The 55,514-nt window shown below is 64.6% G+C and carries 53 protein-coding genes (2 of these 53 cut by a window edge); 23 read left to right on the top strand and 30 right to left on the bottom strand.

Going from position 1 to position 55,514, the window contains the following annotated elements:
• From C8C98_RS02690 to gdhA, 7 genes are all read right to left on the bottom strand, one after another.
• Nucleotides 1-716, bottom strand: partial view of an FtsX-like permease family protein gene (locus tag C8C98_RS02690; protein ID WP_121455977.1) — the 5' end (the start) only. 1,963 nt of this gene lie to the left of the window's left edge; only the first 716 of its 2,679 coding nucleotides appear in the window; it begins with the start codon at nt 714-716; its stop codon lies beyond the left edge, outside the window.
• A gap of 530 nt (nt 717-1,246) precedes the next feature.
• Complete coding sequence (locus C8C98_RS02685) at nt 1,247-1,936, bottom strand: ABC transporter ATP-binding protein (RefSeq protein WP_121453027.1); 690 nt, start codon at nt 1,934-1,936, stop codon at nt 1,247-1,249.
• A 106-nt stretch (nt 1,937-2,042) separates the two neighbouring features.
• Nucleotides 2,043-3,068, bottom strand: a complete 1,026-nt coding sequence (gene miaA / locus C8C98_RS02680) for a tRNA (adenosine(37)-N6)-dimethylallyltransferase MiaA (RefSeq protein ID WP_121453026.1) — start codon at nt 3,066-3,068, stop codon at nt 2,043-2,045.
• A complete protein-coding gene (locus tag C8C98_RS02675; RefSeq protein ID WP_121453025.1) occupies nt 3,058-4,311 on the bottom strand; it encodes a multidrug effflux MFS transporter in 1,254 nt (417 codons plus the stop codon). The genes miaA and C8C98_RS02675 overlap by 11 nt, the downstream gene beginning before the upstream one ends.
• A gap of 272 nt (nt 4,312-4,583) precedes the next feature.
• A complete protein-coding gene (locus C8C98_RS02670) occupies nt 4,584-5,417 on the bottom strand; it encodes an alpha/beta hydrolase (protein WP_121453024.1) in 834 nt (277 codons plus the stop codon).
• Between the two features lie 173 nt (nt 5,418-5,590).
• On the bottom strand, nt 5,591-6,724 hold the full coding sequence (locus C8C98_RS02665; protein WP_121453023.1) for a PilT/PilU family type 4a pilus ATPase: 1,134 nt from the start codon (nt 6,722-6,724) through the stop codon (nt 5,591-5,593).
• Nucleotides 6,725-6,894: 170 nt separating this feature from the next.
• Nucleotides 6,895-8,238 carry an NADP-specific glutamate dehydrogenase gene (gene gdhA / locus C8C98_RS02660; RefSeq protein ID WP_121455976.1) on the bottom strand — a complete coding sequence of 448 codons (1,344 nt, stop codon included), beginning with the start codon at nt 8,236-8,238 and terminating at the stop codon, nt 6,895-6,897.
• Between the two features lie 266 nt (nt 8,239-8,504).
• On the opposite strand from gdhA, the gene C8C98_RS02655 reads away from it, so the two are divergent.
• Nucleotides 8,505-9,716 (top strand): glycerophosphodiester phosphodiesterase, encoded by a 1,212-nt coding sequence (locus C8C98_RS02655; RefSeq protein ID WP_233574430.1) that lies wholly within the window; start codon nt 8,505-8,507, stop codon nt 9,714-9,716.
• Between the two features lie 97 nt (nt 9,717-9,813).
• Here the strand turns inward: C8C98_RS02655 and C8C98_RS02650 are convergent, their stop codons facing one another.
• Nucleotides 9,814-10,803, bottom strand: a complete 990-nt coding sequence (locus tag C8C98_RS02650) for a LysR family transcriptional regulator (protein WP_233574429.1) — start codon at nt 10,801-10,803, stop codon at nt 9,814-9,816.
• Between the two features lie 112 nt (nt 10,804-10,915).
• Between C8C98_RS02650 and C8C98_RS02645 the strand changes: the two genes are divergently transcribed.
• A complete protein-coding gene (locus C8C98_RS02645) occupies nt 10,916-12,127 on the top strand; it encodes a M20 aminoacylase family protein (RefSeq protein ID WP_121455973.1) in 1,212 nt (403 codons plus the stop codon).
• A gap of 39 nt (nt 12,128-12,166) precedes the next feature.
• On the top strand, nt 12,167-13,180 hold the full coding sequence (locus C8C98_RS02640) for a tripartite tricarboxylate transporter substrate binding protein (protein ID WP_121453022.1): 1,014 nt from the start codon (nt 12,167-12,169) through the stop codon (nt 13,178-13,180).
• 86 nt (nt 13,181-13,266) lie between these two features.
• Here C8C98_RS02640 and mutL read toward each other — a convergent pair whose 3' ends face one another.
• Nucleotides 13,267-15,399 (bottom strand): DNA mismatch repair endonuclease MutL, encoded by a 2,133-nt coding sequence (gene mutL, locus C8C98_RS02635; protein WP_370450308.1) that lies wholly within the window; start codon nt 15,397-15,399, stop codon nt 13,267-13,269.
• A 27-nt stretch (nt 15,400-15,426) separates the two neighbouring features.
• On the opposite strand from mutL, the gene C8C98_RS02630 reads away from it, so the two are divergent.
• Nucleotides 15,427-16,077 carry a DedA family protein gene (locus C8C98_RS02630; RefSeq protein WP_121453020.1) on the top strand — a complete coding sequence of 217 codons (651 nt, stop codon included), beginning with the start codon at nt 15,427-15,429 and terminating at the stop codon, nt 16,075-16,077.
• A 76-nt stretch (nt 16,078-16,153) separates the two neighbouring features.
• Here the strand turns inward: C8C98_RS02630 and C8C98_RS02625 are convergent, their stop codons facing one another.
• The 3 genes from C8C98_RS02625 to tsaE form a co-directional block, all read right to left on the bottom strand.
• A complete protein-coding gene (locus tag C8C98_RS02625) occupies nt 16,154-16,393 on the bottom strand; it encodes a glycine zipper 2TM domain-containing protein (RefSeq protein WP_099658755.1) in 240 nt (79 codons plus the stop codon).
• A gap of 186 nt (nt 16,394-16,579) precedes the next feature.
• Nucleotides 16,580-18,034, bottom strand: a complete 1,455-nt coding sequence (locus C8C98_RS02620) for an N-acetylmuramoyl-L-alanine amidase (RefSeq protein WP_199726535.1) — start codon at nt 18,032-18,034, stop codon at nt 16,580-16,582.
• Nucleotides 18,031-18,567: a tRNA (adenosine(37)-N6)-threonylcarbamoyltransferase complex ATPase subunit type 1 TsaE gene (gene tsaE, locus C8C98_RS02615; RefSeq protein WP_099741821.1), complete on the bottom strand. Its 537-nt coding sequence runs from the start codon at nt 18,565-18,567 to the stop codon at nt 18,031-18,033. The genes C8C98_RS02620 and tsaE overlap by 4 nt, the downstream gene beginning before the upstream one ends.
• A 12-nt stretch (nt 18,568-18,579) precedes the next feature.
• Between tsaE and queG the strand changes: the two genes are divergently transcribed.
• Complete coding sequence (gene queG, locus C8C98_RS02610; protein ID WP_121453019.1) at nt 18,580-19,641, top strand: tRNA epoxyqueuosine(34) reductase QueG; 1,062 nt, start codon at nt 18,580-18,582, stop codon at nt 19,639-19,641.
• 131 nt (nt 19,642-19,772) lie between these two features.
• Here queG and C8C98_RS02605 read toward each other — a convergent pair whose 3' ends face one another.
• Entirely contained in the window at nt 19,773-20,678 is a 906-nt protein-coding gene (locus C8C98_RS02605) for an AEC family transporter (RefSeq protein ID WP_121453018.1), read from the bottom strand.
• Nucleotides 20,679-20,784: 106 nt separating this feature from the next.
• Nucleotides 20,785-21,696, bottom strand: a complete 912-nt coding sequence (locus C8C98_RS02600) for a LysR family transcriptional regulator (protein ID WP_121453017.1) — start codon at nt 21,694-21,696, stop codon at nt 20,785-20,787.
• A gap of 62 nt (nt 21,697-21,758) precedes the next feature.
• Between C8C98_RS02600 and pyrB the strand changes: the two genes are divergently transcribed.
• The 5 genes from pyrB to C8C98_RS02575 all read left to right on the top strand — a co-directional run bounded on the left by pyrB (nt 21,759) and on the right by C8C98_RS02575 (nt 26,793).
• A complete protein-coding gene (gene pyrB / locus C8C98_RS02595; protein ID WP_233574428.1) occupies nt 21,759-22,874 on the top strand; it encodes an aspartate carbamoyltransferase in 1,116 nt (371 codons plus the stop codon).
• Nucleotides 22,868-23,632, top strand: a complete 765-nt coding sequence (locus C8C98_RS02590) for a sulfite exporter TauE/SafE family protein (protein WP_121453015.1) — start codon at nt 22,868-22,870, stop codon at nt 23,630-23,632. The genes pyrB and C8C98_RS02590 overlap by 7 nt, the downstream gene beginning before the upstream one ends.
• Nucleotides 23,633-23,819: 187 nt before the next feature.
• Nucleotides 23,820-24,782 (top strand): tripartite tricarboxylate transporter substrate binding protein BugE, encoded by a 963-nt coding sequence (locus tag C8C98_RS02585; RefSeq protein WP_121453014.1) that lies wholly within the window; start codon nt 23,820-23,822, stop codon nt 24,780-24,782.
• An 85-nt stretch (nt 24,783-24,867) separates the two neighbouring features.
• A complete protein-coding gene (gene xerD / locus C8C98_RS02580) occupies nt 24,868-25,767 on the top strand; it encodes a site-specific tyrosine recombinase XerD (RefSeq protein WP_121453013.1) in 900 nt (299 codons plus the stop codon).
• Between the two features lie 63 nt (nt 25,768-25,830).
• Nucleotides 25,831-26,793 carry a tripartite tricarboxylate transporter substrate binding protein gene (locus tag C8C98_RS02575; RefSeq protein WP_121453012.1) on the top strand — a complete coding sequence of 321 codons (963 nt, stop codon included), beginning with the start codon at nt 25,831-25,833 and terminating at the stop codon, nt 26,791-26,793.
• A gap of 105 nt (nt 26,794-26,898) precedes the next feature.
• On the opposite strand, the gene C8C98_RS02570 is transcribed toward C8C98_RS02575, so the two are convergent.
• The 3 genes from C8C98_RS02570 to C8C98_RS02560 all read right to left on the bottom strand — a co-directional run bounded on the left by C8C98_RS02570 (nt 26,899) and on the right by C8C98_RS02560 (nt 30,464).
• A complete protein-coding gene (locus tag C8C98_RS02570; protein WP_121453011.1) occupies nt 26,899-28,182 on the bottom strand; it encodes an EAL and HDOD domain-containing protein in 1,284 nt (427 codons plus the stop codon).
• A 124-nt stretch (nt 28,183-28,306) separates the two neighbouring features.
• On the bottom strand, nt 28,307-29,575 hold the full coding sequence (locus C8C98_RS02565) for an EAL and HDOD domain-containing protein (protein WP_099656347.1): 1,269 nt from the start codon (nt 29,573-29,575) through the stop codon (nt 28,307-28,309).
• Between the two features lie 85 nt (nt 29,576-29,660).
• Entirely contained in the window at nt 29,661-30,464 is an 804-nt protein-coding gene (locus C8C98_RS02560) for a ferritin-like domain-containing protein (protein WP_121453010.1), read from the bottom strand.
• A gap of 111 nt (nt 30,465-30,575) precedes the next feature.
• Between C8C98_RS02560 and C8C98_RS02555 the strand changes: the two genes are divergently transcribed.
• From C8C98_RS02555 to C8C98_RS02545, 3 genes are all read left to right on the top strand, one after another.
• Complete coding sequence (locus C8C98_RS02555) at nt 30,576-31,100, top strand: gamma carbonic anhydrase family protein (RefSeq protein WP_121453009.1); 525 nt, start codon at nt 30,576-30,578, stop codon at nt 31,098-31,100.
• Nucleotides 31,101-31,159: 59 nt separating this feature from the next.
• Nucleotides 31,160-32,152 (top strand): Hsp33 family molecular chaperone HslO, encoded by a 993-nt coding sequence (locus tag C8C98_RS02550; protein ID WP_121453008.1) that lies wholly within the window; start codon nt 31,160-31,162, stop codon nt 32,150-32,152.
• Between the two features lie 198 nt (nt 32,153-32,350).
• Nucleotides 32,351-32,830 carry a CZB domain-containing protein gene (locus C8C98_RS02545; RefSeq protein WP_121453007.1) on the top strand — a complete coding sequence of 160 codons (480 nt, stop codon included), beginning with the start codon at nt 32,351-32,353 and terminating at the stop codon, nt 32,828-32,830.
• Between the two features lie 21 nt (nt 32,831-32,851).
• Here C8C98_RS02545 and C8C98_RS02540 read toward each other — a convergent pair whose 3' ends face one another.
• The 6 genes from C8C98_RS02540 to C8C98_RS02515 all read right to left on the bottom strand — a co-directional run bounded on the left by C8C98_RS02540 (nt 32,852) and on the right by C8C98_RS02515 (nt 37,977).
• The gene (locus tag C8C98_RS02540; RefSeq protein ID WP_121453006.1) at nt 32,852-33,343 is read right to left on the bottom strand and encodes a hypothetical protein; all 492 of its coding nucleotides are present in this window, start codon (nt 33,341-33,343) and stop codon (nt 32,852-32,854) included.
• 55 nt (nt 33,344-33,398) lie between these two features.
• Nucleotides 33,399-33,677 carry a septum formation initiator family protein gene (locus C8C98_RS02535; protein ID WP_121453005.1) on the bottom strand — a complete coding sequence of 93 codons (279 nt, stop codon included), beginning with the start codon at nt 33,675-33,677 and terminating at the stop codon, nt 33,399-33,401.
• Between the two features lie 91 nt (nt 33,678-33,768).
• Entirely contained in the window at nt 33,769-35,055 is a 1,287-nt protein-coding gene (eno, locus tag C8C98_RS02530) for a phosphopyruvate hydratase (protein WP_121453004.1), read from the bottom strand.
• 100 nt (nt 35,056-35,155) lie between these two features.
• A complete protein-coding gene (locus C8C98_RS02525; RefSeq protein ID WP_056173684.1) occupies nt 35,156-35,446 on the bottom strand; it encodes a DUF1330 domain-containing protein in 291 nt (96 codons plus the stop codon).
• A 3-nt stretch (nt 35,447-35,449) separates the two neighbouring features.
• Nucleotides 35,450-36,307 carry a 3-deoxy-8-phosphooctulonate synthase gene (kdsA, locus tag C8C98_RS02520; RefSeq protein WP_121453003.1) on the bottom strand — a complete coding sequence of 286 codons (858 nt, stop codon included), beginning with the start codon at nt 36,305-36,307 and terminating at the stop codon, nt 35,450-35,452.
• Between the two features lie 11 nt (nt 36,308-36,318).
• Complete coding sequence (locus C8C98_RS02515) at nt 36,319-37,977, bottom strand: CTP synthase (RefSeq protein WP_121453002.1); 1,659 nt, start codon at nt 37,975-37,977, stop codon at nt 36,319-36,321.
• 105 nt (nt 37,978-38,082) lie between these two features.
• Here C8C98_RS02515 and coaBC point away from each other — a divergent pair, with 105 nt between their 5' ends.
• From coaBC to C8C98_RS02500, 3 genes are all read left to right on the top strand, one after another.
• Entirely contained in the window at nt 38,083-39,297 is a 1,215-nt protein-coding gene (gene coaBC, locus C8C98_RS02510) for a bifunctional phosphopantothenoylcysteine decarboxylase/phosphopantothenate--cysteine ligase CoaBC (RefSeq protein ID WP_121453001.1), read from the top strand.
• 139 nt (nt 39,298-39,436) lie between these two features.
• Nucleotides 39,437-39,883: a dUTP diphosphatase gene (gene dut, locus C8C98_RS02505; protein WP_099656336.1), complete on the top strand. Its 447-nt coding sequence runs from the start codon at nt 39,437-39,439 to the stop codon at nt 39,881-39,883.
• Between the two features lie 201 nt (nt 39,884-40,084).
• On the top strand, nt 40,085-40,594 hold the full coding sequence (locus C8C98_RS02500; RefSeq protein WP_121453000.1) for a glycine zipper 2TM domain-containing protein: 510 nt from the start codon (nt 40,085-40,087) through the stop codon (nt 40,592-40,594).
• A gap of 61 nt (nt 40,595-40,655) precedes the next feature.
• Here C8C98_RS02500 and C8C98_RS02495 read toward each other — a convergent pair whose 3' ends face one another.
• Complete coding sequence (locus C8C98_RS02495; protein WP_121452999.1) at nt 40,656-41,180, bottom strand: peptidylprolyl isomerase; 525 nt, start codon at nt 41,178-41,180, stop codon at nt 40,656-40,658.
• Nucleotides 41,181-41,233: 53 nt separating this feature from the next.
• Here C8C98_RS02495 and C8C98_RS02490 point away from each other — a divergent pair, with 53 nt between their 5' ends.
• The 3 genes from C8C98_RS02490 (at nt 41,234) to C8C98_RS02480 (ending at nt 43,422) form a co-directional block, all read left to right on the top strand.
• Nucleotides 41,234-42,373, top strand: coding sequence for a cupin domain-containing protein (locus tag C8C98_RS02490; protein ID WP_121452998.1), 1,140 nt, complete (start codon nt 41,234-41,236; stop codon nt 42,371-42,373).
• A 7-nt stretch (nt 42,374-42,380) separates the two neighbouring features.
• On the top strand, nt 42,381-42,908 hold the full coding sequence (locus tag C8C98_RS02485; protein ID WP_121452997.1) for a hypothetical protein: 528 nt from the start codon (nt 42,381-42,383) through the stop codon (nt 42,906-42,908).
• A gap of 250 nt (nt 42,909-43,158) precedes the next feature.
• Nucleotides 43,159-43,422 carry a hypothetical protein gene (locus tag C8C98_RS02480; RefSeq protein WP_121452996.1) on the top strand — a complete coding sequence of 88 codons (264 nt, stop codon included), beginning with the start codon at nt 43,159-43,161 and terminating at the stop codon, nt 43,420-43,422.
• A 153-nt stretch (nt 43,423-43,575) separates the two neighbouring features.
• On the opposite strand, the gene C8C98_RS02475 is transcribed toward C8C98_RS02480, so the two are convergent.
• The 6 genes from C8C98_RS02475 to C8C98_RS02455 all read right to left on the bottom strand — a co-directional run bounded on the left by C8C98_RS02475 (nt 43,576) and on the right by C8C98_RS02455 (nt 48,572).
• Nucleotides 43,576-44,361, bottom strand: a complete 786-nt coding sequence (locus C8C98_RS02475) for an MBL fold metallo-hydrolase (protein WP_121452995.1) — start codon at nt 44,359-44,361, stop codon at nt 43,576-43,578.
• Nucleotides 44,362-44,458: 97 nt separating this feature from the next.
• Entirely contained in the window at nt 44,459-45,559 is a 1,101-nt protein-coding gene (gene bamC, locus C8C98_RS02470; protein ID WP_121452994.1) for an outer membrane protein assembly factor BamC, read from the bottom strand.
• Between the two features lie 38 nt (nt 45,560-45,597).
• Nucleotides 45,598-46,494 (bottom strand): 4-hydroxy-tetrahydrodipicolinate synthase, encoded by an 897-nt coding sequence (dapA, locus tag C8C98_RS02465; RefSeq protein ID WP_121452993.1) that lies wholly within the window; start codon nt 46,492-46,494, stop codon nt 45,598-45,600.
• Nucleotides 46,495-46,524: 30 nt separating this feature from the next.
• Complete coding sequence (locus tag C8C98_RS02460; RefSeq protein WP_121452992.1) at nt 46,525-47,079, bottom strand: bifunctional 2-polyprenyl-6-hydroxyphenol methylase/3-demethylubiquinol 3-O-methyltransferase UbiG; 555 nt, start codon at nt 47,077-47,079, stop codon at nt 46,525-46,527.
• Between the two features lie 72 nt (nt 47,080-47,151).
• Complete coding sequence (locus C8C98_RS21735) at nt 47,152-47,322, bottom strand: hypothetical protein (RefSeq protein WP_158600127.1); 171 nt, start codon at nt 47,320-47,322, stop codon at nt 47,152-47,154.
• Nucleotides 47,323-47,354: 32 nt separating this feature from the next.
• A complete protein-coding gene (locus tag C8C98_RS02455) occupies nt 47,355-48,572 on the bottom strand; it encodes an MFS transporter (protein WP_121452991.1) in 1,218 nt (405 codons plus the stop codon).
• A gap of 155 nt (nt 48,573-48,727) precedes the next feature.
• Between C8C98_RS02455 and C8C98_RS02450 the strand changes: the two genes are divergently transcribed.
• The 4 genes from C8C98_RS02450 to C8C98_RS02435 form a co-directional block, all read left to right on the top strand.
• Entirely contained in the window at nt 48,728-50,710 is a 1,983-nt protein-coding gene (locus C8C98_RS02450; RefSeq protein ID WP_121452990.1) for a DNA topoisomerase IV subunit B, read from the top strand.
• 33 nt (nt 50,711-50,743) lie between these two features.
• The gene (locus C8C98_RS02445) at nt 50,744-51,589 is read left to right on the top strand and encodes a lytic transglycosylase domain-containing protein (RefSeq protein ID WP_121452989.1); all 846 of its coding nucleotides are present in this window, start codon (nt 50,744-50,746) and stop codon (nt 51,587-51,589) included.
• Nucleotides 51,590-51,599: 10 nt separating this feature from the next.
• Nucleotides 51,600-53,957, top strand: a complete 2,358-nt coding sequence (gene parC, locus C8C98_RS02440) for a DNA topoisomerase IV subunit A (protein ID WP_121452988.1) — start codon at nt 51,600-51,602, stop codon at nt 53,955-53,957.
• 272 nt (nt 53,958-54,229) lie between these two features.
• Nucleotides 54,230-55,514 carry the 5' portion of a methyl-accepting chemotaxis protein gene (locus C8C98_RS02435; RefSeq protein ID WP_158600126.1) on the top strand. 281 nt of this gene lie beyond the right edge of the window, so only the first 1,285 of its 1,566 coding nucleotides appear in the window; its start codon is at nt 54,230-54,232; its stop codon lies beyond the right edge, outside the window.

Genomic DNA, 55,514 nt, shown 5'->3' with positions numbered 1-55,514 from the left:
TGGAAGGCGCTGCGGTCGGTGCCGGGCTGCAGTTGCAGGTCGATGCGGGTGAGCTGGCCCACGCGGCCCAGCAGGTCTTGCGCAGCGCCAATGTCCATCACCGCCAGTGGGGCGCCGGGGGCGCTCACGGTGCCTGCCACTTGCACGGTCAGGGTTTGCAGGCCGGTTTGCAGTTGCAGCGTGGGGCGGGGCTGGGTGCCTTCGGGCGGCACGCCCAGCGCTTGCAGGGCGGCGGGGTTGAGGTAAACCGTGGCGGGGGCAAAGAGTGCATCGCGTGCCGCGCCTTCCCACGGCCGGGGCATGAGGGCCGGGGCCATGGCGGGCAGCAGCAGGGCATCGGCCCCCAGCAGGCGCAGGGGGATGGCGTCGTTGGAGGGGGCTTGTGCCTCGGTGGGGGCTGTGGATGCTGTGGAGGCTGCAGGGCGGGCCATGGCTGTGGCCTCCAGCACCGGGTTGGCGCGGGCCACGTCGGGGTGGGTGGCGATTTGGGCAAACAGGTCTTCGCCCAGCGTGCCCTGCATGGCGCGCACTTCCAGATCGGGCTGGCCGTTGACGGCGCGCACGGCCTGCGAGAACTCGTCCAGCGCCGATGCGTTGATGACGTGCACGGCAAACGCCAGCGCCACGCCCAGCATGACGGCAGCCACGGCGGCGGCGCTGCGCCAAGGGTGGTGGCGCAGGTCTTGCCACGAGAAGGTGCGAAGCAGTGCGAGCATGGGGGCATTGTGCCGCTGGCGTGGGGTGTGCCCTGGCTTCGACAGGCTCGAACGGGTGGGCTGGTTCAAAGTGCTGGTTCAAAGCGGCCCAGGCCATCGCAGGCTCAGCCCCAGTGGATGGGGGGCTGGGGGGCATGTGCTTTCCCCAACCGTTTACGCTGAGCTTGTCGAAGCGCTGCACTGTGCGACGCGTGGGTAGATTCAGCTGTGTAGGTCGGGTTAGCGCAGCGTAACCCGACGTCAACGCTGCGTGCCCTGTGGGCGTCGGGTTACGCCCTTGCGGGCTAACCCGACCTACGAGGTCTGGGTGGGCGTGCCCCGGCTTCGACGGGCTCAGCCCGAACGGGTATTTGGGGTTCCAAGAGATCCGTGCCATGGCGGGCCCAGCCCGAACGGGTGGGGTGATGTGCCCTGGCTTCGACGGGCTCAGTCTGAACGTGTGGGGCGGGGCTTTGGGGTGCGCCTTCCCCCGACCGTTCACGCTGAGCTTGTCGAAGCGCTGCGCGAGGCGGCGTAACGCGTAGGCGGGCTCAGCCCACCATGCCGCTGGCCGTCAGCCGCAGCACCCGGTCGGCGCGGGCTGCGGCGGCGTCAGAGTGCGTGACCAGCACCAGCGATGCGCCGTGCTCGCGCGTTTGGGCCAGCAGCAGGTCCATGACCAAAGCTGCCGTGGTGGGGTCGAGGTTGCCGGTGGGCTCGTCGGCCAGCAGCAGGCCGGGGCGGTGCACCAGGGCGCGGGCGATGGCCACGCGCTGCAGTTGCCCGCCGCTCAGTTGCTGGGGCAGGCGGTTGCCCAGCGTGCCCAGGCCCACGGCATCGAGCATGCGTTGAACACGCGCAGGGTCTGTCTGGCCCAGCAGCATCAGCGGCAGGGCCACGTTTTGCGCCACGTCCAGGTGCGGCAGCACGTGGAAGGCCTGGAACACAAAGCCCACATGGGCGCGGCGCCACAGGGCGCGGGCGGTGTCGTCCAGGTCGGCCAAGCGGGTGCTGGTGCCAGCCTGGGCGGTGTAGGTGATGTCGCCCTGGTCCCACTGGTCCAGCCCGGCCAGGCAGTTGAGCAGGGTGGATTTGCCCACGCCCGAATCGCCCACGATGGCCACAAACTCACCAGGCGCCACGCTGAAGTCCACCTGCGAAAACACCGCGGTGCTGCCGTAGTGCTTGCCCAGGTGCTGGACGGACAGGGTGGGCGTGGGGCTCAGCGTGGGGGCGGGCATGGACGGGTGGGCTGGTGGGCTGGTGCGGGGTGGGCAGTCGCGGGGTGGGCAGAAGGGCCAACAGGGGATTGGGCCAAGGGGATAAAGGGCCGTTGGGGCTTTGCGCTCAGGCGCTGGTTTCTTTGGATGCGGCGGCTGGCTTGTCTGCCTGGTCCAGCCGCTGCAGCACGGCCTGCACCAGTGCGGCCACGGCGGTGGGCTGGTCGCAGGCGATGGCGTGGCGCTCGGGCATGCTGCGCAGCCAGGTCACCTGGCGCTTGGCCAGCTGGCGAGTTGCAACGATGCCGCGCTCGCGGAAGTGGGCGATGTTCAGCGGCGCGTCGGGGCCTTTGCGGGCCTGGTAGTCCAGCTCGTCCCACGCTTGCCGGTAGCCCACGCAGCGCATCGATGGCAGGTCGGCATGCAGGTCGCCGCGTGCGCGCAGGCCGCGCACCTCGTCCATAAAGCCTGCGGCCAGCATGGCGTCAAACCGCTGGGCTATGCGCTCGTGCAGCCAGGCACGGTGGTCGGGTTCTAAAGAAAAAAGGGCTGTAGCGCCTGCTGCGCTTGCGCTGGCAGCTCCTTTTTTTGTAGTGTGAAAGCTCGACAGTGGCTGGCCCGACACATGCCACACCTCCAGCGCACGCTGGATGCGCTGGCTGTCGCCCGGCGCCAGGCGGGCGGCGGTGGTGGGGTCTACCTTGGCCAGCTCGGCGTGCATGCCAGGCCAGCCAATGGCCTGGGCCTGGGCTTCTAGCTGGGCGCGCACCTCGGGGTCGGCGGCGGGCATGTCGTCAATGCCGTCGATCAGCGCCTTGAAGTACAGCATGGTGCCGCCCACCAGCAGGGGCAGGGCACCGCGTGCGCGGATCTCGGCGATGAGGCGCGTGGCGTCTTGCACAAACTCGGCAGCGCTGTAGGCCTGCAGCGGGTCGCGGATATCGATGAGGTGGTGCGGCACGGCGGCGCGCTCTGCCGCCGTGGGCTTAGCGGTGCCAATGTCCATGCCCCGGTAGACCAGGGCTGAATCGACGCTGATGATTTCGACCGGCATGCGCCGCCCCAGCACGGCAGCCAGGGCCAGCGCCCCGGCGGTTTTGCCCGATGCGGTAGGGCCTGCCAGCGCAATGTTGGGCAGGTGTTCAGGCAGCATGTCGCGGTTCTCCAAATTTTTGTACCAAAGTCCAGGATGTAATGCCCAGCACGACGGACCAGAACAGCACGCCGTAGATCAGCGGCCAGAGGGTGCCGTTGAGGTGGGAGCCTACCCAGCCGCCCGTGGCAAAGGCGGCCAGCATCATCACAAAACCATTGAGGGCCGAGGCCACGCCCGCCGCCTGCGGAAACGGCCCGACCGAGCCCGTTTGCCCGCAGGGCTGGTGGATGCCGTGGCCCAGCATGAACAGGTAAAACGGCGCCAGCAGCGCCACCGGCTGGTGCCAGCCCGCCAGGGCCACCAGGGCCATGCCGCAGCCGCCCAGCAGGCTCAAGCCCCCTGCCATCGCCACGGTGCGGCGCAGCCCCAGGCGCGCGAGCAGATAGCGGCACAAAAAAGTGCCCACAAAATACGCCGCGCTGGTGGACAGCAGCATCCAGCCGTATTGCGTGCGGGTGAGCTGCAGCACCTCGATGAACACGAACGACGACGCCGCTAAAAAAGTGAACAGCCCGCAGTACGTGGCCGTGGTGAGCAGCGAAAACGCCCAGAACGTGGGGTGCCCCAGCACCAGTCGCCAATTGCTCAGCAGCGTGGTGGGCTGCAGTGCCAGCGGGTTTTTGTGCTGCACTGTCTCGGGCATGCGCAGCGCCACCAGCGCCAGCGTGGCCAGCGCGTAGGCCGTGACGGCCAGCAGCGCCGCACGCCAGCCCAGCCACTGCGCGAGCATGCCGCCCAGGGGCGCGCACAGACAGGCCACCACGCCCAGCCCGGTCAGGGCTTTGGACATGGCGCGTGCCCCGGTCAGCGGCGTGTACAGGTCGCGCACGATGGCGCGGGCGCACATCACCACCGCGCCCATGGCCGCGCCTTGCAGCACGCGCCACACGATCAGCAGGCCCATGCTGGGGGCCAGGGCGCTGGCCACCGATGCGGCGGTGTACATGCCCAGGCCCGCCAGCAGCACCGGGCGGCGGCCAAGGCGGTCAGACAGCGGGCCCCACACCAGTTGCGAGCAGCCAAAGGCCAGCAGCAGCGCGCTGAGCGTGAGCTGGCCAGCAGCCACGGTGGCACCCAACTCGCGGGTGAGTGCGGGCAGCGCGGGCAGGTACAGGTCGGTGGTGACGGGCTGGATGCTTAGCAGCAGGGCCAGCACCAGAATGGCCAGGCCGGGTGTGGGCGAAGGCGGCGTGGCAGGCGTGAGCGGCGCAGCGCCTGCGGTGGCAGAAGGGGCAGACATAACCGGCTGAGGGTACCAGATGGGGGAGGGGGCTTGTCCCTGTCGGCCCGGTCATGCTGGGCATGGCAAAACGCTGCGCAGGGCTTCGACAGGCTCAGCCCGAACGGGCGAGAGATGTTCCAAGAGGTCTGAGCCATCGCGGACTCAGCCAGGAGGACTTTGGTGCGCATACTTTTCCCCAGTCCGTTCACGCTGAGCTTGTCGAAGCGCTGCACAAGGCTTCGACAAGCTCAGCCCGAACGGGTGGGATGGTGTTGCAGGCACCGTGTGGGCTATCGGATCTTAAACAGCGAGGCCAGCGCCTGCCGGTATTGCCCCTGGCCCACGGCGTTGGTGTTGTGGTGCGAGCCGCCTTCGACCAGGATGAACTGCTTGGGCTCCTGGGCGGCGTCAAACAGCTTGCGGCCCAGCGCGGGCTGGATGAGGGTGTCCTCGCTGCCGTGCACCACCAGCAGGGGCGACCCAATTTCGGCCACCTTGCGCACCGATTCAAAGCGCTGGGTGATGAGGGGAGACACCGGCAGCCAGCCCCAGCGGAAGGTGCTCACCACATCGGGGATGCTGGTGAAAGTGCCCTCTACCAGCGTGCCTTTCTCGTCGTCCACACTGCGGGCCAGATCGATGGCAATGGCACCGCCCAGCGAGTGGCCAAAGATGTAGCGGGGCGCATTGGGGTGCTGCTGCGCCAGCCACTGCCAGGCGGCGCGGGCGTCTTCGGCGGCGGTCACCTCAGAGGGCAGGCCCGCGCTGCTTTTGCCAAAGCCCCGGTAGTCAATCGCCAGCACCGAAAAACCCAGCGCGTGCATGCGCCTTATGCGGCCAGACGAGCCCGCCACGTTCCAGCGTGCACCGTGCAGGTACAGCAGCACGGGTGCATGGCTGCGCGGCTGCGGCATCCACAGGCTGTGCAGGCGCTCGGCCTGGCCGGTGGTGGCCGACGGGAATTCGATCCACACGTCCTGCATGCCCTCGGTGGACTGTGCGCCGCCCCAGCTGCGGTCGCTGGGCTGGAAGATCCATTCGCGCTGCTTGGCGTCCAGCGTGGCGCAACCAGCGGTGATGGCCACAGCGGCGGCCAGGGCGAGGAAGAGGGGCGTGCGTCTCATGAAAGCGAGTGAGTCGGCCCGGGGGCAGAAAGTTCTGGTGTGTTGGCGCTCATGGGCCTGCATTCAGCCACCGCAAGCCGTTTACCGCAAGCCTGCCGGGGTGCTGGGCCCCCGCTTCGACAGGCTCAGCCCGAACGGGTGTTGCGTATTGCAGGCCCCTCCCTGCAGACGCATCAAAAATGCTGCGACGCCCGGTGCTGGGGCGATGTGGGCTCAATGGTCAAATCCCCGGCGTCCGAGGTGTTCACCCCTGCTGTCAGCCGCACCCGCAGGGCCAGGTCGGTGCGCGAATCGGCATTGTGCAGGGCTTCTTCCAGCGAAATACGGCCTTCGGTATAGAGCTTGTACAGCGCCTGGTCAAAGGTGCACATGCCCGATTCGGTGCTGTGGCCCATGGCCTCCTTGATGCCGGAGAACTCGCCTTTGCCGATCAGGTCGGCAATGTAGGGCGAGGTGAGCATCACCTCCACCGCAGGCACCAGCTTTTCATGCAGGCCGGGGATGAGCCGCTGCGACACCACGCCCGCCAGGTTCAGGCTCAGGTCCATCAGCAACTGGTGGTGTGCGTCTTCCGGGAAGAAGTTGATCACCCGCTCCATGGCCTGGTTGGCGTTGTTGGCGTGCAGGGTGGACAGGCACAGGTGCCCTGTCTCGGCATACGCAATGGCCTGCTTCATGGTGTTGCGGTCGCGGATCTCGCCGATCATGATCACGTCGGGCGCTTCGCGCAGCGCGTTCTTGAGCGCCTCTTCGTACGACTGGGTGTCGATGCCGACCTCGCGCTGGTCCACCACCGAGAGCTTGTGCGAGTGCAAAAACTCCAGCGGGTCTTCAATGGTGAGGATGTGGCCCGTGGTGTTTTCGTTGCGGAAGTTGAGCATGGACGCCAGCGTGGTGGACTTGCCCGAGCCCGTGGCGCCCGTCACCAGCACCAGCCCGCGCTTGAGCATGACCAGTTTCTCCAGCACCGGAGGCAGACCCAGGGCGGCTAGCGGCGGAATCTTGTTCTTGATGTAGCGCACTACCATGCCGGTCTCGCCGCGCTGCACAAATACGTTCACCCGAAATCGCCCCAGGTTCTCGGCCGAGATGGACAGGTTCATCTCCTGCTTGGCCTCGAACTCGCTGATCTGGCGTTCGTTCATGATTGAGTACGCCAGCTGCTTGACCTGGCCCGGCAACAGCGCGGGCATCTTGAGCGGGTGGGTGATGCCCTCGATCTTCACGTTGACGGGCGCCCCCACGCTGAAGAACAGGTCCGAGCCCGCCTTCTCGACCATGAGGTTCAGGAAGTTGAAGATTTCCATGCGCTGTATTCCTCCACGGGTTGCACCTCCGGGGCCTTGAAGGTGTTTTTGGTCCAAGGCGGGAGACTGTCGGTCAGCATACTGGCATTGGAGGCGTCGGCCAAATGAAAAAAGGGGGCTTGGAACAGGTTCCTGAAGCCCCCTTGCTTGGCGGCCCTGAGGGCTGCGCGTTACACCACGCCCTGGGCCAGCATCGCGTCGGCCACCTTCACAAAGCCTGCCACGTTGGCGCCGTCGATGTAGCTCACGCTGCCATCGGCGCGCTGGCCGTAGCGCAGGCAGGCGGTGTGAATGCCTTGCATGATCTGCAGCAGGCGGGCGTCCACTTCTTCGCGCGGCCATGACAGGCGGGCCGCGTTCTGGCTCATCTCCAGGCCCGAGGTGGCCACGCCGCCTGCGTTGCTGGCCTTGCCGGGGGCATACAGCACGCCTGCGGCTTCAAAAGCCTTGGCCGCTTCGATGGTCGAGGGCATGTTGGCGCCTTCGGCCACGCACAGCACACCGTTGCGGATCAGGGTGGCGGCGTCTTGGGCGTCCAGCTCGTTTTGCGTGGCGCAGGGCAGGGCCACGTTCACCTTCACATGCCAGGGGCGCACACCGGCTTCAAACTTCACGCCCGTGCGCTGGGCGTAGTCGCTCACGCGGCCATAGTGGTGGTTCTTCACGTCCATCAAGATGGCCAGCTTCTCGGGGGTGAAGCCGTCTTCGTCCACGATGGTGCCGCTCGAATCCGACACCGTGATCACCTTGGCGCCCAGCTCCATGGCCTTTTCCACCGCGTATTGCGCCACATTGCCCGAGCCCGAAACCGACACGCGCAACCCGTCAAACGAGCGGCCACGGGTCTTGAGCATTTCTTGCGCAAAGTACACCGTGCCGTAGCCGGTGGCCTCGGGGCGGATCAGCGAGCCACCAAACGACAGGCCCTTGCCGGTGAATACGCTGGCCGCGCTGTTGGCCAGCTTTTTGTACATGCCCGCCATGAAGCCCACCTCGCGGCCGCCCACGCCGATGTCGCCTGCGGGCACATCGGTGTCGGGGCCCACATGGCGGTACAGCTCGGTCACAAAAGCCTGGCAAAACCGCATCACCTCGCCCGCGCTCTTGCCCTTGGGGTCAAAGTCGCTGCCGCCCTTGCCGCCGCCCATGGGCAGGGTGGTCAGCGCGTTCTTGAAGGTTTGCTCAAACGCCAAAAACTTCAGCACCGACAGGTTCACCGAGGGGTGAAAACGCAGCCCACCCTTGTAGGGGCCAATCGCCATGCTGTGCTGGATGCGGTAGCCCCGGTTGACCTGCACGCTGCCGTGGTCGTCCACCCATGACACGCGAAACATCACCGTGCGCTCGGGCTCCACCAGGCGCTCCAGCAGGCCGTGCTCAGCGTAGCGGGGATTCTTCTGGATGAAAGGCCACAGGCTTTCCATCACCTCTGTGACAGCTTGCAGAAACTCGGGCTGACCCGGGTTGCGAAGAGAGACCTGGGAGAGGAAGCTGTCCACGGATTCGTATTTCATGTCGAAAAAGGCTTTCTGCATCAAAACAACAGGCAAGGCGCTGCGCACCAAATTATGTCAAACCGTCATAAGGTAATGCACAAACTTGGTGATTTGAGAGGTTGATTGCATTGTTTTGGTGCTTTGCCTTCTGTTTTTGCTCTGTTTTGGTGCTTTGACACTGTGGGTATGTCTGGCACATGACACTGCAGGCACATCGTCATGGCGCTGTCACAAGGCGGGCCCACAGTGCGCCGCTGGGATCACATACAACGAGGAGAACTGCAATGCACACTGACATCGATCGCACGTCCCGGGGCCTTTTCCGAGGCATTCCCCATGGCATTCGGCCCGCTGCGCTGGCCCTGGCTGCTGCGCTGGCCCTGGCGGCCTGCGGCGGCAACGACAGCCCCAGCTACCCCACACTCAATGGCGAGACCCCTTTGGTGATTGGCCACCGGGGCACGGCAGGCTACCGCCCTGACCACACGCTGGAGGGCTACAAGCTCGCCATCGACATGGGCGCCGACTTCATCGAACCCGACCTGGTGGCCACCAAGGACGGCGTGCTGGTCGCCCGCCACGAGCCCAACATCACGGGCACCACCGATGTATCCACCCGCGCTGAATTTGCCAGCCGCAAGACCAAGAAGGTGGTCGACGGTGTGGAAGAAGAAGGCTGGTTTGTTTCGGACTTCACCCTGGCAGAAATCAAAACCCTGCGCGCCGTGCAGCCCCTGTCGGACCGCGACCAGTCGTACAACGGCAAATTCTTGATTCCGACCCTGGAAGAAGTGCTGGACCTGGCCAAGACCGAAGGCGCCAAGGCGGGCCGCACCGTGGGCGTGTACCCCGAGACCAAGCACCCCACCTTCCACGCCAAGCTGGGCCTGCCGCTGGAAGACCGCCTGCTCACCGTGTTGGCCAAGTACGGCTACACCACCAAGGCATCGCCAGTGATCGTGCAGTCGTTTGAGGTGTCCAACCTCAAGTACCTGCGCACCAAGACACAAATCCGCTTGGTGCAACTGGTCGATGCCGATGATGTGAACCCCAATGGCACCATGTCGCTGGTGGCCCCGTACGACAAGCCCTACGACTTTGCGGTGGCCGGTGATGCCCGCACCTTCGCCAGCCTGCTCACCCCCGCAGGCCTCAAGGAAGTCAAGACCTACGCTGACGGCATTGGCCCCTGGAAGCCGTACCTGATCCCCTCAAAGCAGGTGGACGCCAACAACGATGGCAAGGCCGACGACCTGAACGGCGACGGCAAGATCGACGAGCGCGACCGCGTGATGATGCCCGCCACCTCGGTGGTGAAGGACGCCCACGCCGCCGGCCTGTTTGTGCACGCCTACACCTTCCGCAACGAAGCCAAGCGCCTGGCCTCGGACTTCAAGGGCGACCCGAAGGCCGAGTACAAGCTGTTCTTCAACCTGGGTGTGGACGGCGTGTTCAGCGACTTTGCCGACACGGCCAAGGCCGCGCGGGATAACTGATACCGGGCACCGGATGAGCGCGTGCTGCAGCGCGGCACACAGCACCAACGGCCATGCAAGCCCACCGCCTGCATGGCCGTTGTCTTTGTGCAGGTTCTTAATCCAGCACGTCGATCGAGCGGAACACCCGCTGCAATTGCGGGTCGGCCGTGTGCTGGCAGGCATGCACCTGCAGCAGCAGGTGCGCCACAAACCGCTGCGCTGCAAAGGGCAGGGGGCCGTGGCCGCGTTGCAGCACCCCGGCGGTGTGGGGCTCAAAGGGTTCTTGCAGCCGCAGCGGCGTGATGCGGCCGTGCGGGCCTTCGGTCTCTATCAGCGGCCAGGGGCAAAACGACACCATGTCACTGTGCGCCACCAGATGCAGCAGCAGCGACGCCGAGTGCACCAGGTGGATGCGCCGGGTGGGCACCGCGATGCCGTGGCGCAAAAAGAGCTTTTCGAAAATGCCGCTCTCTTCGCTGGGCGTGTAGTTCAGCAGCCAATCGCAGTCGTGCAACTCGTGCAGTGACCGGGCTTGCACCAACGGGTGGCCGGTGCGCGCCACCACGGCCGCCTCGTAGCGAAACAGCGGCGTGGCATGCAGGTCTTGCGCGGCGCTGCCGGTGGGCACGCGGCCAATCAGCAGGTCAATGCTGCCCTCGCGCAGGCGGGGCAGGGCCACGGCCGACAGGCCTTCGAACAGCTCCAGCCGCACCTGGGGCAGCTCGGCACGAAAGCTGGCCAGCACGGGGGGCAGCAGGCTGTGGGCAATCCATGGTGTGACGGCCACAGACAGGCGGATGTGGGCCTGCGGGTCGCGCAGTGCGGCCATCTCGGCCTCGGCTTGCTCTAGCTGGCCGGTAACGAGCTGGGCGTGCCGCAGCAGCACCTGCCCGGCGGCTGTGAGCACCATGCCACTGCTGTGGCGCTGGAACAGGGGCAGGCGGTGGGCCTCTTCCAGCTCGCGCAGGCCCTGGGTCACGGCGGCCTGGGTCACACCCAAGGTGCGCGCTGCGGCCCGCACGCTGCCGCACTCGGCCAGTGCCACCAGGTAGCGGATCTGGTGCAGCTTCATCGACAGGTGAGGGGGCGTGCGCGTGGCGTCCATGCCTTGAATGATGCACTTTCTGTGCCTTGGGTCTGCAGGGGCATGGCGCAGCTTGTCGGGCCAAGCAATGCTGGTCTTCTGCCGCTACCAAGCGCTGCCTAGACTGCGCCGCATGACCCAAGACCTTTTGCAAACCGCCGTGTTGCCCGGCATCCGTGCGCTGGAGACCGAGATGGTGGCCCTGCGCCACCACATCCACGCCCACCCCGAGCTGGCTTTTGAAGAATTTGCCACGAGCGACCTGGTGGCCGAGCGCCTGACCGCCTGGGGCTACGAGGTGCACCGGGGCCTGGGTGGCACGGGCGTGGTGGGCACGCTGCGTGTGGGCCACGGCAGCAAACGCCTGGGCCTGCGGGCCGACATGGACGCACTGCCCATCCACGAGGCCACGGGCCTGCCCTACGCCAGCCGCCACGCGGGCAAGATGCACGCCTGCGGGCACGATGGGCACACCGCCACTCTGCTGGCCGCAGCGCGCCACCTGGCACAGACGCGGTCTTTTGATGGCACGCTGCACCTGATCTTTCAACCCGCCGAAGAGGGCCTGGGCGGGGGGCGCAAGATGGTGGAAGACGGCCTGTTTCAGCTGTTTCCGTGCGATGCCATCTTTGCGCTGCACAACATGCCGGGCTTCCCCGCAGGGCAGTTTGGTTTCATGCCGGGCTCGTTCATGGCGTCGTCTGACACCGTCATCATCAAAGTGCGCGGCAAGGGTGGTCACGGTTCAGCGCCGCATTTGTCGTGGGACCCGGTGGTGGCCTCTGCACATCTGATTCTTGCCTTGCAAACCGTGGTGTCGCGCAACGTCGATCCACGCGACATGGCCGTGGTGACCGTGGGCGCCATCCATGCAGGCGACGCGCCCAACGTGATCCCGAACGAGGTGGAGTTGCGTCTGTCGGTGCGCGCCTACCGGCCCGAGGTGCGCCAGCAGCTGCGTGAGCGCATCACTGCGCTGGCCCATACCCAGGCCGCTGCGCTGGGGGCTGAGGCCGAGGTGGAGTACCGCTGGCGCTACCCCGCGCTGGTTAACGACCCCGCCTGCACCGCCATCGCCCGCCAGGTGGTGGTGGACTGGCTGGGGGAGGGCGCCCTGATCCCCAACCTGCAGCCCCTGACGGGCAGCGAGGACTTCTCTTTCATGCTTGAAGCCTGCCCTGGCAGCTACTTCATCGTGGGCAACGGTGAGGGGGACACCCATGGCACGGGCGGCTGCATGGTGCACAACCCCGGCTACGACTTCAACGACCGCATCCTGCCGGTGGCCGCTTCGTACTGGGTCAAGCTCACCGAGCACTTCCTGTCGGCCCAGGCCACAGCCTGATCGCCCCCGCCTTTTCTCTTGTTGATTGCGAGCTATTCCATGACTCTGCCTTTGCTTGATGCGGCTTCTGCTGCAACGTCCCGCCGTGATGTCCTGCGCGGTTTGGCCGCCTTGGGTGCTGCCGGGTGGGCACTGCCCGGCAGTGCCCAAGCTGCCTACCCCTCTAAACCCATCAAGTTCGTGGTGGGCTATCCCGCCGGGGGCTCGGTAGACCTGATTGGCCGCGTGCTGGCCGATGCATTGGGTCCGCGCCTCAAGGCCACCACGGTGGTCGACAACCAGGGCGGTGCGGCGGGTGCCATTGCCGCGCAACGCGTAGCCACTTCCTCGCCAGATGGCTACACGCTGCTGGTCGGCTCCAGCAACGAGCTGGTGGGTACCCGCGTGGTCAACCCCGCCCAGCGCTATGACGGTCTCAAGGACTTCACCCCCATCGGCATGATGGCCACCGCCCCGGTGGTGCTCACGGCTGCGCCGCACACGGGCATCAAGTCCATTCCTGAACTGCTCGACCTGTTGCGCCGCAATCCTGGTAAATACAGCTACGGCAGCTCGGGCGTGGGCTCCACGCTGCACTTTGCGGGCGAGCTGTTCAAGCAAAAGGCCGGAGTGTTCATGACGCACATTCCCTACCGGGGCGTGGCGCCGCTCACCAGTGACCTGGCCGGTGGCAGTCTGGACTTTGCCGTGCTGTCGCCCAGCTCGGCCATGCCCTTCATCCGCAGCGGCCGTATCACCGCGCTGGCCGTGAGCAGCACCCAGCGCCTGGGCAGCCTGCCCCAGGTGCCTGCGATGACGGAGTTTGCGCCCCTCAAGGGCTATGAGCTGGTGGGCTGGTACGCCCTGATGGCCCCCAAGGGCCTGCCCGCCGACGTGACCGCGCTGCTGGCGAGCCACCTGCAGGCCACGCTGCAAGACCCCGCCGTGCGCAAGAAGCTGGAAGACGCGGGCATGGTGCTGGCCACCGGGCGCGAAGACATCGCCCGCTTCATGGCCGATGAGAGCAGCAAGTACGAAAAACTGGCGGCCTTCGCGAAGATGCGCGAATCCTGAGCTGGCTGGCTGGCAGGTGTGGCTAAGTGTGGCTAAGTGTGGTCGGGCGTGCGTGGGTCCGCACAGGGATGGTCTGGCGCGCTGCCTCACCGCCCGCGCAAAAACAACCCGTCCAGCTCTTTCATCGACAACTGCCGCCAGGTGGGGCGGCCATGGTTGCACTGGTCGCTGCGGTCGGTGGTTTCCATCTGGCGCAGCAGGGCGTTCATCTCGTCTAGGGTGAGCTTGCGGTTGGCCCGCACCGCGCCGTGGCAGGCCATGGTGCCCAGGATTTCATTGCGGGCGCGTTGCACCACGGTGGTGGCGTCGTGCGCGGCCAGTTCGGCCAGCACGCTGCGGGCCAGTTCTACCGCATCGCCCTGCGCCAGCGTGGTGGGCACGGCGCGCACGGCCAGGGTTTTGGGTGAGAAGGGCACGACCTCCAGCCCCAGCGTGGCCAGCACCTCGGCAGACTCTTCGGCGGTGGCTACTTCTTGCGGCGTGGCGGCGAAGGTGGCGGGGATCAAGAGCGGCTGGCTGGCAATGCGGGCGCCACTGTCTACCTGGGCCTTGAGGCGTTCGTACACGATGCGTTCGTGGGCGGCGTGCATGTCCACAATCACCATGCCCTGGGCGTTTTCGGCCAGGATGTAGACGCCGTGCAGTTGCGCCACGGCGCGGCCCAGGGGCCAGGCGGATGCGTTGTCGCCGCGCTGCTCGGGCCACACCATGGCTTCGCTGGCGGGCGCATCGCTTGTGGCGGGGCTCATGGCCCCCATCGCCGCCGCATTCGCATCCCCATTCGCCGCATTGGGGGGCAGAGCAATGGAGGCTGGCGTGGTGCTTTGGCCCGTGGCCTCGCCGGGCTGCGCCGAGGGTGCCCACAGGCCGCCCAGCGCAGCGTCTGGCGCCGCTGGGGGAGGGGTTTCGCGTGGCGCCCACAGGGCCTGCAGGTCTTGCACGCGGTGGCCGCGCTCTTCAAATTTGATAGCTGCTTGCGCTTGCCAGGCGGGCGCTAGAGGCCTTTTTTGTTCTAAATCTGTGGTGTTGGCCACAGGTGCTGCACCGTCGCCTGCGGCCTGGGCGGCATTGGCCGCCGCCAGGGCCGCAGCGCGGGGTGCGGCCAGGGCGTTTTCCACCGCGTGGCGCACGGCTTGGTGCACTTCGCGGCTGTCCCGAAAGCGCACTTCGATCTTCGTGGGGTGCACGTTCACGTCCACACGGGCGGGGTCGATCTCAACGTACAGCGCGTAGATGGGCTGCTTGTGGCCATGCAGCACGTCCTCGTACGCGGCGCGGGCGGCGTGGGTGAGCACCTTGTCGCGCACAAAGCGGCCGTTGACGTAGCAGTACTGGTGGTCGGGGCGCGAGCGGGCCGCGTCGGGCAGGCCTGCACGGCCGGTAACGGTGACGGGCCCCACGCGGTGTTGCACGGTGACGGACTGCTGCACGAAGTCTTCGCCCAGCACGTCGGACAGGCGGCGGGCCAGCGCGTCTTGTGGGTTGCCTTCGCCGGGCACAAAGGTGGCGCGCCATTGCTCCACCAGCTTGCCTTCGTGCCAGATGGCAAAGCCCACATCGGGCCGCGCCAGCGCGTGGCGGCGCACCGATTCAATGCAGTGCGCCAACTCGGTGGCGTCGGTCTTCAAGAACTTGCGGCGCGCGGGGGTGGAGAAGAACAGCTCCTTGACCTCGATGGTCGTGCCCTGGCTGCGGGCGGCGGGGCGCAGCTCGCCGCTGCGGGCGTCCAGCAAAAAGGCGCTGGCCTGCGTGGGCGGGCGCGAGAGCAAGGCCATCTCCGATACCGAGCTGATGGCCGCCAGCGCCTCGCCCCGAAAGCCCATGGTGGCCACGGTTTCCAGGTCGTGCAGGTTGGTGATCTTGCTGGTGGCATGGCGGCGCAGCGCAACAGGCAGCTCTTCGGGGGGAATGCCCAGGCCATCGTCCTCGACCGATATCAACCGCACGCCACCGGCCAGCAGCCGCACGGTGATTTGCGTGGCCCCGGCGTCCAGGGCGTTGTCCACCAGCTCGCGCACCACCGAGGCGGGGCGCTCCACCACCTCGCCAGCCGCAATCTGGCTGATGAGTTCGTCGGGCAGGTCACGGATGGGGCGGCGCGCGGCCAGGGGGGCGTCGGTGGTGGAGTCTGTTGGGTTCACCGGACGGATTTTAGGCGTCGGGTTGGTGGGGATTTGGTTACAGGGCCATAGGGATAATGCGGCCTGTTTTTGATACATCCCACACCAGCCCCCAAAGGCCAGCCCATGGAAATAGTGACCTTTCTGATCGACTTCATCCTGCACGTAGACAAGCACCTGGAGGCTTTCGTGCAGACCTACGGGATGTGGGTGTATGCGCTGCTGTTCCTCATTGTGTTTGTGGAAACGGGCGTGGTGGTGATGCCGTTTTTGCCGGGCGATTCGCTGCTGTTCATCGTGGGCGCGCTGTGCGGCGCGGGGATGATGAACTTTCCGCTGGCGTGCGCTGTGTTGGTCGCCGCGGCCATTTTGGGCGACCAGTGCAACTACAGCATTGGGCGTTACTTTGGCCCCAAGGTGTTCCAGTGGGAAGACTCGCGCTGGTTCAACCGCAAGGCGTTTGACCAGGCCCACGCGTTTTACGAGCGCTATGGCGGTATCACCATCGTGATCGCGCGCTTCATGCCCTTCATCCGCACGTTTGCGCCTTTTGTGGCCGGTGTCGCAGAGATGAGCCGTGCCAAGTTCACGGCCTTCAATGTGGGCGGTGCGCTGCTGTGGGTGCTGGGCATTGCCACGGCAGGCTACTTCTTTGGCAACTTTGCCTGGGTGAAGGAGAATCTGGACAAGATCATCTGGGCGCTGATCTTGGTGCCGGGTGTGATCGCGATCTTTGGGGCCTGGCGTGCGGGCCGCCAATCGAAGGCTGCGGCCTGATATTTTTGCTATCAATTAAATAGCTGCTAGCGCTTGCTAATCAAGCGCTGGCAGCTATTTTTTTGAAATTTTCGGATCAACGGCGTCTTTGGCGCTGGTCCTTGTCTTCTCCAATCTCATGGCCCACCAGGGCGCCGGCTGCGGCCCCGCCAATGGTGCCCAGGGGGCCGCCCAGCAGCACATGGCCTGCCACGCCGCCTGCGGCAGCCCCGACGCCGGTGCCGATTTGTGCATTGGTGGGGTTGGAGGCGCAGCCGCCCAGGGCCAGAGCGGCGGTGAGGGCGGTCAGCCCGATCCAGTGACGAGATTGCAGCATGGTGTGCTCCTTTGGCATGGGGTTGGGTGAGAACCTTTTTCTTGAGCCACTGCGGTGCAGCAGCCCATGCCTAGACTGTGGCGCAGGCGCGGCGTTTGCCGCGTCGGCCAACGGAATGGGAGCTTGTAGGAAGACAGGCCTGAAGCGCGACAGGCTCCTCAGGCTGTGCACCCAGGCCAGGGAGCGTTACACCGATCGGCTGCGCGCCAGCGGCGGGTTCTTGGCGAAGTAGCGGGTGATGCCGCGCATGAGCGCATCCGCCAGCTCCTGCTGGTAGGTGCTGCTGCGCAGGCGGGCCTCTTCTTCGGGGTTGCTGATGAAGGCGGTCTCCACCAGCACGCTGGGAATGTCGGGGGCCTTGAGCACGGCAAACCCGGCTTGCTCCACGCGGGGCTTGTGCAGCTTGCCGATGTTGCCAATCTCGCCCAGCAGCACGGTGCCGAGCTTGAGGCTGTCGTTGATCTGCGCGGTGGTGCTCATGTCCAGCAAGGCGCGTTGCACATGCTGGTCTTTGCTTTGCACGTTCAGCCCGCCCACTAGGTCGGCCTGGTTTTCTTTGTTGGCGAGCCAGCGGGCGGCGGTGCTCGATGCCCCGCTTTGGCTCAGCGCAAACACGCTGGCGCCGCGTGCGGCCGGGGTGGTGAAGGCGTCGGCGTGGATGCTGACGAACAGGTCGGCCTGCACGCGCCGGGCTTTTTCCACCCGCGTGCCCAGGGGCACGAAGAAGTCGCCGTCGCGGGTGAGAAAGGCGCGCATGGGGTTGCCGCCCACGGTGGTGGCGTTGATGCGGTCGCGCAGCAGGTGGGCCACGCGCAGCACCACGTCTTTTTCACGCGTGCCTGCGGGGCCGATGGCGCCGGGGTCTTCACCGCCGTGGCCGGGGTCCAGCGCCACGATGATGATGCGGTCGGTCTGCGTGGCCGTGGCGCGCCCGCCAGCGCGGTTGGTCGCCACGTTGGAAGGGGCGGGGGCGGTCGCAGGCTCGGCAGGTGAGGGGGCTGCGCTGGGGCCAGGGCGGTTGCTGCGCTGTGCGATCAGGTCGCCCAGCGGGTCGGCGGGCTCTGCCGCCTTGGCTGGCGCTGGCGCAGGTGCTGCGGCGGTCTTGTCGCCGCCGTGGCCTGGGGTGCCCGCGTCGCGCAGCCGCTCGGCAATCAGCGCTTCCAGTGGGTCCACGGGCTCGGCGGGGTACAGGTCAAACACCAGGCGGTGCTGGTAGGCCGCGATGGGCGGCAGGGTGAACACCTGGGGCTGCGCGGCCTGCTTCAAATCGACCACCAAGCGCACCACGCCGGGGGCGTTTTGCCCTACGCGGATGCCCGCGATGTTCGGGTCGTCGGGCTTGACCTTGGCCACCAGCTCGCGCAGTTCGGGGCTCAGGTCAATGCCTTCAATGTCCACCGCCAAGCGCGGCGGGGTGGTCACAAAGAACTGCTTGGCCACCAGCTTGGTGTCTGATTCGATGGTGACGCGCGAATACTCTGGCGCGGGCCACACGCGCACCGCCACGATGGTGGCGCCGCGTGCAATCTGCTGCGTGCCCAGCAGCAGCACCAGGCTGCCCGCCTGCAACAGGTGGCGGCGGCTGGGGGTGTAGGCGTTGTCCGTCTTGGTGGGGTGGTCCATGCTTGCGTCGGCAGTCATGCGCTCGGTCCTTGGCTCCATCCTTGGGTCAGCCCTTGCACCAGGCTGCGCCCGGTGGCGGTGCCTGCGTGCAGGGTGACTTTCCTTTCGGTCTCGTCCATTGCTTCAATGGTGATAGCAAGGTCTGCAGTCGGGGTCAGCGCTGCAGCCTTTTCGGGCCATTCTGCCAGCTTGAGGCCCGGGCTGGCAAAGATGTCTCTGAACCCCGCGTCTTCCCACTCGCGCGGGTCGTCAAAGCGGTAGAAGTCAAAGTGCCAGATGGCCAGCTGTGCGGTCTCGTGGGGTTCCACCACGGCGTAGGTGGGGCTTTTGATGCGGCCTTGCACGCCCAGGGCGCGCAGCAGGTGGCGCACCAGCGTGGTCTTGCCTGCGCCCAGGTCGCCGTGCAGGGTGACGAAGGCATGGGCCAGCGCAGGCTGCGCGGCAAGCTGCTGGGCCCAGGCGGCGGTGTCTTCTTCGCTGCGCCAAACGAATGTGGCTGGGCCAGGGCTGGGGCTTTCTACAATCTGGCCGGTATGTGGTGCAACAGTCAACTCGTTCCTCAAATGCAGGAGTGGGCCCGCGAGCTGGGATTTTCCCAAATCGGCGTGGCGGGGGTGGATTTGTCCGCGTCAGAGCCTGGGTTGATGCAATGGCTGGCGCAAGGGTTCCATGGTGACATGCATTACATGGCCGCACATGGCTTAAAGCGTGCGAGGCCTGCAGAGCTGGTGCCCGGCACCGTGAGCGTGATCACCGCGCGCATGGACTACCTGCCCCAGGGGCGCGACCACAACCCGGCCGTGGTCCAGGCGGGCGGCTGGCAGGCGATGGAGTTGCAGCGCCTGCAGCAGCCCGGCGAGGGCATTGTCTCGATGTACGCCAGGGGGCGCGATTATCACAAGGTATTGCGTGCGCGGCTGCAAAAGTTGAGTGACCGCATCGCCGAGGCGGTGGGCCCGTTCGGCCACCGCGTGTTCACCGACTCCGCCCCCGTGCTGGAGGCCGAGCTGGCCGCCCGCAGCGGCCAGGGCTGGCGCGGCAAGCACACGCTGGTGCTCAACCGCGAGGCGGGCTCAACCTTCTTTCTGGGCGAAATCTATGTGGACATGCCTTTGCCTGCCACCGAGCCTGTGACGGCCCACTGCGGCAGTTGCAGCGCCTGCATTGATGCCTGCCCCACGCAGGCCATCGTGGCGCCGCACCGGGTGGATGCGCGGCGGTGCATTTCGTACCTGACCATTGAACACGCGGGGCCCATCCCGCTGGAGTTTCGCCCGCTCATGGGCAACCGCATCTACGGCTGCGACGACTGCCAACTGGTGTGCCCCTGGAACAAGTTCGCCCAGGTCAGCCGCCTGCCAGACTTTGATGAGCGCAAGGGCCTGGCGGGGCAGCAACTGGTGCACCTGTTTGCCTGGGACGAGCCCACCTTTTTGCGCATGACCGAGGGCGGCCCCATCCGCCGTATTGGCCACGAGCGCTGGCTGCGCAACGTGGCCGTAGCCCTGGGCAATGCCCTGCGCCAAACGGGTGCGGCAGACGTGCGCGCTGCCCTGCAGCTGCGCGCCCAAGACCCCAGCGCGCTGGTGCGCGAGCATGTGGCCTGGGCGCTGGAGCAGGCGTGACTTCAAGCCTACTTTAAGTGTTTTATGCCTCTAGCGCTTATTTGATAAGCGCTGGCAGCTATCAAATGGATAGCGGTTTGCCATTGGGCTGGTCGATGGGCCCACGGCCCCGCCGCAACCCCGCTGCAGTCTCAGCGCAAAAAGCCCAGCGCAAACGGCAGGCTCACCACCCCCAGCACCGTCGACAGCGTGACCAGCCCTGCCACATACGGCCCGTTGTAGCCCATGCGGGCGGCAAGCACATAGCAGGTGGAGGCCGTGGGCAGGGCAGAGAAGGCCAGCAGCACCGTGGTCTGCACGGCGTTGAGGCCGAGCAGCAGCGCCAGGCCCCAGGCGATCAGCGGCTGCAGCAAATGCCGGATGGCCAGCACCGAGGCTGTCAGCATCTTGCCCCGGCTGAGCAGGCCAAACTGCATGCCTGCACCTGCCGCCATCAAGCCCAGCGCCAGCGACGCTGCGCTGATGCGGCTCACCGTGGGCTCCAGCCAGCCGGGGATGCGAAACCCCAGCAAATTGGCCACCAGCCCCGAGGCGGTGGCAAGGATGAGCGGGTTGCGCAGCAGCTCACGCACAAAGCCGTGCCCTCCATGGCGTGCCATGGGCCACACGGCGGCCACGTTGAACAGCGGCACGCACACGCCAATGAGCACCGCAATCATGAGCAAGCCCTGTGTGCCCGCCAGCCGCTCGGCAAGCGCCAGGCCAATAAAGGAGTTGAAGCGAAACGCAACCTGCGCGCTGGCCGCGTGGTCGCGCCGGTCGATGAAACGGCCCAGCCAGGGCCAGTAGGGCAGCGAATACGCCAGCGCAATGCCCGCCACGCCAGACAGCAGCCCCGCCGCGATCAGGCTGGAGGCCGCGCCCACATCGATGGGGCTTTTGACGATGGACTGGAACAGCAGCACCGGAAACAGCAGGTAGTACACCAGGCTTTCCACCGGCTGCCAGATGGAGCGATTGAGGGCGGTGTACCTGCACAGCAGGTAACCCAAGAGAATGAGAGAGAAATCCGGGAGCAGGAGCTGGGCATAGTTCACCGTATGGAGGATACCCGGAGCCTGCGCAGCCGGGTGTCGTGGCGTTGAAAACGCCCCGCAGCTCGATATGCACGGCCACGTATGGGCACGGCGGCGAGTGGGTGGGTCAGTCCTTGGGCTTGAAGACGCGGGTGCCGTCCGTGATGGCCTCCAGCACTTTTTTGAGGCTCCGGTTCACCGGTTTGTCTTGTCGCATGATGACGGCCAGGGTGCGGCGCAGCCGTGGTTCGAGTGGCCGCATCTCCAGGTCCTTGTGCTTGCCTGGGCCGGTCACGGCCATCCGTGGCAGCACGGCGCAGCCAAGGCCCGCCGCGACCATGGCCTTGATGGCTTCCACGCTGTCGAACTCCATCGCGGGCGGGCGCAGCGGGCCCATGCCCTGCCGCAGCCATTCGTCCACCAGCGTGCGGGTGGTGGTGCCTGTACCCAGCTTCACCAAGGGCTGCTCGCTCAGCATTTCAGCAGTCACTGCATCGGGCCACTGGCAGGAGCCGCGACGGCAGATGGCCACGAAGTCGTCTTCGAGCACTGGTGTTGCAGCAATTGCCCGCGAATGCACGGGCAGTGTGACGAGTGCTACATCGACGATGTTGCCTTCGATTTGCCGCACGTAATCCTCTGTGTTGCCCGTGCTCACGACAATTTGCAGCGAGGGATAGCGCTTGCGCAGACCGTGCAGCACCGCGGGCAGGAAATAGAGGCAGGGCGTAAGGCCCGTGCCCAGCCGCACCGTGCCCGAGACCCCCGCCGCGTGGAAAGTCGCGGCGTTCACTGCATTGGCCACTGCTGTCGCGACATGGGGCACCTGTGCAAGCAGATCTGTGCCTGCCGACGTGGCGCTCACGCGCCGCCCCACGCGTTCTACCAGCCGCACGGACAGTGCGCGCTCGAGCTTCTTGACTTGGACACTGACGGCGGGTTGGGTGAGTCCCAGTCGTTCTGCCGCCGCTGAAAAGCTCCCCAGCTCGAGTACCAGTGCGAAGGTTCGGAGCTGCTCTAGATCAATGGTTTTTTCCAAAATAATTTTTATGTTTTGTATAAGAAAGACAAACTTCTCTTATGGAGGCCTCGGAATGAAAATTGAATCAGAAAACCAGCCCGTCCGCCCAAAAATTTGTTTCTATGTCTCAGTGCAACCGCCCTCCGCCCGTTGATGGGCGTCCCCGTACCCCCTCCCTCAGGGCGGGGCACCAGAACCTTGTTTCGCTTGACGACTGGTCCCGCGGGGATATCGAAAACCTGCTGGATGTGACCGAGGATATCCGCATGCATCCCAGCGAGTTCGCCTACAGTCTCGCCGGCGCGCTGGTGTGCACCGCGTTCTTCGAGCCCAGCACCCGCACCCGCACCCGCTTGAGCTTCGAAGCCGCTGCCCACCGGCTGGGTGCCAAGGTACTCAGCATGGGCGACATGCAGAGCACCCGTATTGGCCTGGGCGAGAGCGCTCCCGACACCCTGCGCATGGCGGGCTACTACGCAGACATCGTCGTGGCTCGGCATTCGCAGGACGGTATGGTCGAACAGATGGCCCGTGCACTAGACGTGCCGGTTGTGAACGCGGGAGAGGGTCTGCACCACCATCCCACGCAGACGCTGATCGACCTGTTCACCATGCGTAAGCATTTCGGCACGCTGGACGGCCTGCGGGTAGGTATTTCCGGGGGGCTGCGCTATTCGCGTGCCGCTAAATCGTTGCTTGCCGGGCTGCGTGCCTTTCGCGACGTGCGGGTCCACGTGGTGGATGCGGTGGGCGATGTGGATGCGGCCCGGCAGGAGTGCGTTCCGCTGACGCAGATCGCGGGAGCGGGAGTGCAGGAACATGCCAGCGTCGCCGACATGCTTGGGCAGATCGACGTGCTCTATGCCGTGCGTGTCCAACGCGAGCAGTACCGCGACGCAGCCTCCTACGAGTCCCAACTGGCGCGCTGCCGTGTGGATCTGTGCCTGCTGCAGGGCCTGCGTAGCGACATAGTGGTGATGCACTGTCTTCCGCGTGGCGGCGAACTACCGCAGGAGGTGGACGACACGCCGTTTAATCACTATTTTCGGCAGGCCGCTAATGGCGTGGCAGTGCGCATGGCAGTGCTGCAGCGCTGCCTAGGCCGCTTCCGCCTGACCACTGCGGTCCCCATGGCCGAAAGTCTGCGCCTGGACATCAGGCCTGCGCCGTTCATCACCACATCTGTCGCATGGTGATGCTGTGGAGCGCCGCCCTCGCAGGCGTTGGGGGGATCGTCGGCATCGTCGCCGTCACGGTCGGGGGCGGTGTCACGCTGGGTGTGCCGCTGCTGCTGCTGTTGGGGCATCCGGGTGCCACCGCGATCGCGACCGTTAAGTTCGCGCTTATAGGCTCTTTCGCTACGGGCGCACTGGTGCACCGCCATGACAAGCGCTCCGAGGTGGTCGTGCCGTGGGTGCTCTGGCCGTTGTGCGTGGTCGGCTCCGTGAGCGGTTCGCTGCTGGTCACGGGCATGGACGAGCGGCTGCTCAAGATCCTGGTTGCCGTGCTCATGGCGGCTGTACTAGGGATTACCTACCGCACGGATCTCTCGGCGAAGGCCGCTGCGCCAGGCCCTGGCCGCCCGCACATGTCGGCCAAGGGAGTGGCCGCCGTATTCGCGCTTTGCGTGTATTCCGGCTTCTTCGGCGCGGGCTTCGGTACTTTCCTTATCTTCGCGCTCATGCATTTCTTTGGCCTCAGCTTCGTGCAGAGCGCCTCGGTCATGACTCGCATCAACCTGCTGGTCGTGGGGGCCTCGGTCAGTACCTTCGCCAGCAGGGGCGTGATCGACTTCCAACTAGGCATCCCCATGCTGCTGGGGTGTGCCGTGGGCGGAATGATGGGCGCATGGGCCACCAAGACGCTGTCGCCGTCGCGCATGAAGGCCGTGTTCCTGGTGTTCTCCGTGCTGCTGTGCTCCAAAATCCTCTGGGATGCCATGGTGCCTGCCTGAAACCGGGCAATGCCCGAGACTGCCGCGCTGTTCCCTGCGGGAAAGCGTGACATCCATCACCGATGCGGCAAAGATCACCCTGCGTGAGGGGAATTCCTCACCAGGGGTGATGCTGAGTGCGACAATGCTTGTGCACCTCTCATGGGGGGACGTACATTGTTGTCACGCAGTTACAAAAAGGATTGCCATGCATCGTCGCAACTGTATCGCTCTGGCGTTGGCTGCTTTTGCAGGATCTGTAGCCGCACAAGGCTACCCCAACAAGATCATCAAGCTGCAGGTGCCGTTTGCGCCCGGCGGCACCACCGACATCATTGCCCGCGTGATTGCCGACCCGCTGGGTAAGGCCCTGGGCCAGAGCGTGATTGTGGAAAACAAGGCCGGTGGCGGTGGCATCGTGGGCGCCAACGAAACGGCCAAGTCGGCCCCCGATGGCTACACCCTGGGCATTGCCACCGTGTCGACCACGGCCGCTAACCCGGCCATTAACCCCAAGACGCCCTACAACCCGCTGACCGACTTCACGCCCATCGTGAACATTGCGGCCACGCCCAACATCATTGCGGTGCACCCCAGCTTTCCGGCCAAGGACTACAAGGGTTTCATCGCGGAGCTGAAGAAATCGGCGGGCAAGTACTCGTACTCTTCGTCGGGCACCGGGGGCATTGGCCACCTGCAGATGGAGCTGTACAAGAGCCTGACGGGCGTCTTCGTGACCCACATTCCCTACCGCGGTGCAGGCCCAGCCTTGAACGACACGGTGGCTGGCCAGGTGCCGATGATTTTTGACAACCTGCCCTCGGCGCTGCCCTTCATCAAGGAAAACCGCCTGGTGCCCATCGTGGTGGCGGCGCCCCAGCGCGTAGCGGCCTTGCCCAATGTGCCCACCTTCAAGGAGGTGGGGCTGGAGCCCGTGAACCGCATGGCCTACTACGGCATCTTGGGCCCTAAGGGTTTGCCCAAGGAGGTGGTGGACAAGGTGAATGCTGCGGTGCGCAAGGCGCTGGAAGACCCCGCCGTGCGAAAGCGCATCGAAGACACCGGCTCTATCGTGGTGGGCAACACGCCCGAGCAGTTTGCCGAGCAGATCAAGGCCGAGTACAGCGTGTACAAGGACGTGGTGGCCAAGCAGAAGCTGACGCTCGACTGATCGGTCCTCTGCAACAAAGCCGCGCTGGCCTGGCCCGCGCGGCTTTTTTCATGGGACAGTCCACCTCGCGTGCTATCGTTTTCAGATGCTTGAAGACAGCCTGAGTGCCATCGATACCTTTGTAGACGCCTTGTGGCTGGAAGACGGCCTTTCGCGCAACACCCTGGCGGCCTACCGCCGTGACCTGACGCTGTATGCCCAATGGCTGGCGCAGCAGCAGCCCCCGCTGGCGCTGGACGCCACCGAAGAGGCGCACCTGAACGGCTACTTTGCCGCGCGCCACGACCAGACGCGGGCCACCTCGGCCAACCGGCGGCTCACCGTGTTGCGCCGGTACTTTCACTGGGCGCTGCGTGAGCGGCGCATCACCCAAGACCCCACACTGCGCCTGCAGGCCGCCCGCCAGCCCCTGCGGGTGCCCAAGACCTTGTCGCAAGCGCATGTGGAGTCGCTGCTGAACGCCCCCGACCTGGGCAACCCCCTGGGCCTGCGCGACCGCACCATGCTGGAGCTGATGTACGCCAGCGGCCTGCGCGTGACGGAGCTGGTCACGCTCAAGACCTTTCAATTGGGGCTGAACGAAGGCGTGCTGCGCGTGACGGGCAAGGGCAGCAAAGAGCGACTTGTGCCCTTTGGCGATGAAGCCCGCAGCTGGCTGCAGCGCTACCTGCAGGAGGCGCGCGGCGCCATCCTGGGCGGGCAGCAGACCGAGGACCTGTTTGTGACCCAGCGCGGCGAGGGCATGACCCGCGTGATGTTCTGGGTGATTGTCAAAAAGTGGGCGCAGGTGGCGGGCATCACCGTGCCGCTGTCTCCGCACACGCTGCGCCATGCGTTTGCCACCCACTTGCTCAACCACGGTGCCGACTTGCGGGTGGTGCAGTTGCTGCTGGGGCATGCCGATATCTCGACCACCACCATCTACACCCATGTGGCGCGTGAACGGCTCAAGGCGCTGCATGCACAGCACCATCCACGCGGTTGAGCGTTTGGTGCTGCCTGCGGTATTTCTCGTTTTTTGCTTCCTTTATTTCTCTGTTCTCCGACCATGAAAAAACTGTTGACGGGTCTTTTTCTTCTGGGTGCTTGCACCTGGGCTGCGGCCCAAGCCTGGCCCACGGCCAAACCCATTCGCATCGTGGTGGCCTACCCCGCAGGGGGCGTGAGTGACAACGTGGCGCGGGCCCTGGCCGACAAGCTGGCGGTGCAATTGGGCACGCCCGTGGTGATCGAAAACAAGGCCGGGGCCAGTGGTAGCCTGGGTATGGACGCGGTGGCCAAGGCCGCGCCAGATGGCTACACACTGGGCTTTGCGGCCGTGAGCCCGCTGGCGCTGAACCCGCACCTGGGCAAGTCTCCGTTTGATCCGCAAAAAGACATTGCCCCGGTGGTGAGCGTGATGTATTCGCCCGTGCTGCTGCTGGGCACCTCGGCCAGCAAGGCGGCTGACTTCAATGCGCTGGTGGCTGCGGCGCGGGCGCAGCCGGGCAGTGTGCGCTGGGCTACCTCGGGCCAGGCATCCCTTGGGCACATCATGCTGGAGCAGATCCAGTCCGTGGCCAAGGTGCAGATCACGCACATCCCCTACAAGGGCGGCGGCCAGCAGATGAACGATGCGCTGGGCGGGCAGTTTGAAGTGCTCTCCACCAATGCAGGCCCGACGGTGCTGCAGCACATCAAGGCGGGCAAGCTCAAGCCGCTGGCGGTGGGGGCGCCCGCGCGGCTCGATTCGCTCCCCGAGGTGCCGACCTTGGCCGAGTTGAAGCACCCGGCAGCCAACCTGTCCTCGTTGTTTGGCATTTTTGCCCCGGCGCAGACACCTGCTGCCGTGGTGGCGCGCCTGAATGCTGAGGTGAACAAGGCCCTGGCCCAGGCGGACCTGCGCGCCAAGCTGGACGCGACCGACAACGTGCCCACCGGTGGCACCACCGCCGACTTTGTCCGCCAGATTGCGCAAGAGTCAGAGAACAACGCCCGCATCATCCGCGCGGCGCGCATCCAGGGGGACTGAGCCAGGCCGATGCACTGAGCGCGCTGGATGCACTGGGTGCAGATGCAAAAAGGGCTCCATCATGGGAGCCCTTTTTGATGGGGTCATCGGTATGCCGACGACCGCTCAGTCCATGCTCAAGCTTTCGGCCCAGGTCAGGGCCTGCAAATGGGCCCAGTTCACTTGGCGGTTGGACAGGTGCAGCTCATCGGCCATCTTGGCAAACATGGCGTCGTCGCCGCTTTCGCAGGCCTTGGTCAGAGCCAGGAACGGCGCAAACACGCCGGTGCCGTGCAGCAACGCATCGGTCACGGGCTGGGGCAGGGCCACCGATTCCAGGGCTTTCTCCATCGTGACGTTGAGCATCGAGTCCAGCAGCGAGAACACGCCCACCACGAATGCGTTGTCGCACTCTTCGGCGGGCAGCATTTCGGCGGCCAGCAACTCCATCAGGCGCCCGCGCACCACGGCAGTCTGGCCCACGGCGGGTGGGGCTCCATCGCGTGAGGTGGTCATGAGCAGCGCCGCCCAGCGGAACAGCTTTTTCAGGCCCAGGATCATCACTGCGTGGCGGAAGGAGGTCACCTCGCACGACAAGCCAAAGCCCGACGAGTTGATGAAGCGCAGCAAGTTGAAGGACAGCGTGGGGTCCTTTTTGAGCAGGTCTTCGATCTCGCTCGTGTCGGCCTGTTTGCGCACCAGGTTGATGAGTTGGATGATGGTGGCCTGCGAGGGGCGGATGGTGGTGGCCTTGACCAGCGAAGGCTTGGCAAACCAGAAGCCCTGGAACAGCTTCACGCCCAGGTCGGACATGAGCTTGAACTGCTCGGCCGTCTCCACTTTTTCTGCCACCAGCGTGGCTTTGGAAAACTGGCTGGCAAACTTCACCAGCGGGCCGGCCAGCTCGGCTCTGAAAGCTTGCATGTCCAGCTTGATGAAGGAGGCCAGAGGCATCCAGCTGGCGTACGGCTTGCGCAGCGCATTCTGGTTCAGCGCCAGGCGAAAGCCGCGCTCGCACAGTGCCTGCAGTGCGGGCACGCGCTGGTCGATCTCCTCTTGGGTGGCCGTGTCGGGCAGGGGGGGCACTTCCAGCACCACCTTCTCGGGGTGGATCAACTCCAGGTGGCCGCCAGCCAGGCTCTCGTGCGTGCAGTTGATGAAAACGGTCTTCTTACCCACCAGCGCCTCAGTGCCTGCGTAGGACAGGGCGTTGAAGAGCAGCGCTGCATCGCTGGCCGCCGTGTGGGCGTCTGCGGCAGTGGAGCGGTCAAACAGCTCGTAGCCATAGACCGTGCGGTTGTGGTCCACGATGGCCTGGCGCGCAATGATCGCCAGGTTGCTGGCATCAACGTCTTCCTGTGGGGCTGCGGTCTCGACGTCGGGGGTGTCTTGGTCTGGGGTACTCGACATGGTGCGGCTAAAGAATAGGTTGAGCAAAGCGCTGCACAAGATTCTAGGGCCTGCCGGGCCGGTCCATGCGCCTGTGGCCGCACCAGGTGGCGCCAGGCACACACCCGAGCGCAGGGAGCGTTCCTCAGTCGGCCATCTGATCGGCCCAGGCCAGTGCCTGCAGGTGGGCCAGGTTGATTTGCTGGCTGGTGAGGTGCAGGGTGCCTGCCGCCTTGTGGAACACCGCGTCGTCGCTGGATTCACAGGCTTCAGCCAGGGTCAGCAGATCGCCCAGCACGCCCTCGCGGCGCAACAGGGCTGCGGCCACGGCATCAGGCACGGTCAGCAGGCCCAGGGCCGATTCCATGGGGATGGAGAGCATCACGTCCAGCAGCGAGAAGATGCCCACAACGAAGGCCTGATCGGCTTCTTCCGCCGGCATGCTCTCCAGGGCCAGCAATTCCATCAAGCGGCCGCGCACCACGGCCGTTTGGCCTACAGACGAGGGTGCCCCGCCCGTGCGTGCGGCAGTGAGCAGCAGTGCCGCCCAGCGGAACAGCTTTTTGAGCCCCAGCAGCATGACGGCCTGGCGAAAGGAGGTGATCTCGCGGTTCAGCCCAAAGCCTGCAGAGTTGATCAGGCGCATCAGGTTGAAGGCCAGGCCCGCATCTTTCTTCAGCACCTCTTCGATGTCGTCGGTGCTGGCCTGTTTGCGCACCAGGTTGATGAGTTGCACGATGCTGGTCTGCGCGGGGGACAGCAGCTTGGTCTCGACCAGCGAGGGGCGTGCAAACCAGTAGCCCTGGAACAACTGCACGCCTTGGCTGGAGACCATGTCGTATTGCTGCGCGGTCTCCACTTTCTCGGCAATCAGTTCCGCCTGGGTGTGGCGGGCTGCGTAACGGATGAGCACGGTCAGCTGGTCCGCGGCCAGCACCGACAGGTCCAGCTTGATGTAGTCCGCCAGGGGCAGCCAGGCCGCGTAGGCCGATTCGAGCACGGTGTGGTTGAACGCGAGGTGGAAGCCGCGCTCGCGCAGGCCGATCAGGATGGGCAGGCGGGTTTCCACCTCCTGCGCGGCAGCATGGCCCAGGGGCGGGATCTCTAGCACCACCTTGTCGGGGTCCAGCAATTCCAGGTGGCCGCCCGACAAGCTTTCGTGCGTGCAGTTCACAAAAATCAGCTTCTTGCCCACCAGCTCTTCGGTGCCAGCGTGCGACAGCGCGGTGAACACCAGGGTGACGTCTGTGGCCGCCGTGTGCCCAATGCCGGTGCGTGATCGGTTGAACAGCTCATAGCCAATGACCGCTTGCTGCGCATTGACGATGGCCTGGCGAGCAATCATGGCCACAGCGGATTGCCCCGGTGTGGCGCTTGCAGGGTAGGCTGCTGCAGGGGCTGGTGTGTTGGACATGGTGAGTTACTCACGGGTGGACGGTTCTTGAAAGGCATCTGGCAGGGCCATGGATTGTAGGTAACGTGCAATTCCGACAGGCTTGTCAGCCTTGTTGCAGCCACTGCAACTCTGCTTCGGTGAAGCCGGCCTGGCGGCGGGCTGCGTCGTTGAAGGGGGGCTTGAGCCGGGGAGCCTCGTACTTTTTGACCAGTTCGGCGTAGTGCGTCTCGGGGTTCAGGCCTTGGCGCTCGCACAGCCAGCGGTACCAATGGTTGCCTATGGCGACATGCCCGACTTCGTCGCGCAAGATGGTGTTCAAAATCTCCACGGCTTGCAAGGCGTCGGGCGTGCCCACTTGCCGCAGCTTGTTCTGGATCTGTGGGGTGGCGTCCAGTCCTCGCGCTTCCATGGTGCGGGGCACCAGCGCCATGCGCGCGACGATGTCGTGCTGGGTTTTCTCGCACATGGTCCACAGGCCCTGGTGCGCGGGAAAGTCGCCATAGTCATGCCCCTGGGCCCGCAGGTGGTCGCGCAGCAGGCCAAAGTGCATGGCTTCTTCTGCCGCCACTTGCACCCAGTCCCGGTAATAGTCTGCGGGCATGGCGTCAAAGCGCCATACAGCGTCCAGCGCCAGGTTGATGGCGTTGAACTCAATGTGCGCAATGGCGTGGATCAGGATGGCTCGGCCTTGCGCCGTGGCGGGTGAGCGCCGGGCCACTTCGGTGTGGCGCATCAGCGCAGGGCGGGCCGGGTGGCCTGGCAAGCTGGCCGGGTCCACGGTGTCGGTGGGGAATGTGTCTGCTATCGAAAGTGTAGCTAGTTGCGCTTGTAGATCTAGCGCTGCAGCCGCTTTTTGATATGGGTCTGCAGTCTGTAAAACCTGCAGTGCACGTTGGCGAAGCTCCATCCTTACAATTCTAGGCCCTGCCACCTGGCGCACTGCACACGCTTTGTAAACAATTGGCAGCCATTTGTTTCTTGATGGGTTTCTTAACTTACCTCAACCGGAGTGTGTGGCATGGCTTTGTATGAACTGGATGGTGTGGCCCCCCAGGTGCCCGCATCGGCCTGGGTGGCAGACAGTGCCCAGGTGATGGGGCGGGTGGCGCTGGGTGAAGACGCCAGCGTGTGGTTTGGTGCGGTGGTGCGTGGCGACACCGACAGCATCACCATCGGTGCGGGCACCAACATCCAGGACGCCAGCGTGCTGCACGCCGACTTTGGCAAACCCCTGGTGGTGGGGGCGCGCGTGACGGTGGGCCACCAGGTCATGCTGCACGGCTGCACGATCGGGGACGAGTCGCTGATCGGCATTGGCGCCGTGGTGCTCAACGGCGCCAAGATCGGCAAGAACTGCCTTGTGGGTGCCGGGGCCCTGGTGACCGAGGGCAAGGAGTTTCCCGATGGCTCCATGATCATCGGCAGCCCTGCCAAGGCGGTGCGCGAACTGACGCCCGAGCAGATCGAGGGGCTGCGCCAAAGTGCGCTGCACTACATCGAAAACGCCCGCCGCTTCAAAGCGGGCTTGCGCCGCATCGACTGACGTGCGGCAGCCCCGCTGGTTGTGCGTTTCCTTTTTTTTACGTTTTTTGGAATCCCTGAGTGTCTGAACTCCACAAGTTTCTTTTTGAAGGCCTGCCTGTGCGCGGCATGATCGTGCGCCTGACCGATGCCTGGACCGATGTGCTGCAGCGCCGTGCCAGCAACTCAGCCACGGGTGCCTATGCGGCCCCGGTGCAGGAGCTGCTGGGCGAGATGGCTGCAGCGGGTGTGCTGATGCAGTCCAACATCAAGTTCAATGGGGCGCTGGTGCTGCAGGTCTTTGGTGACGGCCCCGTCAAGGTGGCCGTGGCCGAGGTGCAGTCGGACCTGAGCCTGCGTGCCACCGCCACCGTCAATGGCGAGGTATCGCCAGACGCCAAGTTGAGCCAGATGGTGAACGTGGGCGGCGGCGGGCGCTGCGCCATCACCCTGGACCCCAAGGACCGCCACCCAGGCCAACAGCCCTACCAGGGCGTGGTGCCCTTGCATGGCGACCACCACGAGAAGCTCGATCGCCTGTCGGACGTGCTGCAGCACTACATGCTGCAGTCCGAGCAGCTCGATACGGTGCTGGTGTTGGCTGCCAACAGCCAGGTGGCCGCTGGGCTGCTGATCCAGCGCATGCCGCTCAAGGGCGAAGGCAATCTGGCGCAGGGGCTGACGCACCGTGAGAACGAAGACCAGATCGGCCACAACGAAGACTACAACCGCATTGCGCACCTGGCGTCCAGCCTCACGCGCGATGAGCTGCTGACGCTGGATGTGGACACCATCCTGCGGCGCCTGTTCTGGGAAGAAAAACTGCTGCGCTTTGAACCCTTGCAAGGGGAATCTGGCCCCCGCTTTGCCTGCACCTGCAGCCGCGAGCGTGTGGCCAACATGCTGCGCAGCCTGGGGGCGGAAGAAGCCGAAAGCATCCTTGCAGAGCGCAACGAGATCGAAGTGGGTTGCGAGTTCTGCGGCCGGCAATACCGCTTTGATGCCGTGGATGCAGCCCAGATTTTTGTGCCCCCCACGGTGGCCCAGCCGCCCGCACCTTCAGGGGTGCAGTAACGGCGGCGGCGCCCTTGCTTGGGTCGCCGATCTGATGCTGTGCTTCTGATTCTTTGCCAAAACGCGCATCTTGAATGCGGCCGATGGCGGGCAGCGGCGTGTCGCAGGCCCCAGCAGATCGCTCCCTGTGTGTGACGATTGTTGACACATTGGCGACAAGTCCTCACCTAAGATTCGCCTCCATAAGGGAGGGTTTCCATGGATTTTCTTCGCCGATTTTTGGGGGCGTCGGCCCAGAATTCCGTGTCGTCAACCGCACCAGCCGATGGCCCGCTGGCATTGGCCTCGCCCCCTGTTGATTCGGTGCCCGCCGAACTGGATGTGGATGCCGCCATCAACGCCCATGAGCGCTGGAAAGCGCGGCTGATGGACTATTTGGAAGGGCGCTCCCAGGTAGGGCTGGACCCCGCAGTGATTCGGCGAGACAACTACAGCGCCTTGGGCCGCTGGCTGCACGGCGTCGGGCGCGAAATGCTGGGCCACCACCCCGAATACCCCATGCTGCTGGCGCGGCACCGCTACTTTCACGAGCAAGCCGCCGAGATCGTGGAGCTGGCCCAGCAGGGGGAGTGGGAGCGTGTGGTGGCTATCCTCAACGGTGGTTACCGGTTTGCCTCCAATCAGATCGTCATCCTGCTCAAGTCCATTCGGCACAGCGTGAGCCAGGAGAGTGCCTAGGGTCAGGCGCGCAGGCTGCGTCTAGACCGTTGGCGTCAGTTTCAAAGATGTAAAGAGCCTGTGCTCGCACACCGGATCGCTGCATTTCTCGCATCCCCAGGCGCGCAGCCTGGCTCGGGTGTCTGGGTTGCTTTCACCGTCTGGCGAGAGGGCCGCCGATGCCGCCAAGGCGGGCTGTGGCAATTTGGTCTTGCTCTCGTCCAGTGCCGCCAAAACACTGGACAACCTGCGTTCCAGAGGGCCGTACAACACGCGGTAGGCGATGCCTCGCAATGCCAGCCCTTGGCGCAGCTGGGCATCCTGTTCGGCGCGCTGGGGCTGTTCCGCAGCGGTGCAGGGCCAATCCAGACCCATCAGCACCACCAGGGCGGGTGGAGTCAGGGCGGTCGCCCCGTCGGGCAGGGCCTCCGGTGGTGTATGCAGGTGCCCAGCCAATGGCCCCAGCCGCTCGGCCAAGGCCTGCCAGAGCGCTTCTGCGCCTGTGTGGGCGGCACCCAGGATGTGGAGGGTCATGTGAGGAGAGGGGCCGGCAGATGCCAACCCGAGGGGCGCGCTGGCTTGTGAGCGATCAGCGCGGCGTGAACTGAACGTACACCTCGTTGGGCTTGACCATACCCAGCTCGTTGCGGGCTTTTTCTTCCACCATGTCCAAGCCTTCCTTGAGGTCATGGACTTCAGAGGCCAGACGCTCATTGGTCTGGCGCACCTGCGCATTGGCGGCTTTCTGCTCCTCGATCTTTTGCTGCATCGCTGCCACCTGCGGCAAGCTGCCGCGCCCCAGCCAAAGCTGGGCGTGCACTGCGGCCAGCAAGGCCAGCAAGATCACAGGGACAAGGCGGGTGCTCATGAAATCGGTGAAGGGTGCGAGGGGTCGAGGACTTGGTCCGTCGGTGTCGTTCAGTCGGGCGGTGCACTGCGGCGCACCGCCCGTGGTGGCATCAACGCAGGTTGTAGAACGCTTCGCGGCCTGGGTAGTGGGCGATGTCACCCAGGTCTTCTTCGATGCGCAGCAGCTGGTTGTACTTGGCGATGCGATCCGAGCGCGACAGCGAGCCGGTCTTGATCTGGCCTGCATTGGTGCCCACAGCGATGTCGGCAATGGTGCTGTCTTCGGTTTCGCCTGAGCGGTGCGAGATCACGGCGGTGTAGCCCGCGCGCTTGGCCATTTCAATAGCGGCAAACGTTTCGGTCAGCGTGCCGATCTGGTTGATCTTGATGAGGATCGAGTTGGCGATGTGCTTGTCGATGCCTTCCTTCAGGATCTTCGTGTTGGTCACGAACAGGTCGTCGCCCACCAGCTGCACGTTCTTGCCCAGGCGGTCGGTCAGGATCTTCCAGCCATCCCAGTCGCCTTCGTGCATGCCGTCTTCGATGCTGATGATGGGGTACTTGTCGCACCACGATGCCAGCATGTCCGTCCATTGCTGGGCGGTGAGCTTGAGGCCGCCTTCGCCTTCGAGCACGTAGTGGCCGTCCTTGTAGAACTCGCTGGCTGCGCAGTCCAGGCCCAGGGCGATTTGCTCGCCTGCGGTGTAGCCAGCGGCTTCAATGGCTTGCAAGATCAGCAAGATGGCGGCTTCGTGGTTTTCGACGCTAGGGGCAAAGCCGCCTTCGTCGCCCACGGCAGTGCTGATGCCCTTGTCGTGCAGGATCTTCTTGAGGGCGTGGAACACTTCCGCGCCCCAGCGCAGGGCTTCGCGGAAGGTGGGGGCGCCCACGGGGATGATCATGAACTCTTGCAAGTCCAGGCTGTTGTTGGCGTGTGCGCCACCGTTGATGACGTTCATCATAGGCACAGGCAACTGCATGCTGCCCATGCCGCCCAGGTAGCGGTACAGGGGCAGGCCAGATTCTTCTGCCGCAGCGCGGGCCACAGCCATGGACACGGCCAGCATGGCGTTGGCGCCCAGGCGGCTCTTGTTCTCGGTGCCGTCCAGGTCGATCAGGGTCTTGTCCAGAAAGGCTTGTTCGGAGGCATCCAGGCCCAGCACGGCTTCGCTGATTTCGGTGTTGATGTGTTCCACGGCCTTGAGCACGCCCTTGCCCAGGTAGCGGCTCTTGTCGCCATCGCGCAGTTCAATGGCTTCGCGGCTGCCGGTGGAGGCGCCCGAGGGCACGGCGGCGCGGCCCATCACGCCAGATTCCAGCAGCACGTCGCATTCAACAGTGGGGTTGCCGCGGCTGTCCAGCACTTCGCGACCTACGATGTCAACAATGGCACTCATGGTTTTCCTTTTGCAGAAGTTTTAAATCAAATCGGGCTCTAGCGCTTATCTAGTAAGCGCGAGCAGCTATCAATTAGAGAGCGATCAAGTACAAAGGCGATCAAACGCCTTCGACACACACCATGCGCATGATGGCCGCACCTTCGCGTGCGGCCTTGGCCTTTTGGTACTCGGGCGTGTCGTAGAACGCGCGGGCTGCGTCAAAGCTGGCGAACTTCAGGATGACGGTGCGGCCGGGGTTCCAGTCGCCTTCCAGCACTTCCACTTTGCCGCCGCGCACGCACACCTCGGCACCGTGGGCCTGCATGGCCAGGGTGCTCCACTTGCGGTACTCCTCGTACTGCGTGGGGTTGGTGACGGTGACGGATGCGATGACGTAACCACTGCTCATGTCTCAGGCTCCAAAGTTGTTTTCGAGGAATCCGTTTTTCTTGGTGACATCGTCCAGCGCCACCAAGGTCTCCAGCAGCGCCTTCATGTGTTTGAGCGGCACGGCGTTGGGGCCGTCCGACCAGGCTTCGGCGGGCTTGGGGTGGGTTTCCATGAAGAGGCCGGCCACGCCCGCAGCCACACCCGCGCGTGCCAGCACGGGCACCATGTCGCGGGCGCCGCCACTCACTGCGCCCAGGCCGCCGGGCTTTTGCACCGAGTGGGTCACGTCAAACACCACGGGGGCGCCGGAGTTGCGCATCTCGGCCAGGCTGGTCATGTCGGCCACGAGGTTGTTGTAGCCAAAGCTCACACCGCGCTCGCAGGCCAGGAAGCGGTCTTCCGAAAGACCGACTTCGGCCGCTGCAGCCCGGGCCTTGTCGATGACGTTCTTCATGTCCCAGGGCGCCAGGAACTGGCCCTTCTTGATGTTCACCGGCTTGCCGCTTTGCGCCACCGCGCGGATGAAATCCGTCTGGCGGCAGAGGAAGGCGGGGGTTTGCAGCACATCGACCACGCTGGCCACCTCGGCCACGTGGGAGGTGTCGTGCACATCGGTCAGGATGGGCAACTGCAACTGGCGGCGCACTTCATCGAGGATTTTCAGGCCCGCATCGATGCCCACGCCGCGCTGGCTGGTGCCAGATGAGCGGTTGGCCTTGTCGAACGAGCCCTTGTAGATCAAGGGAATGCCCAACGCAGTGCAGGCTTCCTTGAGCTGGCCCGCGACGTCGAGCGACATCTCCAGGCCTTCGATGGAGCAAGTACCTGCGATCAGGAAAAAGCGCTGCTGAAGGCCAACGTCAAATCCGCACAGTTGCATGGCCGTTTTCCTCAGGCTTTCGCCGCTTGCTTTTGGTGTTCCACCGCCGCCTTGATGAAGGCGTTGAACAGCGGGTGGCCGTTCCAGGGGGTGGACTTGAACTCAGGGTGGAACTGCACGCCGATGTACCAGGGGTGCACGGTGCTGGGCAGTTCCACGATCTCAGTCAGTTGCTCGCGCTGCGTCAGGGCCGAAATCACCAGGCCCGCCTTGCGCAGCTGGTCCAGGTAGTTCACGTTGGCTTCGTAGCGGTGGCGGTGGCGTTCGGTCACCACATCGCCGTAGATGCTGTGGGCCAGCGTGTCCTTGGACACATCCGAGCTTTGGGCGCCCAGGCGCATGGTGCCGCCCAGGTCCGAGTTCTCGTCGCGCTTCTTGATGGTGCCGTCTGCGTCCTTCCACTCGGTGATCAAGGCAATCACGGGGTGGGGCGTGGTGGGGTTGAACTCGGTGCTGTTGGCATCCGCCAGCCCGGCCACATGGCGTGCGTATTCGATGGTGGCCACTTGCATGCCCAGGCAGATGCCCAGGTAAGGCACCTTGTGCTCACGGGCAAACTGGGCTGTGCTGATCTTGCCTTCCACACCGCGGCTGCCGAAGCCGCCGGGCACCAGAACCGCGTCGTACTTGGCCAGCTTGCCAGCGGCGTTGGCGCTGTCGATGGTTTCGGAATCCAGGTGCTCGATCTTCACGCGCACATGGTTCTTCATGCCCGCATGGCGCAGTGCCTCGTTGACGGACTTGTAGCTGTCCGACAGGTCCACGTACTTGCCCACCATGGCAATGGTGACTTCGCCGCGAGGGTGTTCGGTTTCATACACCAGCTCATCCCAGCGCTTGAGGCTGGTGGGCGGGGTGTTCAGGCGCAGCTTGTCGCAGATCAGGCCGTCCAGGCCTTGCTCGTGCAGCATGCGGGGCACCTTGTAGATGGTGTCCACGTCCCACATGCTGATCACACCCCATTCAGGGACGTTGGTGAACAGCGAGATCTTCTCGCGCTCTTCTTCAGGCACCTGCTTTTGCGCACGGCACAGCAGCGCGTCGGGCTGGATGCCGATCTTGCGCAGCTCTTGCACGGTGTGCTGGGTGGGCTTGGTCTTGAGCTCGCCGGCCGTGGCAATCCAGGGCAGGTAGGTCAGGTGCACAAAGGCGGAGTTGTTCGGGCCCAGCTTGAGGCTCAACTGGCGCACGGCTTCGAGGAACGGCAGCGACTCGATGTCGCCCACAGTGCCGCCCACTTCGCAAATCGCCACATCCACCGCGTCGTCGGTGCCAATGCCCGCGCCGCGCTTGATGTATTCCTGGATTTCGTTGGTGACGTGCGGGATGACCTGCACGGTCTTGCCCAGATAGTCGCCACGGCGCTCTTTTTCGAGCACGGACTGGTAGATCTTGCCGGTGGTGAAGTTGTTGGACTTCTTCATGCGCGTTTCAATGAAACGCTCGTAGTGGCCCAAGTCCAAGTCAGTTTCTGCGCCGTCGTCGGTCACAAAGACCTCGCCGTGCTGGAAGGGGGACATGGTGCCTGGGTCTACGTTGATGTAGGGGTCAAGCTTGATGAGGGTGACTTTGAGTCCCCGCGATTCGAGGATCGCGGCAAGGGAGGCTGAGGCGATTCCCTTACCGAGGGAAGACACCACACCGCCGGTGACGAAGACAAATTTGGTCATGTCGTTTTATGGTGGTGGGAAATTGGGATTATAGATGGGGCCTGGGGCCGGGCATCTGCGCGCCCGTGCAAGACCATGTGCGTGGGGTCTGCTAAATTCGTGCCCATGAATGAGCTTGCTGGCAAACACATTGTTCTGGGTCTGAGTGGGGGCGTGGCTTGCTACAAGGCGGCCGATTTTTGCCGCCAGCTCATCAAAGCGGGGGCCACCGTGCAGGTGGTGATGACCGAGGCTGCAGAGCAGTTCATCACGCCCGTCACCATGCAAGCCTTGTCGGGCCGCCCCGTGTACGGATCGCAGTGGGACGCCCGTGAGCCCAACAACATGCCGCATATCAACCTCAGCCGAGAGGCCGATGCCATCGTGGTTGCGCCTTGCAGTGCCGATTTCATCGCGCGGCTGGTGCAGGGCCGCGCGGACGAACTGCTGAGCCTGATGTGCCTGGCCCGCCCCACCGACCGAGTGCCTCTGCTGCTGGCACCTGCCATGAACCGTGAGATGTGGGCACACCCCGCCACCCAGCGCAACTTGGCCCAGGTGGCAGCAGACGGCGCCACGGTGCTGGGGGTGGGCCATGGCGACCAGGCCTGCGGCGAGACGGGCGATGGGCGCATGCTGGAGCCCAGTGAGTTGCTGGAAGAGCTGATCGCCTTTTTTGCGCCCAAGGTGCTGGCCGGACAGAGGGTGCTGATCACCGCCGGCCCTACGTTTGAGGCCATTGACCCGGTGCGGGGCATTACCAATCTCTCCAGCGGAAAAATGGGTTTTGCCATTGCCCGCGCGGCGCGCGAGGCCGGGGCCGATGTGACCCTGGTGGCCGGGCCCGTGCACTTGCCCACCCCCCGTGGGGTGCGGCGCGTGGATGTGAAATCAGCACAAAATATGTTGCAAGCGGTTGAGGCTCAGGCGCAAGGCGCTACTGTATTCATAGCAACTGCGGCGGTGGCCGATTGGCGTGTGGCGGCGCAGTCGGCCGAGAAAATCAAGAAAGACGGCTCGGGCCAACCCCCTGCACTGCATTTTGTGGAGAACCCCGACATCCTCGCCCGCGTGGCCCAGTCGCCCCAGGCCCAGTCGGGGGCGCTGTATTGCGTGGGCTTTGCCGCAGAAAGCCATGACCTGCTGGCGCATGCCACGGCCAAGCGCGCCCGCAAGGGCGTGCCGCTGCTGGTGGGCAACATTGGCCCGGCCACGTTTGGGCAGGATGACAATGCCTTGCTGCTGGTGGATGCGCAGGGGCACCGCGAACTGCCGCGCGCCTCCAAGCGCGCCCTGGCCCAGCAACTGGTGGGCGAAATCGCCCGGCGCCTGAAGCGCTGAGAATCCCGCCAGCTTCCCGCACCACGCCCCATCCTTTTTCTACGCACCGCCTTCTGCCGGGCCATGCCAGCGCAGAAGGTTTTTTTATGGCACTGGTTCTGGTTGGACTGGGCCTGGTTTTATTTCGAGAGCGAACCTTATGAAGATTGACGTCAAGATCCTGGACCCACGCATGGCCGAGCAACTTCCGGCTTACGCAACCCCTGGCAGCGCGGGGCTGGACTTGCGCGCCTGCCTGGACGCCCCCTTGACCCTGCAGCCCAACGCCTGGCAACTGGTGCCCACGGGCATCGCCGTGTACCTGAAGGACCCCGGATACGCCGCGCTGATCCTGCCTCGCTCGGGTCTGGGGCACAAGCATGGCATTGTGTTGGGCAACCTCGTGGGCTTGATCGACAGCGACTACCAGGGCCAGTTGATGGTCAGTGCTTGGAACCGCAGCGATGTCGCCTTCACCATCGAGCCCATGGAGCGCTTGGCCCAGATGGTCATCGTGCCCGTGGTGCAGGCCGAGTTCAATGTGGTGACGGACTTTGTGGCCACCGAGCGCGGAGCTGGCGGGTACGGGTCCACAGGCAAGGCCTGATCGTCGCGAACTGCGGCCGGCGCAACCTGTGTGTCAGTGTCGGTCCATGCTTACGTTTCGTTGGGCTTTTTACCGACGCTTCATCGGGGTGGTTGTGCACGGGGTGCATCCTTGGCGCGTTGGTGTAATTCGTACCTGACCCCCGTGCGGGGCCCTTGCCATCCACTGGGTCCTCGGCACATCCTCTCAAGGAGACCTTTTATGCCCCAATTGAATCGCTCTGCCGTCGTGGCTTGCTCCATCGCCGCAGTGTTGGCCCTGTCCGCCTGCGGCCACAACCGACCCGACCCTTACTACGGCGGTGGTTATGGCGGTGGTTACCAAGGGGCCGCACCGTCCTACCCCGTGAACAACAACCCCCGTGGTACGGAGTTTGGGCGGGTATCCAACATCGAGGTGATGCAAAGCCGTGGCTCTGGCCAGACCTCGGGTGGCGGCGCGGTGCTGGGGGCCGTGGTGGGTGGTTTGCTGGGCAACCAGGTGGGCAAGGGCAGTGGGCGCGCGGCCGCCACTGCGGTGGGGGTGATCGGCGGTGCCGTGGCGGGCAACGCCATTGAGGGCCGCAACAGCTCTGGCGACCATGTGGACGGTTATCGAATTTCCGTCCAGTTGGACCATGGTGGCTACCGCGTGTATGACGTGGGTTCGCCGGGCGACCTGCGCATCGGAGACCGCGTGCGCCTTTACAACGGGCAGATTTCTCGCCAGTAATCCGGACAGCTGCTGCACCCACTCCGACTGCACTCTGGTGGGCGTGGGGTGCTGATCATGGTCAGTGCAGCAATTGACTGCCGGGGGCTTGGGCTTCAATGCGGAAGAAGCCGGTGCCTGTGGTGCCTCGGCCCACTTCCTCTTCGGTGGCTTCGCGCACCGATTCCACTTTCAGCTGCAGGCGCAGCGCAATGCCGGCCAGGGGGTGGTTGCCGTCCAGCACCACATGTTCGGGGTAGATTTCGGTCACGGTGTACAGGCCGCTGCGGGGCGCAGCCGGATTGCATTCAGCGGGCAGGGCGGAGCCCTCGAAGGTCATGCCTTCCTCGATCTCGGTCGGGAACAGCTGGCGCGGCTCCAAAAACAGCAATTGGTCGTTGAAGTCGCCAAAGGCATCCTCAGGCTCCAGGTGCAGCGCCAGCTTGGCGCCTGCGCTGTGGCCTTGCAGGGCTTCTTCGATGCGGGGCAAAAGATCGTTGCCGCCGAGCAGGAACTCCACCGGCTCATCCAGCACGTCCAGCTCTTCTCCGAGGGTGTCTTTGAGGGTCCAGGTCAGTGCGACCACACATTGTTGGGTAATTTCCATAGGAGAATTGTCGCAGTTTGACCAACAGCCCCGCCAGGGGCAGGTGCCTTTTCATGGATATCCAACAACCTTTGTCCCTGCTGGGCGGGCTCACCCCCGAGCAGTTCATGCGCCGCCATTGGCACAAAAAGCCTTTGCTGGTGCGCCAGGCGATCCCGAATTTTGAGCCCCCGGTGCTGCGCGCTGAGATGTTTGCGCTGGCGGCGCAAGAGTCTGTGGAGTCCCGTCTGGTGCAGCAAGTCAAGGGTGGCTGGAAGCTGCGCCACGGCCCCTTTTCGCGCCGAGCTCTGCCAGCACTGAGCCAGCGCGAATGGACTTTGCTGGTGCAGGGCGTGGACTTGCACGACGACGCTGTGCACCGCTTGATGCAGCAGTTTCGTTTTGTGCCGGAGGCCCGGCTGGACGACCTCATGATCAGCTACGCCACCGACGGTGGCGGGGTGGGGCCGCACTTTGACAGCTACGACGTGTTTCTGCTGCAAGCCCATGGCCGCCGCCACTGGCGCATTGGCCGCCAGAAGGATCTGACCCTCAAGGAGGGCATTCCCCTGAAGGTGCTGGCCGAGTTTGAGCCCGAGGAAGAGTTTGTGCTGGAGCCTGGCGACATGCTGTACCTGCCGCCCCGCTACGCGCACGACGGCATTGCCGAAGGCGAGTGCATGACGTATTCCATCGGCTTTCGCTCTCCGGCCCGTGCTGAGCTGGCGCAAGAGCTGCTGGTGCGTTTGTCGGAAGACGCGGCCGACGATGAGCAGGTGCAGATGTACCGCGACGCCAAGCAAGAGGCCGTGGCCGAGCCTGGCGCCATCCCCGCCACTCTGCAGGCCTTTGCCCGCGAAGCGCTGGAGCGTGCTTTGTCGCAGCCTTTGGCCCTGGAGCGCGCGCTGGGTGAGTACCTGACAGACCCCAAGCCCAGCGTGTGGTTTGATGCCAGTGCCAAAAGCGCCATGATGGAGGCGGTGCGCCTGGACCGCCGCACCCGCATGATGTACGACGCCCAGCATGTCTTCATCAATGGTGAAAGCTACCGCGCAGCAGGCAAAGACGCGACCTTGATGCGCCGCTTGGCCAACCAGCGCTACCTCAGTGCCAAAGACATCCAGCGCGCCAGCGACGATGCGCTGGAATTGCTGTCCATCTGGTGCGATGACGGCTGGGCACACGCCTGCACCGACGACGAAGCCACCCCATGATCATCCAATGACCGCCACAGACCACCCCGCAAACCCATCCCCCGCACCGTCTGGCTTGCCTGAAGGCCGGTTCAGCGGGCGAGAGGCGTTTCAGCAAATGGTGCGCGATGCCTTTGCCACGGCGGCGCGCGAGGGGTGGCCTGAGATCTGGATCAGTGATGCGCACTTTCACGACTGGCCCCTGGGCGAGCGTGCTGTGGTGGAGTCGCTCCAGGCCTGGGCGCGGGGTGGGCGCCGTTTCAGCATGCTGGCGGTGAACTACGACGAGGTCATCCGGCGCCATGCCCGCTTTGTGCAGTGGCGTGGCACCTGGGACCACATCATCACTTGCCGCAAGAGCCCTTCGGCAGACCCCCTGGACTTGCCCAGCGTGCTGTGGTCGCCTGTCTGGGTGATGCAGCGCCTTGACCCAGAACGGTGCGTGGGGGTGGCGGGCCCCGAGTCGGACCGCCGCGTTCTGGTGCGTGAGTCTTTGAACGAATGGGTGCGCAGCAAGAGCTCCCCAGGTTTTCCGTCCACCACCCTGGGGCTTTGACGCGAATCAAGAGGCTGTGGCTTGGCCTGAGAGGCTGCCACGCGCGGCGGTGTTGCATCTGTGCCTATGTCAACTTGCCGTAAACCTTTTTTCAGTGTTAGTCACTATTGACTAAATACCAATATAATTTATGGCTGCGCCTGAAAATGGTGCAACCCTCAAGTGCATTGCGCCAATGCGTACCAGGGCTTTAACCGGCCGGTCGCCGTGGCTTTTCAAGCTTTTTGTCTGTCCAACTAGGAAATTTGAAATGAAGAACTCCGTCGTTCTGGCCGCCCTGATCGCTGCTGCTGCCCTGGCCGCTTGCGGTAAAAAAGAAGAACCCGCTCCAGCACCAGCTCCCGTGGCTGCACCTGCTCCAGCTCCAGCACCTGCCGCTTCTGAAGCCGCTCCTGCTGCCTCCGAAGCCGCTCCTGCTGCTTCCGCTGAAGCCGCTCCTGCTGCTGACGCTGCCAAGGCTGCTGCTGACACTGCTGCCGCTGCTGCCACCGGCGCTGCTTCGCAAGCCAAGTAATTCGTGGAGGGGTCGTAGCCTCCCGCAAGGGGCGGCTTGAACCACACACCAAAGCCCTGCTTTTGCAAAAAAGCGGGGCTTTTGCATTGGGGCGTCCTTTTTTCGGAAGCCCTGGCTGTTCCGGCCCCATGTGCATTCAATAGCTCCTTGTGGCTATGCGGCCCCGACGGTGATCCAGGGCGTTCCATTGGCCGGGCTGGCCACGGTGATGCGCTCGGTGGGCCAGCCCAATGCAGCCCCCAGCGCCTGCTGGGCCAATGCCGGGGTATTGTTCTGTGCGCTGAGGTGGGCCGCAATCACACACGCTAAGCCGGGGTGTTGCAAGGTGCACAGCAGTTCGGCCGCTGCGCTGTTGGCCAGGTGGCCGTATTTGCCACCGATGCGGCGCTTGAGGAAGGCTGGGTAGCGCGATGCCTCCAGCATGTGCGGATCGTGGTTGGCCTCCAGCATCAGAGTGTGGCAGCCTGCCAATTGCTCTTTGACATGCGCGCTGGCGTGCCCCAGATCCGTCAGCACCCCTAGGCGTGTGGCGCCATCGGTGCAGTGCAATTGCAGGGGCTCCCTGGCGTCGTGCGGTACCGTGAAAGGGGTTGCTTGCCAACTGCCCAGATCAATGGGCTCCAGATCGTGTGCGGTGCGCAACAGGCCGTCCAGGTCGGGGGCGCCCAGGGCGACATGGGTGCCATGGCTCATCCAGACGGGAATGCGGTGTTTCAGTGCCAACGAGCGGGCGCAACCAATGTGGTCGGAATGCTCGTGGGTGATGAAGATGGCGTCAATCTGGGCCAGTGCCAGCCCGGCCTCTGCCAAGCGGGCCTCCAGCTGGCGTATGCCCAGGCCGCAATCGACCAGTAAACGCCGTGTATGCAGACCATCGCTGCCCTCGATCAGGGTGGCATTGCCCGAGCTGCCGCTGCCAAGATTTTTGAGGCGCAGCATGTCGGCGTCCCGTGTTGTCCATTAAAAAAGCCCCGCAGCTCCTGTGCGGGGCTGCGGGGCGGGTGTGGGCACTTTGCTGTGCCCGGCATTGGGCTGATTATTTCAGCTCGTCCGCAATCACACGCACGATGCGCTCGGCGTTGGCAGAGGTCTCAGGGGCCCCGGCTTCATTGAGCACGGACACGGTGGAGGCGTTGCCCTCGCTGCGCACGGCGATGCGGTACTTCAGTGGCGGAATGGCTGCCGACGAGCCACCGAACAGCTTGCCGAAGAAGCCAGGCTCCTTCTTGTCTGCGTTGGGGGCGACGTAGCGCACAAAGTACAGGCCGTCCTTGCGGTTGCGGTCTTCCACGGTGAAGCCGGTGCGGTCCAGTGCCAAGCCTACGCGGCGCCAGGCGCGGTCAAAGTTCTCAGCCAACTGCACAGCGGGTGCGTTGTTCACCGTAGCGATACGGGCTGCGGGTGCCACTTGCACTGGGGTGGCGGTGGCTGCAATCGCTTTGGATTGCTCCTGGCTCACGCCCAGCTTGACCATGAGGCGGCGCAAGAATTCGGTTTCCAGCTCGGGGTCGGCGGCGCGGGGCTGCCAGATGGTCTGGTCTTTTTGCGTGTTGGTGTACACCTCGATCATGCCGCGGTGGCTGATGTAGATGTCGGTGCCGCCATTGGCATTGCGCTCCAGGCGGGTGCGGAACTTGTCGCGCTCGCCAGTCGAATACAGCGATTCAAACACCTTGCCCAGGGTCGAACGCACGATGTCCTGGGGCAGCTTGGCGCGGTTTTCGGCCCAGTCGGTTTCCAGAATGCCGAGGTTGGACTGGTCTTGGGTGAAGATGAATCCACTCTCCAGCCAGAACTCACGCACAGGCTCCCACAGCTTGTCGGCAGGGCGGTTTATCACCAACCAGCGTTGGTTGCCGTCTCGCTCAATGCGCACATCACCAATGGCGGTGGCCGCTGCCTGGCTGGCTGCGGAGGGCTGTGCAGCCTGTTGGCTGGCCTGCAGCGCGGCGGCTGACACGGCGCCGCCGGGCACGGCGTAGCGTGAGTCTTTGGACAGCTGGGTCAGATCTGGGGGCACTTCCAGGGTCGAGCCCTTGGTTGCGCTTTTGTAGTCGATCTTGTCGCCCTCAAGGGTCGAGCAGGCTGACAGGGCAGCAACAAGGGCCAGCAGGCCCAGACGGGTATTTGCTTTCACTCGGGAATCCTTGGAATGTCGGTGAGGGGTGGGCAGGCTCAAAGCAGGCCGCTGCTGCGCAGGGCGCCTTCGACCACGGCTTCGTTGCCCTGGGTCAATGGAGTCATGGGCAGGCGCATGGTTCCACCACACAAGCCCATGCGGGCCATGGCCCACTTCACGGGGATGGGGTTGGCTTCGACGAACAGGTGCTTGTGTACGGGCATCAGCTTGAACTGGATTTCCATGGCGCGGCGCGCGTCGCCCGCAATGGCGGCTGCGCACAACTCGTGCATCAGCTTGGGGGCTACGTTGGCAGTCACGCTGATGTTGCCGTGGCCGCCGCACAGCATCAAAGCCACTGCAGTAGGGTCGTCGCCCGAATAGATACCAAAGTTCTTGGGTGCTTCGCGGATGAGCCACTGCGCACGTTCGATGTTGCCGGTGGCTTCCTTGATGCCGATGATGCCGGGCACCTGGGCCAGGCGCAGCACGGTGTCGTGCTGCATATCAGCCACCGAGCGGCCGGGCACGTTGTAGAGGATGGTGGGCAGGTCACCCACGGCCTCGGCAATCGCCTTGAAGTGCAGGTACTGGCCTTCTTGGGTAGGCTTGTTGTAGTAAGGCACGACCTGCAGTTGCGTGTCGGCACCGACCTTCTTGGCAAACTTGGCCAGCTCGATCGCTTCGGCGGTGGAGTTGGCGCCGCAGCCCGCCATGATGGGAACGCGCTTGGCGGCTTGCTCCACGGCCACGCGGATGATCTCGCAGTGTTCTTCGACATTCACCGTGGGCGATTCGCCCGTGGTGCCCACCACGCCGATGCAGTCGGTGCCCTCGGCGATGTGCCAGTCGATCAGTTTGCGCAGGGTGGGGTAGTCCACGCTACCGTCCTCGTGCATGGGGGTGACGAGGGCGACGATGCTGCCGGTAAGAGGCACGGAGGAAGAGGTCATGTCCGCAGATGAAAACGGTAAAAGGGCATTCTAACTAGACGCGGGCCGCAGCCCGTGGCGCGCGGGGCCCTCTGGGTGAGGTGTTTCCCGTACCGCCGCGATCCGCTGCACGAAGCGGGCCGGGTTTTCGAGGTAACCGTCCTCATAGGTCACAGTGCGCAGCGTCCCAAAAGCCTGTAGCAGCTCGCCCGGGCGCAGCAAAAAGTCGGCCCGGCTGGGGCGTCCCACGGTTTCGTGCCCTTGCGCAAAGGTTTCGTAAATCAGCACGCCTCCGGGCGCCAGGCTGGCGAGCAAGGTGGGCAGCAGCGGGCGCCACAGGTAGTTCGTCACCACCACGGCGCCAAACTGCTGGCCTTGCAGGGGCCAGGGGCCGTTTTCGATGTCGGCGCAAATCAACTCACCCAACCCGGCGCAGGCGGCAATGGCCTCGGGCGAACGGTCTACGCCAGTGACGGTGTGGCCCTGGGCTTGCAGCCAGCGCATGTGGCGGCCCGCGCCGCAGGCCACGTCCAGAACATGGGCGTGCGGTGGAATCAGGTGCGTCCATTGCTGAACCCAGGCAGAGGGGGCTTCCGTGCCGTGCATGTGTTTTTTGCTATTAAATTGGTAGCTGCTAGCGCTTATCTATCAAGCGCTAGGGGCGAAAAATACCACAAATCAAAAGCACGACCAGACTTTGTCGGCCACCATGACCATGAAGTCTGGCACGGTGTACATCGCAAATACCGCAAGGCAAACAGCCACGGCCGCTAGCCAGCCCAACGCCCGCAGCCAGCCATGCCGGGCACTGGGGGCTGGCGGTGGTGAGCGGGTCTCGTTGGGGAGCATGGCGGATCGCTTTCGTTGCGTGCTGATCGGCTTCAGGCCGCGTGGGGTTGCGCCCGCTGGATGGGGGCTTCCTTGATCGGCAGGTTCACCAGCCCCGCCAGCACGCCCAGCGCAATGGCGATGTACCAGACGATGTCGTAGCTGCCCGTGGCGTCATACAGATAGCCGCCCAGCCACACGCCCAGGAAGCTGCCGATCTGGTGGCTGAAGAACACAAAGCCGCCCAGCATGGACAGGTGCTGCACCCCAAAAATTTGGGCAATGGTGGCATTGGTGGGCGGCACCGTGGACAGCCACAGTGCACCCATCACGGCCGAGAACACATACACCGACAGCGGTGACAGCGGCACCAGCAAGAAGATGGTGATGACCACGGCGCGGGCCAGGTAGATGAACGACAGGATGAACCGCTTGGGCATGCGCTGCCCCAGCGTGCCTGCGATGTAGGTGCCAAACACGTTGAACAGCCCGATCAGCGCCAGCGCATAGCTGGCCACCTGGGGCGACAGGCCATGGTCCTTGAGGTAGCTGGGCATGTGCACCCCGATGAACACCACCTGAAAACCACACACAAAGTAGCCCGCCATCAGCAGATTGAAGCTGGGGTAGCTGAAGGCTTCCTTGAGTGCGTGGCCAATGGTTTGCTCACGCTTTGGAGCCGCAGCGCCCTGAAACCCTGGCTCGCGCAGGCCAAAGGCCAGTGGCACGATCATGAGCACCGCCATCGACAACACCAGCAGCGCCTGCTGCCAGCCCAGCCCGGTGATCAGCCAGCCCTCCACAGGCACCATCAAAAACTGTCCGAACGAGCCAGCCGCAGCCGCCACACCCATGGCCCAGGAGCGTTTTTCGGGCGCAATCTGGCGGCCCAGCACGCCGTAGATCACCGCATAGGTGGTACCTGCCTGTGCTGCGCCGATCAGCAGCCCGGTGGTCAGCGCAAACAGCAGCGGGGTGGGTGACAGTGCCATGCCCGCCAGCCCCAGGCCATACAGTACGGCGCCCCCCATCAACACCCGGAAGGCGCCAAACCGGTCGGCCGCCATGCCCGCAAAGATGCCCATCACCCCCCATGACAGGTTTTGCAGTGCAATCGCAAAGGCAAACGACTGGCGGGTCCAGCCCATCTCTTGCGTGATCGGCTGCAACCACAGGCCAAAGCCGTGGCGTATGCCCATCGACAAAGTGACGATGGCCGCGCCGCAGGCCAGCACCTGGAGCATGGATAGTTTGGGAGGATTCATAGACATGCGGGGGAATGTAGCCAGATTGCGGCAAACGCGCTGGTACAGAAGCGACCAATACAGTTGGCAGCAGGGGCGGGGCTGCGGGCGGAGGGCAGCTGAGGCATTTGGGCTGTTGTTTTATCCAGCCTTTGTTGCGCTGCCGCACTACAATCCGCGCCATGGCTGCCAAACCCACTACTGTCTCCGCTAGCGAATATTCCGAAGGCTCGATCCGCGTGCTCAAGGGCCTGGAGCCCGTCAAGCAACGCCCGGGCATGTACACCCGCACCGATAACCCCCTGCACATCATCCAGGAAGTGCTGGACAACGCCGCCGACGAGGCTTTGGCGGGTTACGGCAAGAAGATCAAAGTCACGCTGCACGCCGATGGCTCGGTCAGCATTGAAGACGACGGCCGTGGCATTCCGTTTGGGATGCACCCCGAAGAAAAGGCCCCGGTGATTGAGCTGGTCTTCACCCGCCTGCACGCGGGCGGCAAGTTCGACAAGGGCAAGGGCGGGGCTTACAGCTTCTCGGGCGGCTTGCATGGTGTGGGCGTGAGCGTGACCAACGCGCTGGCTACGCGGCTCGAAGCCACCAGCCACCGCGAGGGCCAGTCGGCCCGCCTGGTGTTCTCGGGCGGTGACGTGGTCGAGCCGCTGGTGGCCCGCCCGCTGGAGGCGGGCGAGCGCAAGCAGGGCACCTCGGTGCGGGTGTGGCCTGATGCCAAGTATTTCGAGTCGAGCGCGCTGCCCATGGGCGAGCTGACCCACCTGCTGCGCAGCAAGGCGGTGCTGATGCCTGGCGTGTCGGTGTCGCTCGTCAATGAGAAGACGCGTGACACCCAGACCTGGCAATACAAGGGCGGCCTGCGCGACTACCTGATGCAGACGCTCAACGGCGACCCGGTGATCCCGCTGTTTGAAGGCGAAGGCTTTGCCGACAGCGGCAATGAGAGCTTTGCAGAAGGCGAAGGCGCCTCTTGGTGCGTGGCCTTCACCGAAGACGGCCAACCGGTGCGCGAGAGCTATGTCAACCTGATCCCCACCAGCGCGGGCGGTACCCACGAAAGCGGCCTGCGCGACGGTCTGTTCAACGCGGTCAAGAGCTTCATCGAACTGCACAGCCTGCTGCCCAAGGGCGTGAAGCTGTTGCCTGAGGACGTGTTTGCGCGCGCCAGCTATGTGCTGAGCGCCAAGGTGCTCGACCCGCAGTTCCAGGGCCAGATCAAGGAGCGCCTGAACTCGCGCGACGCGGTGCGGCTGGTCAGCGGCTTTGTGCGCCCGGCGCTCGAACTGTGGCTGAACCAGCACGTCGAATACGGCAAAAAGCTGGCTGAGCTGGCCATCAAGGCTGCGCAAACCCGCCAAAAGGCCGGCCAGAAGGTCGAAAAGCGCAAGGGCTCTGGCGTGGCCGTGTTGCCTGGCAAGCTCACCGACTGCGAAAGCAAGGACATCGCCCACAACGAAGTGTTCCTGGTCGAGGGCGACTCGGCCGGTGGCAGCGCCAAGATGGGCCGCGACAAGGAAAGCCAGGCCATCTTGCCGCTGCGCGGCAAGGTGCTCAACACCTGGGAGGTCGAGCGCGACCGCCTGTTTGCCAACAACGAAATCCACGACATCTCGGTGGCCATCGGGGTGGACCCGCATGGGCCCAACGACACGCCCGACCTGAGCGGCCTGCGCTACGGCAAGGTCTGCATCTTGTCGGATGCCGACGTGGACGGCTCGCACATCCAGGTGCTGCTGCTCACACTGTTCTTCCGCCACTTTCCCAAGCTCATCGAAACCGGCCACATCTACGTGGCACGCCCGCCGCTGTTCCGTGTGGACGTGCCTGCGCGTGGCAAGAAACCCGCCGCCAAGATGTATGCGCTGGACGACGGCGAGCTCACGGCCATCCTCGACAAATGCGCCAAGGACGGCGTGCCCAAAGAAAAGTGCCAGATCAGCCGCTTTAAGGGCCTGGGCGAGATGAACGCTGAGCAGCTGTGGGAAACCACGCTCAACCCCGACACCCGCCGTCTGCTGCCCGTGCAGCTGGGCGACATGGACTTTGCTGCCACGGAGGGGCTCATCACCAAGCTCATGGGCAAGGGCGAAGCCGCTGCGCGCCGCGAGTTGATGGAGCTGCACGGCGATGCGGTCGAGATCGACATCTGACGGGCTGAGCCACAGGCGTCCACGCTGCTTGCCATGACCTCATTTCGCAAAATCGGCCTCTTGCGCTGGTCTGTATTGGGTTTGTTGCTCTGCTTTTTGCAGCAACATGCCCATGCCGATCTGTGGGCGCATGTGGACGAGCGCGGGGTGACGCACTTTGCCGCCGAGCAGCTTGATGCGCGTTACCAGCTCTTCTTTCGGGGCACCGAGTTTGATTCGACCCGAGACATGCCTGCAGGCACACCCGCCACCCCGCACGGCATGCCCAGCACAGGTGCGCGCCTGCTGGCGTTTTTTGACATCTCGCCGGGCTACAAAAGCATCAAGCACCACTTGCGCGCCGCCGCAGAGCAGCAGGCGGTGGACTACGAACTGCTGCAGGCGCTGATTGCCACCGAGTCGGGTTTTGACGCGCAGGCTGTCTCGCCCAAGGGCGCGGTGGGCCTGATGCAGCTCATGCCCGCCACGGCCAGCCGCTTTGGCGTGCGGGCCGATGCCAAGCGCTCGCTGGAGCAAAAGCTGACCGACCCCGCCGTGAACGTGCCCACCGGCACGCGCTACCTGCGTTACCTGCTCGACCTGTTCCCTGGCCGCATGGACCTGGCCCTGGCGGCCTACAACGCGGGCGAGGGCGCGGTGCAAAAAGCCGGTAACCAGATCCCTGCCTTCAAGGAAACCCAGAATTACGTGCGCACGGTGCTGGCGCTGTACACCCAGCTCAAGCCGCCCGCCCCCGTGCTGGCCCAGCGCGCAGCGCCGGGGCGGGTGCGCATGCAATTGCAGGGCGGCGCCCAAGGCCGTGGCAACCTGCCGCCCGACACTTTGGTGGCGCACACCCGCGCCAGCAACGAACCTCTACCGACGACTCCGACCGAATGAGCGCTAACGAATGAGCGACCAACCCACTTTAGATTTCACCACTGCAGGCGACGACGGGGGCGACTCCCTGGGCCTGGCGGGCTATGCCCAGCGCGCCTACCTGGAATACGCACTGTCCGTCGTCAAAGGCCGCGCTTTGCCTGATGTGTGCGATGGCCTCAAGCCCGTGCAGCGGCGCATTCTGTATTCGATGGACCGCATGGGCCTGGGCTACAGCGGCCCCACGCGCAGCGCGGCGGCCAAGCCCGTCAAAAGCGCCCGCGTGGTGGGTGATGTGCTGGGCCGCTTTCACCCCCACGGTGACCAATCGGCTTACGACGCGCTGGTGCGCATGGCGCAGGATTTTGCCCAGCGCTACCCGCTGATCGACGGCCAGGGCAACTTCGGCAGCCGCGACGGCGACGGCGCTGCGGCCATGCGCTACACCGAGGCGCGCCTGTCACGCATCACCAGCCTGTTGCTGGATGAGATCGACGAAGGCACCGTGGATTTCATGCCCAACTACGACGGCAGCACGGAAGAACCTCGCCAGCTGCCCGCGCGCCTGCCGTTCGCGCTGCTCAACGGCGCCAGCGGCATTGCCGTGGGCCTGGCCACCGAAATCCCCAGCCACAACCTGCGCGAGATTGCCGACGCCTGTGTGGCACTCATCAAAACGCCAACGCTCAGCCAGGAAGAACTGCTGGCCATCGTGCCCGGCCCAGACTACCCTGGCGGCGGTCAGATCATCAGCAGCGCGGGCGACATTGCCGATGCCTACCGCACCGGCCGTGGCAGCCTCAAGGTGCGCGCGCGCTGGAAGATCGAAGACATGGCGCGTGGCCAGTGGCAGCTGGTGGTCAACGAGTTGCCACCCGGCGTGAGCACGCAAAAGGTGCTCGAAGAGATCGAGGAAATCACCAACCCCAAGGTCAAGGCCGGCAAAAAGGCGCTGAGCCAAGACCAGACCCAGCTCAAGGCCAGCATGCTCGCCGTGCTGGACGTGGTGCGTGACGAGTCGAGCAAAGACGCCCCCGTGCGCCTGGTGTTCGAGCCCAAAACAGGCAAGACCCCGCAGCAAGAGCTGATCACCGCGCTGCTGGCCCACACCAGCCTCGAATCCTCGGCCCCCATCAACCTCACCATGGTGGGGCTCGATGGCCGGCCCACCCAAAAATCCCTGCGGCAAATGCTGGAAGAGTGGATTGCCTTCCGCCAGACCACCATCACCCGCCGCACCCAGCACCGTTTGAACAAGGTGCTGGAGCGCATTCACATCCTCGAAGGGCGGCAACTGGTGCTGCTCAACATCGACGAGGTGATCGCCATCATCCGCCACGCCGAGGAGCCCAAGGCGGCGTTGATTGCGCGCTTCAACCTCAGCGACCGGCAGGCCGAAGACATTCTTGAGATCCGCCTGCGCCAGCTCGCCCGCCTCGAAGCCATCAAGATCGAGCAGGATCTCAAAGAACTGCGCGAAAGCCAGGGCAAGCTCGAAGACATTCTGAACAACCCCGGCTCGCTGCGCCGCACCATGGTCAAAGAGATCGAGGCGGACGCCAAGACCTTTGCCGACGCGCGCCGCACACTCATTCAGGCCGAGAAAAAGGCTGTGGCCGAAGTCAAGGTGGTGGACGAGCCGGTGACGGTGGTCGTCTCGCAAAAGGGCTGGGTGCGGGCCCGCACTGGCCATGGGCACGAGGCCGCCAGCTTTGCCTTCAAGGCGGGCGACGGGCTGTACGGCACGTTTGAGTGCCGCACCGTAGACACCTTGCTGGCTTTTGGCAGCAACGGCCGTGTGTATTCGGTGGCCGTGTCGCTGCTGCCCGGCGCGCGCGGTGACGGCCAACCCGTGACCACACTCATCGAGCTGGAAGCCGGCACGCAAGTGCTTCACTACTTTGCAGGCCCTGCCAACGCCACGCTGCTGCTGTCTAACTCCGGCGGCTACGGCTTCCTGGCGGCGGTCGAGAACATGGTCTCGCGCCAAAAGGGCGGCAAGGCCTTCCTCACGCTGGGCGACGGTGAAACCGTGTGCGTTCCGTCGCACGCCACAGGCACCACGGGCAGCAAGCCGGTGCTGCCCGCCACGCATGTGGCCTGTGCTTCTACGGGTGGGCGCATCCTCACGTTCGAGATCACCGAGCTGAAAACCATGGCCAATGGCGGCCGGGGCCTGATGCTGATTGACTTGGAAGACAAAGACCAGCTCGCAGGCGCTGCAGCCTACACGCGCAGCATTCGCCTGGATGGCATCGGCCGGGGCGGCAAGGTGCGTGATGAGACGCTGGAAATCCGCAGCCTGAACAACGCCCGCGCTGCGCGAGGGCGCAAGGGCAAGGCGGCCGACCTGGGCTTCAAGCCCAACGCGGTGACCCGGGTGGAATAGCCAGCCAGTTCTCAGTCATCGTACAGGCCGGTGGGTCTGTGAATGCCAAAAGCCAACCGCATGCGGTTGGCTTTTTTGTGCGCGGTTACAGGGGCTCACTCCAGTGCTTGGGGCCGCTGGTGGGCGTTGCAGGGCGCCTACCCGGTCGGTGCAGCGATGGAGTGTTGTCGATTGACACGGTGATCCGGACAAACCCCAGGAGGTATGACGAGATTGGCTGATAGGCTCAATTGTCTACTCTTTGTAACTGGATGTGCCTCGTGTCTTTTCCAATGTCTCTGCAGCCCACCAAGTTGTCCCATCGCATGGTTTTGAGTTTTGGCGTTGTGCTTGCCATCCTGGTGGGGCTCACGGCACTGGCGCTGCAACGCATTGGTGGGTTGGGTGACACCTTGGTGCAGGTGGCGGGCTCGGGTGCCCAGCGCAGCCAGGCCATTCGCAGCATGGAGCGTGAAATGGAGACCGTGGCCCAAATGCTGCCCGGTTTGCAGTCCAGCCCCTCAGACCGGTTGGCGGACAACCTGCGTTTGATTGAAACCTCGGGTAAAAAGTACATGGAGTTCAGCGATGTGGCGCGCTCTTTGACGCCAGAGTCGGATGGGCAGTCGCTGAATGACAAGGCGCGTGCCGCGGCCCAGGCCAGCCTGGAGATCATTGCCCTGGGGCGCAAGGAGGCGGGAGATAGCGGCGAGGGCGCCGCTGCGCTCATGGTGCGATTGAGCTTTTCGGCTGACAACGCCAAGTGGCAAGAGCGCTTGAGCGCATGGCGCGCAGGCGTGCGAGCGCTGGGGACTTGGGATGATGCGCAAGTCAACCAGACCGCAGGCGCTGCTGGCGGCATGGTGTCATCGGCGCGCTGGATGCTGACGGCAGGCGCCGCGCTGGCTTTGGCCTTGGCAGCGCTCATGGGCTGGCGACTGACGCGCGATGTGGTGGGCGGGTTGGACAGCGCGGTGCAGGCTGCCCACAACATGGCCCGACATGATTTGTCATCGGCCGTGGTGGTGCGCCGCAATGACGAAATCGGCGGCTTGCTGCAGGCGCAGGAGTTGATGCGCAGCAACCTCAATGGGCTGGTGCTGGGGGTGTCAGACGCTGCGCATGCCATCTACCAGACCTGTACGGAAATCAGCGAGGGCAGCTTGAACCTGAGCAATCGTGCAGAAACCACTGCCGCCACATTGCAACGCACCCAGGCGGTGGTGGATGGGCTGTCAGATTCGGTACGCCACAGCGGTCAATCGGCCAACGATGCCAATGCCCTGGCGACCCAGGCCCGTGAAGCCGCCCGCGCAGGCGAGCGCAAGGTCACCCAGGCGATGTCAACGATGCAGGACATTGAACAGGCCTCCCGCAAGATCGGCGACATCATTGGCCTGATTGACAGCATTGCCTTTCAGACCAACATCCTGGCGCTCAATGCAGCGGTAGAGGCCGCCCGTGCGGGTGAGCAAGGGCGGGGTTTTGCGGTGGTGGCCAGCGAGGTGCGCAGCCTGGCGCAGCGCAGCGCAGGTGCCGCCAAGGAGATCAAGGTGCTCATTGAAAACTCTCTGGACC

This window comes from Acidovorax sp. 106 (assembly GCF_003663825.1).
Taxonomy (GTDB): Bacteria; Pseudomonadota; Gammaproteobacteria; order Burkholderiales; family Burkholderiaceae_C; genus Acidovorax.
The sequence above is the reverse complement of the archived record's forward strand: the minus strand, read 5'-3'. Positions and strand labels throughout refer to the sequence as shown.

What these genes read in the sequence shown, in the direction of transcription:
- C8C98_RS21735 (WP_158600127.1), bottom strand. Translation starts at nt 47,322, where the DNA reads ATGCTCCCCAACGAGACCCGCTCACCACCGCCAGCCCCCAGTGCCCGG.
- gdhA (WP_121455976.1), bottom strand. Translation starts at nt 8,238, where the DNA reads ATGAAATACGAATCCGTGGACAGCTTCCTCTCCCAGGTCTCTCTTCGC.
- mutL (WP_370450308.1), bottom strand. Translation starts at nt 15,399, where the DNA reads ATGTATCAAAAACAGGCCGCATTATCCCTATGGCCCTGTAACCAAATC.
- C8C98_RS02565 (WP_099656347.1), bottom strand. Translation starts at nt 29,575, where the DNA reads ATGTCCAACACACCAGCCCCTGCAGCAGCCTACCCTGCAAGCGCCACA.
- C8C98_RS02555 (WP_121453009.1), top strand. Translation starts at nt 30,576, where the DNA reads ATGGCTTTGTATGAACTGGATGGTGTGGCCCCCCAGGTGCCCGCATCG.
- C8C98_RS02525 (WP_056173684.1), bottom strand. Translation starts at nt 35,446, where the DNA reads ATGAGCAGTGGTTACGTCATCGCATCCGTCACCGTCACCAACCCCACG.
- C8C98_RS02460 (WP_121452992.1), bottom strand. Translation starts at nt 47,079, where the DNA reads ATGCACGGCACGGAAGCCCCCTCTGCCTGGGTTCAGCAATGGACGCAC.
- C8C98_RS02540 (WP_121453006.1), bottom strand. Translation starts at nt 33,343, where the DNA reads ATGACCCTCCACATCCTGGGTGCCGCCCACACAGGCGCAGAAGCGCTC.
- C8C98_RS02585 (WP_121453014.1), top strand. Translation starts at nt 23,820, where the DNA reads ATGCATCGTCGCAACTGTATCGCTCTGGCGTTGGCTGCTTTTGCAGGA.
- C8C98_RS02560 (WP_121453010.1), bottom strand. Translation starts at nt 30,464, where the DNA reads ATGGAGCTTCGCCAACGTGCACTGCAGGTTTTACAGACTGCAGACCCA.
- C8C98_RS02670 (WP_121453024.1), bottom strand. Translation starts at nt 5,417, where the DNA reads ATGAGACGCACGCCCCTCTTCCTCGCCCTGGCCGCCGCTGTGGCCATC.
- C8C98_RS02665 (WP_121453023.1), bottom strand. Translation starts at nt 6,724, where the DNA reads ATGGAAATCTTCAACTTCCTGAACCTCATGGTCGAGAAGGCGGGCTCG.
- kdsA (WP_121453003.1), bottom strand. Translation starts at nt 36,307, where the DNA reads ATGCAACTGTGCGGATTTGACGTTGGCCTTCAGCAGCGCTTTTTCCTG.
- parC (WP_121452988.1), top strand. Translation starts at nt 51,600, where the DNA reads ATGAGCGACCAACCCACTTTAGATTTCACCACTGCAGGCGACGACGGG.
- C8C98_RS02570 (WP_121453011.1), bottom strand. Translation starts at nt 28,182, where the DNA reads ATGTCGAGTACCCCAGACCAAGACACCCCCGACGTCGAGACCGCAGCC.
- C8C98_RS02445 (WP_121452989.1), top strand. Translation starts at nt 50,744, where the DNA reads ATGACCTCATTTCGCAAAATCGGCCTCTTGCGCTGGTCTGTATTGGGT.
- C8C98_RS02640 (WP_121453022.1), top strand. Translation starts at nt 12,167, where the DNA reads ATGACTCTGCCTTTGCTTGATGCGGCTTCTGCTGCAACGTCCCGCCGT.
- dapA (WP_121452993.1), bottom strand. Translation starts at nt 46,494, where the DNA reads ATGACCTCTTCCTCCGTGCCTCTTACCGGCAGCATCGTCGCCCTCGTC.
- C8C98_RS02495 (WP_121452999.1), bottom strand. Translation starts at nt 41,180, where the DNA reads ATGGAAATTACCCAACAATGTGTGGTCGCACTGACCTGGACCCTCAAA.
- C8C98_RS02515 (WP_121453002.1), bottom strand. Translation starts at nt 37,977, where the DNA reads ATGACCAAATTTGTCTTCGTCACCGGCGGTGTGGTGTCTTCCCTCGGT.
- C8C98_RS02500 (WP_121453000.1), top strand. Translation starts at nt 40,085, where the DNA reads ATGCCCCAATTGAATCGCTCTGCCGTCGTGGCTTGCTCCATCGCCGCA.
- C8C98_RS02620 (WP_199726535.1), bottom strand. Translation starts at nt 18,034, where the DNA reads ATGACTGCCGACGCAAGCATGGACCACCCCACCAAGACGGACAACGCC.
- coaBC (WP_121453001.1), top strand. Translation starts at nt 38,083, where the DNA reads ATGAATGAGCTTGCTGGCAAACACATTGTTCTGGGTCTGAGTGGGGGC.
- C8C98_RS02650 (WP_233574429.1), bottom strand. Translation starts at nt 10,803, where the DNA reads ATGGACGCCACGCGCACGCCCCCTCACCTGTCGATGAAGCTGCACCAG.
- C8C98_RS02625 (WP_099658755.1), bottom strand. Translation starts at nt 16,393, where the DNA reads ATGCTGCAATCTCGTCACTGGATCGGGCTGACCGCCCTCACCGCCGCT.
- miaA (WP_121453026.1), bottom strand. Translation starts at nt 3,068, where the DNA reads ATGCTGCCTGAACACCTGCCCAACATTGCGCTGGCAGGCCCTACCGCA.
- C8C98_RS02545 (WP_121453007.1), top strand. Translation starts at nt 32,351, where the DNA reads ATGGATTTTCTTCGCCGATTTTTGGGGGCGTCGGCCCAGAATTCCGTG.
- dut (WP_099656336.1), top strand. Translation starts at nt 39,437, where the DNA reads ATGAAGATTGACGTCAAGATCCTGGACCCACGCATGGCCGAGCAACTT.
- C8C98_RS02535 (WP_121453005.1), bottom strand. Translation starts at nt 33,677, where the DNA reads ATGAGCACCCGCCTTGTCCCTGTGATCTTGCTGGCCTTGCTGGCCGCA.
- C8C98_RS02655 (WP_233574430.1), top strand. Translation starts at nt 8,505, where the DNA reads ATGCACACTGACATCGATCGCACGTCCCGGGGCCTTTTCCGAGGCATT.
- C8C98_RS02480 (WP_121452996.1), top strand. Translation starts at nt 43,159, where the DNA reads ATGAAGAACTCCGTCGTTCTGGCCGCCCTGATCGCTGCTGCTGCCCTG.
- C8C98_RS02490 (WP_121452998.1), top strand. Translation starts at nt 41,234, where the DNA reads ATGGATATCCAACAACCTTTGTCCCTGCTGGGCGGGCTCACCCCCGAG.
- C8C98_RS02685 (WP_121453027.1), bottom strand. Translation starts at nt 1,936, where the DNA reads ATGCCCGCCCCCACGCTGAGCCCCACGCCCACCCTGTCCGTCCAGCAC.
- queG (WP_121453019.1), top strand. Translation starts at nt 18,580, where the DNA reads ATGCAGGAGTGGGCCCGCGAGCTGGGATTTTCCCAAATCGGCGTGGCG.
- C8C98_RS02475 (WP_121452995.1), bottom strand. Translation starts at nt 44,361, where the DNA reads ATGCTGCGCCTCAAAAATCTTGGCAGCGGCAGCTCGGGCAATGCCACC.
- C8C98_RS02630 (WP_121453020.1), top strand. Translation starts at nt 15,427, where the DNA reads ATGGAAATAGTGACCTTTCTGATCGACTTCATCCTGCACGTAGACAAG.
- C8C98_RS02645 (WP_121455973.1), top strand. Translation starts at nt 10,916, where the DNA reads ATGACCCAAGACCTTTTGCAAACCGCCGTGTTGCCCGGCATCCGTGCG.
- eno (WP_121453004.1), bottom strand. Translation starts at nt 35,055, where the DNA reads ATGAGTGCCATTGTTGACATCGTAGGTCGCGAAGTGCTGGACAGCCGC.
- xerD (WP_121453013.1), top strand. Translation starts at nt 24,868, where the DNA reads ATGCTTGAAGACAGCCTGAGTGCCATCGATACCTTTGTAGACGCCTTG.
- C8C98_RS02675 (WP_121453025.1), bottom strand. Translation starts at nt 4,311, where the DNA reads ATGTCTGCCCCTTCTGCCACCGCAGGCGCTGCGCCGCTCACGCCTGCC.
- C8C98_RS02575 (WP_121453012.1), top strand. Translation starts at nt 25,831, where the DNA reads ATGAAAAAACTGTTGACGGGTCTTTTTCTTCTGGGTGCTTGCACCTGG.
- C8C98_RS02485 (WP_121452997.1), top strand. Translation starts at nt 42,381, where the DNA reads ATGACCGCCACAGACCACCCCGCAAACCCATCCCCCGCACCGTCTGGC.
- C8C98_RS02450 (WP_121452990.1), top strand. Translation starts at nt 48,728, where the DNA reads ATGGCTGCCAAACCCACTACTGTCTCCGCTAGCGAATATTCCGAAGGC.
- C8C98_RS02455 (WP_121452991.1), bottom strand. Translation starts at nt 48,572, where the DNA reads ATGTCTATGAATCCTCCCAAACTATCCATGCTCCAGGTGCTGGCCTGC.
- C8C98_RS02590 (WP_121453015.1), top strand. Translation starts at nt 22,868, where the DNA reads ATGGTGATGCTGTGGAGCGCCGCCCTCGCAGGCGTTGGGGGGATCGTC.